This is a genomic window from Pedobacter sp. T50_32, from assembly GCF_057652195.1.
Map to the genome: position 1 here is coordinate 1 of NZ_JBYFBY010000008.1, position 57,671 is coordinate 57,671.

Consider the following 57,671-nt stretch of genomic DNA (forward strand, 5'->3'; position numbering starts at 1 on the left):
TGAGGTGGTCAGTTTGCCGCGGAATAGGTGGTCAGCTTAAACCGAAATCAGATGGTCAATTTCAGCGAAATCTCCACACATACTAACTCCTGAGGGGAAACAAATTCCATTTGAAAAATATGTCAATAGTTTTTGTGTGGAGGTTGGCAGGCAAAATCAACTTCTAAAGACTATCACAAAAGATTTTGCTCCGATTAAGGGTAAGCTTGTAAGATTGAATAGTAAAGAGCACCTTAACGTTGAGAAAATGACTTTTAGTGGTTTTCTATGCGAAATAGATGTGAGTACCAAGAAATCAATCCAACTTATAGATCAGGTGTGGATGATTATGGAAGAAATTTTTGAAAATAAGTGTTACAGATTGTCTAAAAGCGGTTTCTTATTTGGGGATGCATAAACATTTCACGCTTGACTTTTATAATTCGTTTGCGTTATAATAAAGTGTTGAACTTTATCACTTGTTTTGTTTTTTGATGGGTTTTGTTGTATATTTATAGTATTAAATAAACACGTTTTGTTATGTCTTTCGGACGAAGGCTTTAAGTACTTGAATAGATTCGATGTGTTTTGACTCATTTGAAATTATGACCTATTCTACACCCTAATTTTTTAGAGTGGTTTAAATATTTGAATATCAATAATTTGTGTCGGTGGTGTGTTTTTCTGCCATCCCGACTTCAAAAGTCTTCTTAGCAATAAGAAGACTTTTTTTATGCTTAATTTTTTGCTTTCTTCTTATTCCAAGAATTTATACCACCTTCTAAATCATATATTTTCTGGAAACCGAGTGAGTCTAGTTTCTTGGCAGCTTTACTACTTCTTTTTCCACTGCGACAATAAAGATAAACAGGTTTGCTTTTATCCAAAGATTGCACGGTCTTTTCGAAGTTAGCATCCTCAATATTAATGTTGACCGCTTTTCCAATATGTTGCTCCCTAAATTCTTTTTCAGTGCGCACATCTACCAACTGAATATCCTTTTTCAATTTCCGTTCTAGTTTTCTTGGAGATATCTTCTTCGCACTTGATTGTTCTTGCGCATTGGCGTTGAACATTAAAAAGGACATCGTTATCAATAGCAAAATTAGCTTTTTCATCATTATTCAATTTTCGTAAAGGTAAGTTTAAGGTCCTGAATTTTATTTTTTACTGGAAAAAACTATCATTTTTAAACATTTTCATTTGGCGGCTGTTCTTAAACTATCCCATCAACTTCTACCTGCTATTACGCTAGTTTTGATTTTAAATTGCGAAATGATGAAGTTGCTTCCTGTTTTTGTACTTGCTCTTACGTTACACATAGTTAAAGCTAAAGGTCAAAATGCCGACACCCTGAAACGGCCAATAGCAGTTCAATTAAATGTAGGTACGCAAGGAATTGGTGCTGCTGTTAACTATGGGGTGTATGAAAATTTAGCAATTAGACTGGGCGTTAATGCCATTCCAATTAAGGCTAATGATGTCTTTAAAATTTCTGGGTTTAATTCTACTTCACACGTCTCGGCCGACTTTTACAATATTCATTTGCTGGCAGATTATATCCCCTTTAAGCAACAATCTTGGTTTCGGCTAGTTGGTGGTTTCGCTTACTTCATTAAAGCAAATGGAAATGTTCGCATCACGCCATCGGATGATTATAAGTATGGAGATTTAACCCTAACAGAAGATCAGATCGGATACGTGGACTTAAATGTAGATTGGAAAGGTTTAGCGCCGTATTTAGGATTGGGATTTTTTAAGAGCTTCCCTAAAAGGAAGTTTAACGTTAATCTAGATTTAGGTACGTATTATCTCAGTAAACCCGAAGCTGATATCGTGGGAACGGGTATTCTCACAGGCAACGCTTCGCAAACTGATCAATTTCAATCCAATATTAAAAACTATCGTTGGTTGCCAATTTTGCAGCTCAACTTCAATTATAAATTTTAAGGTAATGAAAGCAATTAGATCAAGTATATTTATGATGGTTTTAGTATTTTTTGCTTGTAAAAAACCTACAGAAAACATCAAAATTGTTGTAGATACTGATATTATCAAATATACTGCATTGGTACAGGTTACAGATGCGCAAACAGGAAATGCGGCACCAGCAAATGCAACAATTACTGTTGTTGGCGAAAACGCAACCAATATTTATGAGATTTCGGGCAAAAAGGAAATTAAACTTGTGCAGGGAATGGTAACTATTGGTCTTCATCCGAACTTGGCACCTACATCAGCAAATCCAATCAATACTACTGTTGAAATTGCAGCTCCCGGTTACACTACGCAACGTAAAAATATCAGTTTTACTGTAGCGCAAAGGCAACAGACAGTTCCAATAGGCATTTCAAGGGTTGGAAATACCGCTCCTCCCATTGTTGTTCCGCCGCCACCAGTTTATCAGGATGTGTCTTTAAATTTCACGGGTACTTGTCCAAACAGACCTGATATCGAAATTAGACCAAGTGTTTATGTCTCTTTCAAAAAGGCTGGTAATGCAGAATCATATAGATATTTAGGTTACATGGACAAAGGAAATATCAATACAAAACTGCTTGCACTCGGAGAAACTTACGATTTTCAAATTGTATACGGTGGGCAAAGCTATACCGTAACGCAGAAGATTGAACAAAGTAGTTACAACTTAACGCTTAACATGGCCGAGGCCTGTAATTTCTAGCGGTTATCTTCATGGTTCGGCAAAAAATCTGAAGCCGTTTAATAAAACTTATTTGTTTAAGCTGCTGTTTTATAAGTAAAGGCAGTTTTCATCACTTTGTGAGATTTTTTTTACAATCGATTAATCCTTTTGGAAACTAATGCTGTCTTATAGTGGAACTAAACCAAAAGATATGAAACGGAATATTCGAAATTATTATCTGGGCGTAATATTATTTTGCTGCGCTGTAATATTTTCTTCTTTTGTTCGAATAATTGGCACAGCCGATAAAATTGCAATGCCTTATAAAAAGGCAGGTTTGAGCAATGAGCAGGCTGCAGCACATTTATTAAGTCGCTTTACTTACGGAGCACAACCCGGACAGGTAGAAGAAATAACAAAAATGGGACTAGAAAAGTGGTTTAAAAAGCAATTGGAAGGTGATTTAGATGATAAAGACCTTAACCAAATGTTGTCGCAGTACGATGCCATTAACATCAGTAATAGCGAGGTAGAAGATCTTTTTCCTCAAGGGCCACGAGTTAGACGGTGGGCAATTAGAGACGGTTACATTCACAAAGATTCGATTAGTGCAAATAACAATAGGTACGAAAGGGGAATTATCCAAAGTTATATGAAGGATAAAGGATATCGCCCTCTACAAGACTTATATCGTCAATTTTTTAACCAGAAGATACTTAGGGCTGCATATGGTGAAAATCAATTAAGAGAAATCATGACCGATTTTTGGTTCAACCATTTTAACGCGGCACTCAACAAGCCTCAGTGTGCCAGTTTTGTGCCGGCTTATGAGAGGGACGTGATCAGGCCAAATGTATTTGCAAATTTTGAAGATTTACTTTTGGAAACCGCTAAATCGCCAGCAATGTTGATGTATTTAGATAATTCATCGAGTTCTGGTGTGAATGTTCCCATGGCTGATCAAGAAATGATGTCGATGAATGATATGGGGATGTCTACCGAGCAAAAGGCTAAAAAGAAAGAACGGGTAAAGAAAATCCAGCAGCAAATTCAGAATAAAAAGAAGCAGGGTGGCTTAAATGAGAACTACGCTCGTGAAGTGATGGAGTTACACACCTTAGGCGTTGATGGAGGGTACACGCAAAATGATGTAACCCAAGCGGCAAGAGTGTTGACTGGCTGGACTGTGGCTCCGCTAGGAAAAGAAGGCTACGGTGCAGGAAATAGAAACTTAATTGAACGTTTAGGTTCCAGCGGTTTAAAGGAAAAAGGTTTTGTTGTGGATGGAGATTTCTTCTTTAATGCCAACAGACACGACAACGGTGAAAAAGTAGTTTTAGGTAAGAAATTTACTGCTGGCGGTGGTTATAACGAAGGTGTAGAATTATTGAAAATGCTGGCACATCATCAATCTACTGCAAAGTTTATTTCTAAAAAACTAGCGGTACGTTTTGTGAATGATGTTCCACCAAGTTCATTAATAGATAAAATGGCTAAAACTTTTACGGCAACCAAAGGTGATATCAAAAGTGTGCTGGTTACCATGGTGAATGCACCAGAGTTTTGGTCTGAGCAAGCATTAAGAGAGAAAACAAAATCTCCTTTTGAATTGGCCATGAGTGCGGTAAGAGGTTTAAATGCAGAAATTACACAACCTTACGAGCTTTATAGCTGGATTAACCGTATGGGGCAGCAAATGTATTACTACCAGGCGCCAACGGGTTTCCCTGATAACGGACAATATTGGATCAACACTGGTTCTTTGTTAAATAGAATGAATTTTGGTCTGGCATTGGCTTCTCAACGTATACCGGGCATAAAATTGAATTTAGCTAGCTTAAATAATAACAGGGAGCCTGAAAGTGTGGAGGCAGCATTAGTAACATATAGTAAATTGATTATGCCAGAAAGAGAGTTGGCGCAGACGGTGGCTCGTCTAAAACCAATGTTAAATGATCCTAATTTGCAACAAAAAGTAGCCAAAGCTGCAGAGCAAAATAGTGCCAAAAAGGATAGCAATAATGCTGGTATGGATGAGATGCAGAGCATGGATAAAAAGCCAGCAAAAGAAGAGAAAATTAAAATGGGAAGCGGGAGGAAGGCAAATGAAAATCCACAAATTAAAACACAAGCAGGCAACAATACCATGTTAGCACAGGTAGTAGGTGTAATTATTGGTTCTCCAGAGTTTCAACGTAAATAATTAAAGTTATGGTATCTAGAAGAGGATTTTTAAAAGCTGGAGGCTTAGCCCTATTTGGAATAGGTTTGGGCGGTATTCCGGGATTTCTTGCCGAAGCAGTTGCAGGTACTGTAAATCCAGCATTGTTTAAAAAGAAAAAGATATTGGTTTGCATTTTCCAACGTGGAGCGATGGATGGTTTAATGGCTGTAACACCATTTACAGATAACCACCTGAAGAATGCAAGACCCTCACTATTCATGACTGCAGCTAAAGGAAATGGCAACGATAAGCCATTGATCGATTTAGACGGTAGATTTGGGTTGCACCCTTCAATGGCTGCTTTCGAACCTATGTTTAGAGAAAAAAGATTGGGAATTGTTCACGGTATTGGTTCTCCAAACAACACCCGTTCGCATTTTGATGCACAAGATTTTATGGAGTCAGGTACACCATTTAAAAAGGGAACTACTAGCGGTTGGTTAAATAGGGCAGTTGGTTTGTTGGGTCATGATGCAGCTACACCATTTCAAGGCGTAAGCTTAACATCTTCATTACCTCGATCTTTTTATGGAGAAAATCCGGCAGTGGCCATCAGGAATTTGGCAGATTTTAATATCCAGATGAGAGGCAACCTTGCAGGTGCGAAAATGGCTTCAAAAAGTTTTGAGGATTTGTACGACCAGACTTCATCTGATTTATTGAAGAATACTGGAAAAGAGAGTTTTGATGCCATAAAAATGCTTCAAAAAACTGATGTAAGAAATTACAAACCTGAAAACAACGTAGTTTACCCTACAACTGCTTTAGGAAACTCGTTGAAGCAAATTGCGCAATTAATTAAAATGGATGTTGGTTTAGAAGTTGCATTTGCAGAATCTGGTGGTTGGGATACCCACTTTAATCAAGGTAAAGATACCGGCGTTTTTGCTCGTAATGTAAACGATTTAAGCAATTGTATGATGGCATTTTGGAATGACTTGTCGAGATATCAGGATGATGTAACAGTGATGACCATGACCGAGTTTGGACGTACGGTTGCGCAAAATGGTACAGGCGGTACCGATCACGGTCGTGGATCTTGTAATTTCATTTTGGGAAATAGTGTTAACGGCGGTTTGGTTCATGGCGTAGTTAATCCGTTATCTAAAGATAATTTAGAAGATGGACGTGATTTAGCGGTAACCACCGATTTTAGAAGTGTATTTAGTGAAGTTGCCGATGTTCATTTGGGCATCGACAATGATAAGATCTTATTCCCAGATTTTGATGGAAAGAAAATAGGAGTGATGCGGGGATAGTTTTAGATTGTTTTTTTGAAATTAAACCAAGGTAGCGATTGCTGTCTTGGTTTTTTGTTTATAGTAATTTTACGTAGAGGTATTTAAATTCCATTATTTTTGCCTCATGAAATCGATGAAAAAAGTTTGGCTAATTTTTGCTTTGGTAGTTTGTTGCGTTCAGATTTTGTATGCGCAAGACCTATCGCAGCAGATCGTTGCCAATAGAGTTAATGATACATCACAAGTAAACAAGCCATACATCATCTATATTTCTGCCGATGGTTTCAGACATGATTATGCTGACAAATATCAAGCTAAAAACTTACTGGCTTTAAGAGCAAACGGCGTACAGGCAACTGCAATGAAGCCTTCGTTTCCATCGGTTACTTTTTCTAATCACTACACCTTGGCCACAGGAATGTATCCTTCTCGCCACGGTATCGTTAATAATTCGTTCTACGATCCTAAAAGGAAACAGCTCTATGTGAAAACAAACCCGAACGCTGTAAAAGATAGCACTTGGTACGGCGGCGTGCCTATTTGGGTATTGGCAGAGCAACAAAAAATGTTATCCGCGGCTTTTTATTGGCTGGGTTCAGAAACTGCAGTGCAAGGAGTTAGGCCAACTTATTGGTACAACTTCAATACTAAAATCCCAATGGATAAAAGAATTGCTGCAGTTAAAGACTGGTTGGCATTACCTGCAGAGAAACGCCCGCACTTAATTAACTTTTATTTCCCAGAGGTTGATGTTGCAGGTCATTATTTCGGTAGCGATTCTAAGGAAACTGCCGCTGCTGTGAAGTTGGTAGACGATGCTGTAGGTGAAATGGTAGCGATAGCTAAGTCGAGTGGTTTGGAGGTGAATTTTGTTTTCTTGTCAGATCACGGAATGACCGAATCGGATTATAAAAACACGCTAGATTTACCATCTGTGATTGATACGAGCAAATTTGTTGTGCCTAATGGCGATGCACTTTTGCAGATTTATGCAAAAGATAAAAAAGACATTAAACCTCTTTATAAACAACTAAAGGCTGAGGGTAAAGATTACGACGTTTATTTAACCTCAAAAATGCCTAAACGTTGGCATTACCGAGCAAAAGATAACAAAGATGGTAGAATAGGAGATATTATTTTAATCCCTAAACTACCGAAGATTTTTAATTTAACGGGCAAGCCAACATCTATAGGAAAGCATGGCTTTGATAATGATATGCCAGATATGCAAGCGGTTTTCTATGCTTGGGGTCCAGCTTTTAAAGAAGGTGTAACTATCAAATCTTTTGAAAATGTGAATGTTTATCCTTTATTGGCAAAAATATTAGGCTTAACTTATCATCATAAAATTGATGGGAATTTGAAAGTGTTAGCGCCGATATTGAAGTAATTAAGACAACCTATCTGCTTAATTATTCTTTCCTTCTTAATGGTTATAAATGTTTTCAGCGTAACATTTTAGTTCATTTTACGCTAACTCATTCTCATTATAGATATTTATATCAGCAAACCTAAACTTACAAGAATGAAGAAAACCTTTACCGTTGCAAGTGTAGCATTACTACTTGTCAATTTTGCCTTTGCGCAACAGCGTTCGCAATCGCAGGCCGGTAGTTCACAACGCGGAAACGCTGCTGCAACTACTGCTCCTAAAGAAGAAGTTCCTGCCAGAACAAACACCAACATTGCTTCAAGAAACATAGTTCCCGAAAGCGCTGTAGTTACCAACCATACGGTAACCATTAACGGAAAAGCAGTGCCCTACAAAGCAACAGCGGGTACTTTGCCAGTTTGGGACGAAGAAGGTAAAACACTAGCGGGTTTATTTTATACCTACTATGAAAGAACCGATATCAGTAACAAAGAAAGCCGCCCTTTGGTCATTTCATTTAACGGTGGGCCAGGTTCGGCTTCGGTTTGGATGCACATTGCTTACACCGGCCCAGTAGTGCTAAAAATAGACGACGAAGGTTATCCCGTACAGCCTTATGGTTATAAAGATAACAGCACTTCAATTCTCGATGTTGCTGATATTGTGTACATCGACCCGGTAAACACAGGCTATTCTAGAACTGTGGGCAAAGATGTTGCTACCAACAGATTTTTTGGTGTAAAAGCTGATATCAAATATCTGGCAGAATGGATTAACACCTTCGTAACCCGCAGTAACCGTTGGGCTTCACCAAAATATTTGATAGGGGAGAGCTACGGTACAACTCGCGTTTCTGGCTTGGCTTTAGAGCTGCAGAGTAATCATTGGATGTACTTAAATGGCGTCATTCTAGTCTCGCCAACAGGACTTGGTATAGAAAGAGGTAGTGTAATGGATGCCGCTTTGCGTTTGCCATATTTCGCTGCTACCGCTTGGTATCATAAAGCTTTACCAGCCGATTTGCAAGGCAAAAAACTGACAGATATGCTACCAGAAGTAGAGCAATTTACCATCAACGAATTGGTGCCAGCCATGTCTAGAGGTGGTTTCATTTCTGCAGCCGAAAAGAATAAAATTGCTGCTAAAATGGCTCGTTTTTCAGGGCTGCCAGAAAAAGTAATCTTGCAAAATAACCTTAATATTTCTACTAATTTATTCTGGAAAGAGCTGTTAAGAGACAAAGGTTTTACCGTTGGTCGCTTAGATTCTAGGTACAAAGGTATCGACAAAAATGATGCTGGCGAACGTCCAGACTACAATGCCGAACTTACTTCTTGGTTGCACTCTTTCACGCCGGCCATCAACATGTATTTGCGCAACGAGCTCAACTACAAAACCGATTTAAAGTACAACATGTTCGGCCCGGTGCACCCTTGGGATAGGAGCGGAGATAATACTGGCGAGAATTTACGTGCTGCGATGGCGCAAAATCCCTACCTGCATGTGTTGGTGCAATCTGGTTACTACGACGGCGCTTGCGATTATTTCAATGCAAAATATAACATGTGGCAAATGGATCCAAGCGGAAAATTGAAAGATAGAATGAGCTGGGAAGGTTACGAAAGCGGACACATGATGTATCTACGCAAAATAGATTTAGAGCTGGGTAACAACCATATCCGCGATTTTATCAAAAAATCAACACCAAAACCTGGCCAAGCGGCTAAGTTTTAAAATTTTTTGAAGCGCAAAAGCAGTGCTGCTATCCAACGTCAGTCCTGCTTTACACTACAATCTTTTTGCCCATGGCATCCTAACAAACGTCGTAAGTTTAAAAACTTACAACGTTTTTAATTAGAGCATCTACAACAAAAAGTATTTTCGTTTCAATCAGGGCTATTGTTTAAAGAATGTGCTGTTTGCAAATGAAGAATTAGCGTCAGTGTTTTGAAAACCTAACAAAAATGGTTATCTTAACATTGCGCAATTCAATTGAAAGATGAAAATTATTTTAACTTTTCTGAGCTTAGTTTTTGCAATTTATGCAGCCGTTAGGGGGATAAACTTCATACAGCATGAAGATAATACATTCGTTTTGTTTGGCTTTGGCTGCTTATTGTTAGCTGTAGGTTTGGCCTATATAACGGTAAAATCAGCACTTAAAAAGAAGTCGCGTTAAATTATTGTCTATAGTTTCCATATAAATGCGTAATTTTACCGCCCCAACTATGGAACAACTGAAAACATCTTTTGATTTTGAAAAGCCTTTATCAGATTTGTATCAACAAATTGAAAAGGTTAAGCAGATTGCCGATAAGACTAAGGTTGATATGTCGGCTACACTTGCTGAGCTAGAAGAAAAGGCAGAGCAGACTAGTCAAAACCTCTATGCTAACCTTACTGGTTGGCAAAAAGTTCAAATGTCTCGCCATGCAGAGCGTCCGCAAACGTTAGATTATATCAACTTAATTTGTGACGACTTTATTGAGCTTCACGGTGATAGAACGGTTAAAGACGATAAAGCTATCATCGGCGGTTTTGCAACTATCGATGGCCAAACCGTAATGGTTATAGGTCACCAAAAAGGAAAAAATACCAAAGAGCGTCAATTTCGCAATTTCGGTATGGCAAATCCAGAAGGCTACAGAAAAGCTTTACGTTTAATGCGCTTGGCAGAGAAATTCAATAAGCCTGTAATTTCTTTTATCGATACGATGGGTGCTTATCCAGGTTTAGAAGCCGAAGAACGTGGACAAGGTGAGGCAATTGCTCGTAACTTGTTAGAAATGTCGGTGCTTAAAGTGCCAATTCTTTGCTTTATTGTAGGCGAAGGCGCTTCGGGTGGTGCATTGGGTATCGGTATCGGCGATAAAGTGTATATGCTAGAGCATACTTGGTACTCGGTAATTTCTCCAGAATCTTGTTCTTCTATTTTATGGAGAAGCTGGGACTTTAAAGAGAAAGCTGCAGAGTGTTTAAAGCTAACTTCAGAAGATATGCACAAAAACCAATTGATTGATGGTATCGTAAAAGAACCTCTTGGTGGTGCACATCAAAATCCTGAAGAAATGGCTGTAACTTTGAAAGCTCAAATCTTAGATGATCTGAAAGCTTTAAAGAAAGTAGATTCAGAAAAATTGGTCGCAAAAAGAATCGATAAGTTCTGCTCAATGGGCGTGGTGAACGAAGGTTAATATTTAAAAAAACATAATATATAGAAGCACAATCGGTAACGGTTGTGCTTTTTTGTTTGATTTAAACTTACTTCTCCTGCGTTAGCATTCTCTTCCTAATATTCGTCATTGCGAAGAGGTACGACTAAGCAATCTCATTTAACGACATTGCTTTTGAGCTTAGCGCCAACCTAAGCTAATTTCATCCGCATAAAAAAAAGCCGCTCGATAAATCGAACGGCTATATAATAACTTATTAATTTGCTTACAAATTCATGAAATCTGGCGGAAGCTCTCCAAAGTATTGTGCGAAGTTGCCATGGGCAAATAAAGATTTAATTTGCGCCTCTATATCTTTGGCCAACTTCGGTTGGTTATGCTGCAATGCTACTTTGGCCATCGGCATTAATCCGTAGAATAAACCAATTTGGATATTTCTGTCGCCTACCAATTTACCTTTGCTCTTGGTAACATCACCTAAGTAAGTAATCTCCTTACCAACAAAATCAGCATATTTTTTAATTAATGCATTTGCTTTTTCTGTTTCGCCTAAAAGATATAAGTTCTGCGCCATTGTTGCTGCACCCATTGCTGCACGCATACCATAAATTTTTGTAGGAATAACCTCATCATATCTCTTCATTACCTTTTTAGCATCTTCCAATCTGCCAGCTTTAATTAAACCAGTAGTTAAGCTGTTGAAGATATTGTTGAAGATAGAGATGTCATCAGCCGACTGAATATCTAAATATTTAGCATTTTTAATGTTACCCCACTTAAATTTATTCATTACGTGGTCGTACATTGGGTCTAAGTTAATCGGTTGCTCTTCTTCTTCAACTCTTTTTGAAGGATCTATAGGCAATAACCTTAATGCTAAACCTTCACTGTATAAATATTTGTCTAAACCATTAAACTGATCTGAAGGCACTGTGCTAGCGAAATAAATTGGACGCTTCCAGTTGTTATGCGCCAAAATATCTAGCATTGCTAAATTGCCTTTGGTTACATAGCCTTTATTGAAAGTCCACTCTACCGTAGGTACAATTTCTCCCGCACGGCTTTCAGGCAATGTTTTCGTAGCAATTACATCTTGCGGATTAACGGTCAACTTAAATTTCTTAGTAGGAATAAAGTTAGTCATAGAACCATCTTGTAATGGTAACTTGTCTTCCGCATCGTCAGATAATAATAAATCTACGATCTGTTTAAGCTCCACAGACTCTGCAATGCCCATGTCTTTGTGGTACATTACATCTCTTACGCCAGAAACATATTGTTTTTCTGTCATAGAAATTGGTAAAGCCTCCGATTCGTGAACCTTACGTTTCATTCCGTTGATATACCAATCTGTATCAAATAAACTCAAGTTTACCAATCTAATATCAGGCCTAATACCTTCAACCTCTTGAGCATACCATAATGGATAAGTGTCGTTATCACCATAGGTGAATAGAATGGCATTTGGCGCACAAGATTCCATGTAGCTTATCGCAATATCACGAGCTAATGTTTTCTCAGAACGGTCATGGTCATCCCAGCCTTCTTTTGCCATTAATACAGGGGCAATTAGTAATCCGATAATACTTGCAGTAATAGCTCCCATTTTAGGATCTAATTTTTTCAGTAGCCATTCCCTGATAGCGATGATGCCGAGCCCAATCCAAATGGCAAAGGCATAGAACGAACCTACATAGGCATAATCCCTTTCCCTTGGCTCTAGTGGCTTCTGGTTTAGGTATAGCACAATGGCTAATCCTGTAAAGAAAAATAACAAACCAATAATACCTGCATCTTTAGGGTGGCGACCGAAATGCCAAACCGCACCGATAACTCCTAAAATCAACGGTAGGAAGTAGAAACGGTTATATGAGTTACTTTCTTTTATAGTAGGAGGTAGGTTGCTTTGATCGCCGTACAACATCCCATCAATAGGTTTAATGCCGCTAATCCACTGACCTTCGTATAAGCTACCTTGTCCTTGTTCTTCATTTTGGCGACCAGCAAAGTTCCATAAGAAATAACGCATGTACATAAAACCAACTTGGTGGCGCATAAAGAAACCTAGATTGTCGAAAAAGCTTGGGAAATGCTCGTCGCTCATTCCCATCATGTCCTTGTAGTAATCTACGTGTCGTTGCTCATCGCTATACATACGAGGGAAAAGAACCTTATGTTGCAATCTCTTAATGCTGTCGGGGAAATTTTCATTTACGCCATAAACTTTTTCACTTTTAGTTCCAGAAATCTCATATCTTGTATCCCCTTTTCTGTATGACTTGCCTGCCTCTTTGTATACTATAGCTCCTTCGTCTGTTAACTTAGGAATTGAGTTGTAATTAGGGCCTAATAACAATGGTCTGTCGCCGTATTGCTCACGGTTAAGGTAGCTTAAAAATGAGAAAGCATTATCAGGGTCACTGTTATTCAAATTTGGTTTTGCTTGCGCTCTAATAATAATCATAGCGAAAGAAGCGTAGCCAAAAATAATTAGTACGGTAGATAGCAATGCTAAATTCAATACCTTTTTTTGCTGTTTGATAGAGTATCTGATACCCCAAACCAATCCGCCAATTACTAAAAGAGCGAAAAATAATACCCCTGTTCCGAAGCCTAAACCTAAAGTATTTACGAAGAATAGGTCGAAATATGCACCGAAAGAAACTAAATATTGGATAATTCCGTATTGTATTACTGCTAGAATTAATATACCAACACCCAATGTTTTGAAAATTCCAGAAGTAGTTGGTTGTTTCTCTTTTTTGAAGTAGTACACAAATGCGATAGCTGGTATTGTAAGTAAGTTTAACAAGTGGATACCGATAGATAAGCCCATGATGTAGGCTATAAATAATAACCAACGGTCTGCTTTTGGCTCATCAGCCACTGCTTCCCATTTTAAGATACCCCAAAATACAATGGCAGTAAATAATGATGAAAGCGCATAAACTTCTGACTCAACAGCAGAGAACCAGAAACTATCTGAGTAAGTGTAAGCCAAAGCACCAACTACACCTGCGCCCATTATGGTAATTAAGTTGGCTTTAGAAATTTCTTCGCCTTTTTTAATAAGTACTTTCTTAGCTAAAGCGGTGATAGTCCAGAATAAGAATAGAATGGTTGCACCACTGGCTACTGCCGAACCGAAGTTCATAAAGTAGGCAATTTTGGTTTTATCGCCCATGGCTAATAAAGAGAAGAAACGCTCTATCATCAAAAACAAAGGCGCTCCAGGCTGGTGAACAACCTGCATTTTATAAGCAGAAGCAATGAATTCGCCGCAGTCCCAGAAGCTTGCAGTTGGCTCTAACGTTAAAACATAAGTGGTTGTAGCGATTAAAAAACATGCCCAGCCAATAATATTGTTTATTTTCTTGTATTCCATATTTTGAATATGATGGTCTTTAAAACCTATAGTTTGGTGCAATAAATGCTGCCGAAAATAAAAAAATAGATTGATATAGGAGTGAGCCCGTTGCCTTATTTAACAAAAAATAACTAAATCTCGTTGAGTGTCAGTGCTACTAATAAATAATTTTAATTTTTTTTGTGCAGTTGTTTGCAAGTATCAAAAAAGTGCGTACATTTGCATTCCGTTTCAGCAAAACGCTTGAAAGCTTGTTCTGAAGAGTGTTTGAAATAGGAGATTGTCCGATAGTATAAGGGTAGTACGACAGTTTTTGGTACTGTTTGTCTTGGTTCGAATCCAGGTCGGACAACAAATCACTTCGGGTTGTGAATAAAACCGCAACCCGATTTTTTTTTAACAAGCATTGATATCCGCAAATCATGCCATTGCAATTTAACCCTGTTAAAGTTTTTGCTGGAAGTGGAACCAAAGACCTCGCTAGCAAAATAGCCGAAGAATACGGCAAACCACTAGGTAATGTTACCCTAAGTAAATTTAGCGATGGCGAATTTCAGCCTTCTTTTGATGAATCGGTTAGAGGATGTGATGTTTTCCTAGTACAGTCTACGTACCAACCTAGTGATAATTTAATGGAGCTTTTGTTAATGGTTGATGCCGCTCGTAGAGCATCTGCGCATTACATTACTGCTGTTGTTCCTTATTACGGCTTGGCTCGTCAAGACAGAAAAGACAAGCCAAGGGTAGCGATAGGTGCGAAGTTGGTTGCTAACTTGTTAAAAGCTGCTGGTATTCACCGTATCATGACTATGGACCTGCATGCAGCGCAAATTCAAGGTTTCTTCGATATTCCGGTAGATCACTTAGATGGTGCGGTAATTTTTGTGCCTTACATAAAGAGCTTAGGTTTAGAGAATTTAACAATTGCTTCTCCAGATATGGGAGGTTCGTATAGAGCTAGAACGTTCGCGAAATTCTTCAACGCTGAGGTAGTAATTTGTGATAAACGTCGTAAACGTGCCAATGAAATCGAATCAATGTCGATTATTGGTGATGTTACTGGACAAGATATTGTGTTGATTGATGATATCTGTGATACTGCTGGGACCTTAGCAAAGGCTGCAGCGCTGATTATGGAAAATGGGGCGAAAAGTGTGAGGGCGGTTTGTACGCACCCAGTGTTGTCTGGTAAAGCTTACGAAACGGTAGAAAACTCGATGTTAGAAGAACTAATCGTAACAGATACTATTCCATTGAGAAGAGAGAGCCCGAAAATTAAGCAGTTAAGCACCGCTAAATTGTTTGCCAAAGCTATTGCTAGCGTAAACGAATACGGTTCAATTAGCGAGCTTTTTAGAGTTTAATAAAGGTAGAGGGCTGAAAGGTAAAAGGCATAAGGCATAAGGTCTTGATACTCGATACTCACTACTTGATACTTAATATTAACAAATAAATATATAAAAAATGAAAACTATCGCTATTAGCGGTTCTACTAGAGAGAACGTAGGGAAACGCGATGCCAAAGAGCTTCGCTACGAAGGTAAGGTTCCCGCTGTATTGTACGGAGGTACTGAACAAGTACACTTTGCTGTTACAAGAACTGATTTAAATGATGCTATCTACTCTCCAGAAGCTAGCTTTGTTGAAATTACAGTTAACGGTAAAGCTGTAAAAGCTATCGTAAAAGATACTCAATTTCATCCATTAACAGACTTATTATTACACGTTGATTTTCTTCAATTATTTGATGAAAAAGAAATCACTATGGAAATTCCAGTTAAATTAACCGGTACTTCTCCAGGTGTTAAAATGGGTGGTAAATTAGTTCAAAAATTACGTAAACTACGTGTTAAAGCATTGCCTAAAAACATGCCTCAAGTAGTTGAAGTAAGTATTGCTAAGTTAGAAGTAGGTAACTTATTCCGCGTTCGCGATTTGGAAAAAGGTGATTACTTTGTAACTAACACTCCTGAAGATACTATCGTTTCTGTTGCAATGTCTAGAGCGTTGAAACAAGCAGAAAACGAAGCTAAAGGTAAAAAATAAGTCGAGGTCTAAGGATTTCTTGATTTACAAGATAAAGCGTTCCGATGAAAATTGGAACGCTTTTTTTATGCGTGTTGCTATTTCGTAGCGGTAACGTTGTAAAATAAACCTTATAGTAGCGGCAGCTCCCATAGGGACTAGAGCGGATAGAAGGGCTTTCGGAAGCGAAGAAAAACCTAATGCCCATTTTCTAAAATAATATAAAATGAGTTAGCTGCTTATGCTATCAACTAATAACCAATAAATTCAACTTTTAACGCCCAACTGCTTACCTTTGCGGCATGAAATTTCTGATTGTAGGCTTAGGGAACATTGGTGCGGAGTATGTGGGCACCAGACACAATATCGGTTTTGACATTGCAGAAGAATTGGTGGCTGGATTTGAAGGTAGCTTTGAACATGGCAGGTTGGCTTACCATGCAGAAGTATCTCATAAAGGCAGGAAACTGCATGTAATTAAACCTACCACCTACATGAACTTGAGTGGAAAGGCGGTAAACTACTGGATGAAAGAGCTAAAAGTAGCACCCGAAAATGTTTTAGTTTTGGTAGATGATTTGGCATTGCCATTAGGGAAACTACGCATGAAATTACAGGGGAGCAGCGCAGGTCATAACGGTTTAAAAAGCATAGAGGAGGTTTGTGGTGGGCAAAACTACGCTCGTTTGCGTTTTGGTATTGGAGATGATTTCCCGAAAGGCAGACAAGCAGATTTTGTGCTTGGCCAGTTTGATAAAAATGAGAAAAAAGAACTGCCCGTATTAATTAATAGGGCAGTTAGTATGATTAAGAGTTTCGCAACCATTGGCGCTGCGCAAACCATGACATTATTCAATAAATAGCTATTTTTTTACTAGCCTGCTAATTTTTTCATGCAGCACATCTATTTTAAACGGTTTGCCTATAATATCGTCGGCACCTACTTCTTTAGCTGTTTCTTTATCTTGCTCTAGTACACCGGCAGAGAATGAGATGATTGGTAGCTTTTCTTTTCCAGGGATATGGCCAGTTCGTACTTTCTTGATGGCTTCTAAACCGTTCATTACTGGCATATAGGTGTCCATGAGCACTAAATCGAAATGATCTCTTTCTAGGGCTTCTAACGCAGCGGCACCATTGGTTACTACGGTAGTTTGCACCTTCCAGTCGTTCAATATCTTTACAATTAAGAAAACGTTAATAGAATTGTCTTCTGCAACTAAAATCTTGATACCGTCTAATGTTGGCAACTTTGATGGTGCCTTGCTAGGTATTTCTTCTATCTTTTTATCCACAGTTTTATACCATTTTGTAAATGAAAATACACTTCCTTTTCCAAGTTCACTTTTTACATCTAACTCACCCCCTTTAAGTTCGGCGAGCTTTTTTACAATGGATAAGCCTAAACCCGTGCCACCATAAACTCTAGTATGCACATCTTCTACCTGCTCAAAAGACTGGAAGATAGATTGGATGTTTTCTTTAGAAATGCCAATGCCCGTATCGATAACAGAGAACTTTAGTAATGATGTGTTTGGCTTTTCTTCCAATACCTCCAATTTGAACACTACTTCGCCTTCGTTGGTGAACTTAATAGCATTACCCAACAAATTCATGAAAATCTGGTTAAGACGAAGCGAATCTGCCATGATGCATCTAGGTAGCTTTTCATCAATGGCAAGTTTCAGTGCAATGTTCTTCTCTATTGCTTTAACGTTAAGTAAATTGGTGACTTGTTTTGCCAGATCTTTAATGTCTGTTTCTGCAAAATTGATGGTGTATTTGCCAGCCTCAATCTTTGAAAGATCAAGAATATCATTAATTACACCTAATAGAGAATTAGAGGAAACATCTAGCAGACCAATTATTTCAGTTTGACTTTCTGTAAGCTGTTCTTTCTGTAGCAAATGCACCAAACCTATAATGCCATTAATAGGTGTGCGTATTTCGTGGCTCATATTGGCCATAAAATTCTCTTTGGCTCTTTTGCCTAGTTCTGCTTCTTCTTTTGCTTTAATTAAATCAGCCTGTATCTTCTCTAGCTGCTGGTTTTTCGCTTTTATCTCCTTTTGGTTTTTTACTAATTGGATAAACGAATCTACCTTGGCAGAGGTAATATAAGGGTCTAAAGGCTTGTAAAGATAATCTACCGCACCAGCGCTTAAACCTTTTATGGCATATTTGGTTTCGGTAGAAATAGCCGTTACAAAAATGATTAGAATGTCTTGGGTACGAGCGTTGTTTTTTAGGATTTCAACCAGCTCAAAGCCATTCATTTCTGGCATTTGTACGTCTACGAGTGCAATGGCGATGTCCTTTTCCCAACAAATGCGCAGCGCTTCATTAGGAGATGTTGTAGTGATAATGTTGATATCATTCCTGTTTAAAAGGGCTTCCAAAGCAATAATGTTTTCTTGCTTATCGTCTACTATTAAAAGGTTGATTTTACTCATTGAATGGAAAGTTAGTTAATTTTTTGGTAAATGTTATTCTTCTTATCTACTGCTTTAAATTTCTTAGCCAAAAGTGGGTCGCGAATGGTTTCTTTACCTCCTAAGCAAAGGAAGCCGAAATTTGCGAGACTTTCGTAAAAAAGGTTGATGACACTTTTTTGTAACTCTGGATTAAAATAAATAAGTACGTTTCTACAAGAAATTACTTGGAACTCGTTAAACGGACCATCTGATACCAAATTGTGCATAGAAAATAACACATTCTTTTTCAAATGTCTCGAAATAGAGGCAGCGTCGTACTGTGCAACATAATGGTTTGCTAATGATTTTCCTCCTCCTAAAGCAAGATAATTTTCGGAGTAGTGCTTCATTTTTTGCAAGTCGTAAATACCTTCTTTGGCTGTTTCGAGCACTTTATGGTTAACATCTGTTCCGTAAAAAAAACTTCGGTTGTATAATCCTTGTTCTTCGAATAGTATGGCAAAAGAATATAGTTCTTCTCCAGTAGAGCAACCTGCGTTCCAAACTTTAATGTGCGGAAAAGAACTTAGATAGGGAAGTACGTTTTCTTGCAAAGATTTGAAGAATTTTGGATCGCGAAACATTTCTGTAACATTCACCGTAATTTCGTTAATGAAATAATGAAAGAAGTCTTCATTATTGGTCAGTGTGCTTTTAAGATCGAAAAAATCTAACCGCTTAAGCAACATAATTCTATTGAGACGCCTTTTTAACGATGCCCTGGAATAGCCATCAAAATCGAACCCATAGATGTTTTTAGTTACGGAAATAATTTCCTCTACTTGCTCGTCGGTAATTAGGTCTTTCATCATACGCTACGTCTCTCTAACTTAACCACACCCTTAACATAGATAATAATTTGTCAACATCAACTGGTTTAGAGATATAGTCGCTGGCACCTGCGGCAATACATTTCTCACGATCGCTTTTCATTGCTTTTGCAGTTAGCGCAATAACTGGTAAGTTCGCTAAGTGTCTTTGCGCTCTAATCTTTTTCATCGCTTCATAACCATCCATCTCAGGCATCATAATATCCATCAAAACTAAGTCTATCTCCGTGTTTTCGGATAGTTTTTCTAGTGCTTCTACACCGTTATTGGCAATTATTACATTGATCTTATAATCCTGTAAGGCAGATGAAAGTGCGAAGATATTGCGCATATCATCATCAGTAATTAAAATGGTTTTGTTCTCTAGTGCCTTTTCTATAGTTGGTGCATAGTTTTTTGGAGGTTTGGCTACTGTAGAAGTATCGTCCTTTTTAGGTGTTTCTGCTTGTAATTTGTTCATGAACAAACTCACTTCGTCTAACAGGCGGTCATTAGATTTGTTGCTTTTCAGTACCATAGCCTGCGAATAACGCATAATATGGGCCATCTTATCTTTGTCTAGCTCCATTGCGGTGTTAATAATTACCGGAATGTTCTTATTATCTTCATTAGATTTGATTTCGTCTAAGAGATCAAAGCCAGAAATATCAGGTAATTTGAGATCAAGGATGATGCAATCGAAAACACCTTCTTCGAGCATCTGTCTTGCCTCTGCTCCGGTATAAGCTTGTGAAACTTTCGCTCCTTTTTTGATCAGTTGCTCGGTAAGCTCATTGCTTTGCAATACTTGGTCTTCTACAATGAGTACGTTGTTGAAATTGTAGATGTATTGATTAGATAACAACTCAAAAGCGTGGTCTAGCTTTTCTTTTTCTACTGGTTTTTTAAGAAAACCAATGGCACCTTCTTTCTTCGCTTTGCCTGCTTTTTCTTCGCCCGCCGACATCATGTGGATAGGAATGTGCTTCGTGGTTGGCTCTGCCTTCAGTTTTTTGAGGATCGTCCAACCATCCATCACAGGAAGCATTACATCGAGTACAATAGCATCTGGTAATTCAGACAAAGCTAATTCTAAGCCAGTATCGCCGCTGTGCGATAAAATTGGTTCGAAACCCTTTTCAATGGCGTACGCTTTTAATATCTCGGCAAAATTTTCATCATCTTCAATAATTAGCAATCTATTCCCGCTTCCATTTTTTGCAGTTAATTGTTGCGAATGTATGATTGGTGCAGATGTAGGTTGCGATACTACGGTCGGCTTTTCTGCTTCCACTTCCTTCGGTTCTACTTTTACTCCAAGCGCTTCCGGAATGATTAAAGTAAAAGTACTGCCAATACCTACTTCACTTTTGAGTTGAATTTCGCCACCAAGTAAGTTGGCAAGCTCTCTGCTAATCGATAGTCCTAAACCTGTGCCACCATATTTTCTGCTGGTAGATCCGTCTTCCTGCTGAAAGGCTTCGAAAATAACCTGCTGTTTGTCCGCAGATATGCCGATACCGCTGTCCGTTACCGCAAAGTAGATCAGTTTTTCTTGCGTGCTCAACGAAGAGTTATACTTCACATCCTCTTTTTGTGCTAAGCCAACTTCAACGGTTACATTTCCACCTTTGCGTGTAAATTTAAAGGCGTTAGAAAGTAAGTTCTTGATAATTTGCTCTACCCTAGCCTGATCCGTGACTATACTAGCGGGTAGTTGGTCTTTCAGTTTAAACTCAAAATTAATTTCTTTTTGCTTGGCTACTTCGTTAAATAGCGCCTCAGTTTGAGCTTTAATTGAAGGTGGCTTAACTTGCTCGATAATGAGATCTACTTTTCCAGACTCTATTTTTGAAAGATCTAGAATATCGTTAATTAGAGCTAAAAGATCCGACCCAGCATTGTGGATTACGCCAGCATATTTAATTTGCTCTTCCGATAGGTTATTGAGCTTATTATCCTTCAGTATTCTGGCCAATATCAAGATACTGTTTAATGGTGTACGTAACTCATGGCTCATATTCGCCAAAAACTCCGATTTATATCGGCTACTTAAAGAAAGCTCTTCCGCTTTTAAGCTAATTGCTTCCTTCGCCTGATTAATAGATGCATTTCTTTCTTCTAACAACTGCGCTTTTTCTTCCAGTTCCGAATTGGCCTGTTGTAATTCTTCTTGTTGTACTCTTAATTCTTCTTCCGAAGCTTGTAGTTCTTCGGTTTTGTGCATCAAATCTTCGTTGGTAACGCGTAACTCTTCTTGTTGTGCAGTAAGTTCTTCTGCTTGTTGTTGGGTTTTTTCAAACAATTCCTGCAGTTTTACCTTAGCTACCATACTGTTTACGGCAATACCAATATCTTTCGATACCAATTCCAAAAATGTGATATGATTTGGTGAAGGTTCTGCGGTTAGCCCTATCTCTAAAACAGCAATGGTTTGTTCTTCGAATAAAACAGGCAAACAAAGGATGTGCGTTGGTGTCACATTTCCTAAAGCAGAGCTGATTTTCAAATATCCTTCTGGAACAGGGCTAAAAATTTTCGTCTTTTTTTCTAATGCCGCTTGGCCAGCTAAGCCTTCGCCAAATTTGTATTTTCTATCATCTAAAACTTCGCTTATCGCATAAGTTCCTCTAACTCGTAAAGTTTGTTGACTTCTATTTATCAAATAAAATGCCCCAATAGGATATTCGAGCAGGTTACAAATTTTCGTAATGATATTTTCTCCTAACTGATCCATACCAAATTCGCCACGCATTACATCATTTACCTGTGCTTCGCTACTCAGCACCCAGTTGTGATATTCATTTTTGGCAGATAAAGTTTCCAGTTCTTTGTTCGTCAGTAGAATTTGTTTCTGCGTTTCTCTTTGTTGGTCAAAAGTTTGGCGAATGTATTTGAGTAAAAATAGGATTAAAGCAAAAATAATAAGTGAACTACCGATAATAACAATAATAGTTCTGTTGCTTCTGCTCATTACAACTTCTTGTCTTTCATCCAGTAGCTTATATTCAAGTGTAATCAGATCATCAGAAAAGGCCAAAAACTTAATTTTGTCTAGCCTGCCTCTATCCGTCAAAAATTGTTGCTTTGCGGCAGCGAAATTTCCAACGCTTCCTTTAGCTGCAATTTGTTTTAACTCGGTTACTTTGGCTATGGCGTAAAACCTAATGCTGTCTATTTTTTTTAACTGTACCGGATTGTCATCTACCAAATTGGCCAACTGCTCAACCATTGGCAAAATAGCGTTGATGTTGTCATCATATGGATCTCTGTAATCTGCTCGTTCTGTTAAAATGTAGCCCCGCAACGATGCCTCAGCATGTAACAATCTTATTTCCAATCGCTCGGCAGTTTTAGCTACATCATGCGTATGTGCTACCCATTTGTAGCTATCATTTAACGAATTGATACTTAAATAAGATGCGATGGCCGAGATTAAAACAAAAATTAATGAGACCGCAAATCCGGTAAGTAATTGCTGCTTAAAAGAAAGTTTGAGCATAAAGAACCCTATTGAAATGTGTAAACGTAGCTAAGATACACATTAGCAAAATAATAAGGGCAACTAAAAACATAAGCCATTTACTGGTTTATTTAAAGTGCTTAGTTTTATTAACTTTAGCCCTTAAAAGAAATTAAAAACAATGAAACTATACGGCATCCCAAATTGTAATACAGTAAAGAAAGCGCAAGATTGGTTAAAAAGCAATGGCAGTGAATACGAATTTCATGACTTTAAAAAGAAAGGAATTACTGCCGAAAAGCTAACAGAGTGGTTCAACACTTTTGGTTGGGAAAAGGTGATTAACAAGGCTGGTTTAACATTTAAGAAGTTAACAAAGCAAGAACAGGCAGAAATTAATACACCCGATGCCGTGATAACGTATTTGTTAGCCAACACAAGCGCCATTAAAAGACCAATTGTGGAGAAAGACGGTAAGGCAATTTTACTTGGTTTTAAGGAAGATGAATATCAAGCTTTGCTAAAAAAGTAATTGGCTTGTTAAATTTTGTTAAACGGATTACGCAAAGCGTAAAGTAACTTACATTTGATTATGCTGAAGAAACTATATCTATTTATTTTTTTGCTATTGCCCTGTGCTGTAATGGCTCAAGAGACTTATGTTACCGGAAATGTTTTTGATAACGAGCAACGCAGTACAGCCCTTCAAGGTGTTTCGGTAAGAAATTTAACCTCTAAAGCGGTAGTGCTTACCGACAAAGACGGACGTTATGCCATACAAGCAAAAAAAGGAGATCTCATTTCCTACGCTTCGATGGGCTACCAAACCGATACTGTATACCTTACTAATTTATTTCCAAAAAACATCTATCTAAGGTCGGCAGTAAATACCTTGAACACGGTAGATGTTACCACTACAAAGGTTTCTCCATATTTGGATACCAAAGATCCCGAGGCGGTAGCTGCCAAAAGGGTAGATATGTCGAAAGAAAGAGGAGGTTTGCGTTTAAACCTAGGTTATGGCAAATGGCGTAAGCAACAGGCAAAAGAACGTGAGCTTGAAGAAGCAGCTGATATTAACGAAGAAATTTCTAAAAACTTTAATAAAACGGTGATTCAAAAGTTGGTAAATTATAAAGAAAAGGATTTGGACGATTACATTGGTTTGTACCGCCCAACGGTAGAACAAGTAAAGGCAGACACACCTTTTGATTATACCTACTATATTGCCACTACTTTTACCGAGTGGAGGAAGCTACCTGCCGATGCTCGCAAGCTACCTCCATTACCTAAATTGAAAGGTAAACCGTAGCGATTGGTAATATTCATGTGTCCAAACTTGAAAATTGCTATTTTCCATTTACCTTAGTAACAAATTAATCAAACATGCAAAAAACCTTATTGAAATCATTTGCGGTTGCGATAACCGTATTATTTGCACAATTGAGTTTTGCTCAAGATAAGCCAGCTTCTAAATATGTACCAGAAGAAGCTTTTAGCCCACTGTTCTACACCCAAAATGGAAACGAATATCGCTCTGCGAGTGGTGCACCCGGACCAAAATATTGGCAAAACAGAGTAGATTATAACATTAGTGCCACGCTAGACGAAGCTACCAGCAAAGTTAAAGCTACTATCACCATTACGTACAAAAATAATAGTCCAGAAAAGTTGCCTTATTTGTGGTTGCAGTTAGACCAAAACTCATTTAAGGAAGGTTCTCGTGGTTTGTCTATTACACCAGCTAAAAGTAGATATGGTGCGCAGGGCGAAAACTTTAAGGGAGGCTATGAAATTACCAACCTTTCGGTTTCTCAAAAAGCTAAAGCTGTAAAGTTCACTTCTTTGGTTGAAGATACACGTATGCAAATTCGCCTAGACCAGCCAATGGCTGCAAATGGCGATGTAGCAGTAATTAAAATGGATTATACCTATCAAATTCCAGTACTGGGATCTGACAGAACAGGACATTTAACCACAAAAAATGGCGAAATCTTCGCGGTAGCGCAGTGGTTTCCTCGTATGAGCGTATATGATGACGTTTTGGGCTGGAACACTCTACCTTATTGGGGTGCTGGCGAGTTCTATTGCGAATTTGGTGACATCACTTTCGATGTAACTGTACCTGCAAATCACATTGTAATGGGTTCTGGAGAATTATTAAACCCACAAGAGGTATTTACAGCAACACAATTACAACGTTGGAACGAAGCTAAAAACAGCGACAAGACAGTTCACATCAGATCTGAAGCTGAAGTAACAGACCCAAAATCTCGTCCTGCAAAAGATAAACTCACTTGGAAATTCAAGATGGTTAACACCCGAGATGCGGCTTGGTCATCGTCTAAAGCCTTTGTTTTAGATGCAGCACGTATCAATTTACCTAGCGGTAAAAAATCGTTGGCAGTTTCTGCGCATCCAGTAGAAAGCAATGGTAACGATGGTTATGGCAGAGCCGTAGAATATGTAAAAGCATCTATCGAGCACTACTCAAAAATGTGGTTAGAATATCCTTACCCAATGGCAGTAAACATAGCTACAAACATTGGTGGTATGGAATATCCTGGTATCGTTTTTTGCGGTTGGAAAGCTAAGAAAGGTGATGCTTGGGGAGTAATTGACCACGAGTTTGGTCACATTTGGTTTCCAATGATTGTAGGTTCTAACGAACGCAAATTCGGTTGGATGGACGAAGGTTTCAACACATTTATCAACGATTTATCGAGCACCGAATTTAACAACGGCGAGTACAAACCACGTCAAATGAACATGCATGCCATCGGTAAGCAAGTTATTGGTAATCCAAAATTCGAAAACATGATGTTAATGCCTGATGGTATGGCCGAAGCCAACATCGGTATTAACCTTTACTATAAACCAAGTTGGGCACTACATGTGCTAAGAGACCAAATTTTGGGCAAAGATAGATTTGATTTCGCTTTCCGTCAGTACATCAATAACTGGGCGTACAAACATCCAACACCTCACGATTTCTTCCGTACCATGGAAAATGCTGCTGGCGAAGATTTAAGCTGGTTCTGGAAAAGCTGGTTCCTAAATAACTGGAAAATGGATCAAGGCATTTCTGAAGTGAAAGAAGTCAAAAATAATGGTGCTATCACTGCTTACAACATCAAAGTTGATAACTTGGATAAAATGCCGATGCCGATCATTTTGGGTATTAAAACCAAAAGTGGTAAAACAGAATTAATCAAAGTAGCTGCCGATGTTTGGATGAAAAATACCAGCTGGGTGGTACGTTACCCAACTACAGAAGAAGTGGTAGAGGTAGTACTAGATCCGCAACAAACATTGCCAGATAGCAACGCAGATAATAACAAATGGACAGGTAACTAATTACCATCCTAAGCGAATATAAATCCCGTAAGTTTAACCTTGCGGGATTTTTTGTTTTAGAAGAGCAGTCTCAGTTGCATCTATTTCAAACCCGTCCTGCTTTCCGCTTTATTTGCCCATTGCATGGGCTACATGTTCGCTTCAATCAGGTCTATATCACATAAGCCTGTGGAACAAATTTTTCCCCTCAAATTGCACTTAATTTATGCGTAAGCACTTTTTGTAAGCCAGTACTATTTACTCCGTCTCTTACAAAATATATAATATGCAAAATGCTTATGCGCCATGCGTCCCTCTTTGGATAGCCTGCTCCGATGTTTCGGAGGGGTTAGGGAGGAGGATTGAACTGCCATCCAACTATGCATCCGATCAATAAAACTTATCTGTGGAAAGGTCGAAATCGTCACATTTTTGTCCAACATAATCCCATGAAAAAATATTTCAAATTTTTTTCAAAAAAAGTGTCACATTCCGAATCGCTTTGCGTCTTATGAATTGTAGGTCTTAAACCTGAGCTTACACAAAACCAAAAAATACATAAATGAAAACAAAACTATTTCTAATTATCTGCTGCTTTTTAACTACGAAGACTTTCGCACAAAATCGTTTGTCTGGTAAAATACAATCTGAAACTAATAAGGAAGCCGTAGCTTACGCTGCTATATTGTTAACCGAACAGGCAGATTCTAATAAAAGAACAGGTGCGTTAACCAGTTTTAATGGCGAATTTTCGTTTAAAGATTTGAAGAGTGGAAAGTACAACCTCAAAGTTTCTGCATTAGGTTATAAATCAATTTTAAAGCCAATTGAAATTTCTGGGAACTTAGAATTGGGCACCTTGAAAATGCAAGAAGATGCATTGAAACTTAAAGAAGTAAACGTAACGGGTCAGCAGGCCAATGTTAAAATAAAACCCGACACAATCGAATACAATGCCGGTGCTTTTAAAACGCAACCAAACGCTGCAGTAGAAGAATTGTTGAAGAAACTTCCTGGGGTAGAAGTAGACCGCGACGGAAATATTTTGGTGCAGGGACAAAAAGTATCAAGGCTAACTGTTGATGGGAAAGATTTTTTTGGTACCGATCCAAAAACGGCAACAAAGAATTTACCAGCAGATGCCATTGCAAAAGTACAGGTGATAGACAGTAAAACACTGGAGGCGAAAGCTACAGGTATAGATGATGGTCAGCGTGAGAAAGTGCTTAACCTAACTATCAAGGAAGATAAAAAACATGGCTGGTTCGGTAATGCGAACTTGGCGGGCGGTACAACGGACCGCTACAATAGCTATTTGAGTGCAAATCATTTCAATAAAAACCTGCAGTTTGCGGTATTAGGTATGAGCAATAATCTCAGTAATGCTAGCTTCCAGTTCGAAGATCTAAACAGTTTTACTGGCGGAAACATCGGAAATATTTTTGCTCCACCAGCTGGAGGTAGTTTCTCCATCAATGTAAATAATGGGCGTACCACCATCGGCGGTTCTGGAGTATTCGATAACAATGCAATAGGAGAGGTAACAACCCATAGCGGTGGTGTAAATTATAGCAACAGCTGGGGCAAAAATAATAAGTTGGCCATCAGCAGCAGTTACTTTACCTATTTTTCAAATGGTATCGGTAATCGTTTATCTACTATTCAGGATATCAATAGTAATGATGTATTGAGGACTTCTGAACTTTCCGTAAGAAATTCTGATAACCAAGCACACCGCTTCAATTTCAAGGCAGAGTATCACCCAGATTCTTTAACCGATATCACTTTCAGACCAAATATCATTCTTAACTACACCAGAAATATCAACGATCGCAGGTTTAATTCTGCATTCGATGCCGCTGGTAAAACCAATGATGGTACCCAGTATTTCGATCAAAAAAATACTACACCTGCACTCTTTGGCGAATTTGCAGCGTTGCGTCGGTTAAAGAATGGCTCGGTTTCTTTTAGGTTAAACGGTACGCAAAATACTTACAATGCCAATTGGACCAACAACTCGCTAATCAACAAATATGAAAATGGTGCTACCGATGAAGATTTGATTAACCAGCAAGCTCGACAAGAAAATGTCTCAAGATCATACACACTTAACTTAAACTATATGCGCCAACTGAATAAGAAGTGGAGCGCTAATGTTGGATACCTTTATAACCAGAGTAGGGTAGACGCAGAGCAACTTACTTTCGATTACAATACCCTCACAGATATGTATGAAACCATTGTACCCGATTTTTCGAATTCACTAGATAATAGGAATTGGCAACAAAGTGCAAGGTTTGGTTTTATCCATACCCGTAGCCAGTGGACCTACAACTTTGGTTTTGGTTTGCAGGAAACGGGCTTAGATGCAACGGCATTCAATAGTGTGGGAACAAGTATCAACCAGTTAGATAAAAAATACTACAATGTTTTGCCACGAATAAGCATCAATTTTAAGAATAAAGCTAACCATACCATACAGTTAAACTACAATTCTTCGGTAAACCTGCCTTCGGTTAACGATTTACAGCCAGTTCAAAATAATAACAATCCATTGTACCAAAGAATAGGAAATCCAGATCTGGAAGCAACTAAAAATCACCGTATGGCAATTAATTTCAATACTTTTAGTGCAGATAATAACAAATATTGGAATGGCTATTTCCTAATCAATTACTCGCTTGATGCTATTGGTAATAGCGTAAATTACGTGAACGGCGTTCAGCATGTGCAGCCAGTGAATGTTGATGGAAATTATTTCATCAACACTGGTACTTTCTTCGGTCAGCCGACAAAAATTAAAGGATTAAGAATGGGGTATGGCGTAAACCTTTTTACATCTCATCTATCTTCTTATATTAACACAGAGAAAAATACAACTGATAGATACAACATTGGACCAAATGCGAATTTTAGTTACGATATAGATAATAAACTAAATGCAGGTGTTTATTTGGGTGTACAATATAGTATGGTAAATAATTCTCTGCCAGCAGCTGTCGATAACAAGTATTTCAGTTTCTGGAACAATGCTAGTGTAAGTTGGGAGTTTGTGAAGAATATGCGTATCAATACAGAGTTGCAGCATAATGGTACGGCAGGCAGGGCCGATGGGTTTAATAATAATGTATTTCTGCTAAATGCTGGTTTAGAACAATACCTAATGAAACGAAGGGTTACACTCGCAATTAAAGGCTTCGATATTTTAAATCAGAACACCAATATTGATAGAACAGTGAATGCAAGTAGGATGGAAGACGTTCGTTTCAATACCATTAATCGTTATTTCTATTTCTCTCTGAATTATAAGATATCTAAAGCTGGCGCAACAAATACTAGATCTAATCCTAGAAATACGGTAGGCTAGTTTTGTGATCTAATCTGTTGTTATCATTAAGGTGTGGAAATTAGATTTTCGCACCTTTTTCTGTTGGGAGCGAGTATTATATTACTTTGTTTAGTATTGCGTTACACGTCTTAATAAATTGAGAAAGATTTTACGACAACTAAAATTACCTTAATATATTGTTTTTTACTCCTTTTTGTTGTATTAAATGGTTGATTTATAGCTTTTTGTGTTTGTATTTTGAGGAGGAGCTTGCGCTAAGTGTGTAAAAATAACAACAATTAAAATAAGTCAAAATTAGTTGTGGAATGCCGTCTAGATACCATTACCGATGTTTTTTTGATGTAGGCACAGATTTTGGCTAATGGGCAATTGAGTTGCGGGTATTTTGCCAGCAGCACAGTTTTTTACCCTACATCAATCTATGAAAAACTTTTTAAAAGGCATTGCGCTTTGCGTGGTGTTAGGTATTTATGCGGAGTCCGCAATTGCACAAGTTAAGATTGGAGATAATCCAACGACTATTAATAAGGCATCTATTTTAGAGCTAGAGCACAATAGCAAAGGTTTATTATTTCCGAGAGTTAACTTAACCAATGCCACTACTTGGAGTTTGGCAACTGGTAGTACTCCAGTTGCTGGAATGATTTCGACAAATCTAACATCAGAAAAGATGCGGCAGTTGAGTTAGATAAATTGGTAGCTATCATGAAAGAAAATCCGACGATTTGGATAGAGTTAGGCTCACATACAGATAGTAGAGGAAATGATCAGTATAACAAATGGTTATCGCAAAGTAGAGCCAATTCTGCAGTACAATATATCATAGATAGAGGCATCGAGAAAAGTAGAATTACCGCCAAGGGATACGGTGAAAGCGTACCTGTAAACGAATGTATCAATGGTGTTAAGTGTAGCGAGGCTGATCATCAGCTCAATAGAAGGACTGAATTTAAGATTGTTAAGCAGTAAGTAGGTTTTTGGATTTAATTTTTTGCTGATATGCAATATAAGGTAATAATTAATGGTGCTCATGGGTTAGTAGGCGAAGGCGTTTTGCAAGAATGTCTTGAAAGCACTGCTATATCCGAGGTATTGCTGGTAAGCAGATGGCCTAAACAAGTACAACATCCTAAACTGAGAGAATTAATTATTCCAGATTTTTTAGAGTTAGATGTTTATGAGAAGGAGTTAACAGGTTATGACGCATGTTTCTATTGTACACAATGCCCATCGGCTGGTTTAGATGAAAGAATTTGCGCTCATTTCGCACTAGATATGCCTTTGAGTTTAGCTTGTCGCTTGCTCGAACTTAATCCAAATATTGTTTTCAGTTTTTTATCGAGCTCAAATTCGGATACTACAGAGCTGGGAAAAGTGATGATGGATAGGCTAATGGGAAAGACGGAAAACGCACTTGCGAAATTGACATTTAAGAAGTTGTACTTTTTCAGGGTAGGCATGGTCGCTTCCTTAGCAAAGCAAAAGCGCATGCAACTTTGCGACAAGGTTATTTATGGAATTTTTCCGTTACTGAAAATCTTGATGCCTAACAGAATAAATACCACTAAAGAGATTGGCTTGGCAATGATCAACGCATTGATCAATAAATATCCCGAGCGAATTGTAAATATAAAAGCTATCAAATCTTTGTCTACTTATCATCAAGGGATTCCTAATGTAAGTAATCCCCTGGTATACATCGGATAATCAAAATATTAATACCTATCAAAAACCAGCCGGCACTATTACATCGTAGTTGCCGGCATTTTACTTTTATACTAATCCTGCTACCTTTGTGTATGCCTACAGCAGAACAAAAGAATAATCCGTTACACGGTAAAACACTCGAAACCATTGTTACACAAATAAGCCAACACTACGGCTGGGCAGAGTTAGGCTATATCCTGCGGTTTAATTGTTTTATTAAGGATCCAAGTGTAAAATCGAGCTTAAAATTCTTAAGGAAAGAAGAATGGGCCAGAAAACAGGTAGAGCAGTTATACATCGATACTTTTTGCAATGAGAAAAATTAAGCTAACAGCATTTATCTTTTTAGGTTTTATGCTGATCTTCAATTTGGATGTTCCCGCACAAAAGGCTAAAAACACTGATAGAGTTTTGGTTTTTTCGCTGACTAAAAGCTATCGGCATAAATCTATTAAGAATGGTGTTTTGGCTATCAAAAAACTAGGCCTCGAAAATAATTTTGCAATAGATACTTCTGAAAATGTGAATAGTTTTACCAACGAAAATTTAAGCAATTACCGAACACTCATTTTTCTAAATCCAACCGGTTCCAATGTATTTACCGATGAGCAAAAACAGGCTTTAAAAACTTACATTAATAATGGTGGTGGTTTAGTTGGTATCCATGCGGCAACAGACTTTTGTTTCGAATGGGAGTGGTATGGGAAAATGATAGGAGCTTTTTTTACCAATCATCCAAAAGTGCAACAAGCAAAGTTGATATCGGTTAAACCGAAAGATAAATTGATGAAAGGAATGCCCGAAAGTTGGCTACATACCGACGAGTGGTACAATTTCAAATCCTTCAATAAAGATGTGAAGGTTTTGGTAAAAGTTGATGAAACTTCTTATCAGGGTGGAAAGATGAACAACGACCATCCCATTGTGTGGTACCATAAATTTGATGGCGGACGGGTTTTTTACACTGGTTTAGGTCATACACCAGAAGCTTACACCAATGAACTGTTTTTAAAGCAGCTGTTAACGGGCATTAAATGGACAATGCGTAAATAAATTTCATACTTTTGAGTTGTCTAATCCATTGAAATAAATGTTTAAAATATCGAAATTAACCAGTTGCTTTCTAATTGCGGCTTTATGTTTTTCTTGTTTCGGAAGTACCAAAGCGCAGCAAAATGCACACACCCTCGAACTGAATTTGCAAAAAGCGATCAGCAGTTTTAGTGCAAACCAAAACAAGCTACAAGGTAGTGCTTACGGCGGCGAGCTCATTTTCCATTACAATATCAATCGCGAACCTAGGCGTTGGTCTAGCGATTTGGGTATTAAAAGCATCGACGTCATTTTTAACTACAAGCGAATGGATAACGTAACCCGAATTGCAGCTCCTCAAAACGGTGAGTTCGGTGATAGTTACGGCTTACTTGGCGGGTTGACTTTCCCATTGTTGAATATCAGCAAGGCTGAATTGCAATTTACACCAGGCTTTGGAGTTCTATATGCAGGAGAATCGTGGTTTAGTAACGAAAATCCTGTAGTAGGCAGTAAACTTAATTTCGGGTTAAAGGCAGGGCTAAAATTAAATATTCCTATCAATAAGAAAACAGAGGTATCTGCAAATTTAGATGTGTTACATTATTCTAACGGCGGAACACGGGTACCTAATAATGGCTTAAACGTGGTAAGCGTTGGTTTAAGCGTAGCAAGAGCCTTAAACGATAATATCGACGTAGAGAAAACTAGTTTCGAGAAAGAGACAATTAAAAAGCACAGTTTCGATTTAGGGGTTAATGTAGGTAGGAGAGGTGTGTATCAAAGCAGAGACGGATTATGGCGAACAGGTTTGTACGGTGGCTATAACTACCGTCTAACTTCTTATTTGGCCTTTGGTGGCGGACTGGACGCGGTATATTACCATACTGTTTACGATCCGAACCGAGTTTTGGAAACTTATCAATCTAAAGCATCATCATTTGATAAATGGCGTGTGGGTGCTGCGGTTGGACCAGATTTATGGATGGGGAATTTAGCTTTTATGGCAAAGTATGGCTACTACATCCATTACAACAGCCTATTGCCTGTAAACACCTATTGGACAGCGGGTGTGAAATACAAATTGAATAGTAATTTGGCGCTACAATCAAAAATATATATACACGGTACCGAAGCGGATTTTGTTGGCTTCGGGCTAATGTTTACCAAATAAGTGATGATTAGATTAAACGAAGATACACCGCTAGATGTGCTCAATGAAGTTAAGCAGGGCGATTTGGTAACCGATACTTTCAGCAAAACAGGTTTGGTAGAAAGCATTGAAATGACCGACGACGGCTTGTATCGAGTTTATGAGTTTACGCTAATTACGGGCAGAGTGATTACCATCAAGAAGTAATTTGTTGTAGTCTTAAGCATAGCCAAACATAAAATTACTTCGCTTTAAGCATACTTTGTATTTTCGGATATAACTCACTATCAGCATAGGCGCCTCTCAATTTCCAAACGCCATTCATGTTTTCGAAACCAAGATTTGCGATGCTATTAGATTTGGTATGTATCATCTGCTCTGCAAAAGCATCAGCTTTGCTAAACACACTTTTAGAAAGCCATGAAACCAATTTGTTAGCTTTGTTGGTATCATAATTTTCTTGTTGCAAAAGCATGGGCCAAATTTTGGCGAACTGTTGTTGGCTAACTTTAAGCTCGGGCATTCCATCATGCTCGCCATTCACAATAAACGGAAATTGAACTAAAGGATACAGATTTTCTAGGTCATTTTCCACTGCCGTAGTTCTCAGTTTCTGCCAAAAATCCACGAACTTATTTTCAAACTGGTTATCGTAATAATCGGCACTTTCAAAAGCAGTGATGTACTTAATATTCTCATTTTCTACATGCGTTAAAAACGGCGTTACATCCTTAAAATGGTTCCAGCGGTAATCTGGCTTTTTATTAAAATGCTGATACCATTTTCCGCCTTCTTTAAAAGCATAATTGTAGCGAGCATACACTGCATTCCGCATTTCGGCCAATTGTTGTTTAGTATATTTTTTTACATCCACTTGGGTAAAACTGCGCAAAGAAATTTCGGTAAAATCGCCTTCTGGCTCCCAATAAACTTTGCGGTAATAACGTTGTCTATCAGCATCGTGAATACCAAATTCGGTTTTTTGATCACACTTGTACAAACGGAAAAAATGACTTTTATCTACACGTAAATAACTTTCGCCAACAAAAAAGCCAGAGCCCACAAATTGTTTATTGATTGCATTTTTAGGCTCAAAAATATTGTTGCCAACCCAACCGCCATCGTGTACATTCGGTAGACTTTCGCAATTGGTAACCTGTTTATTGATCAGCCTTGCTTTACTATAACTTAGGTGCTGGTAGTACACAAACGTACCGTACGATTTTGGGTCTACAATAATCTTCATTTGATAAACACTGTCTCGGTCTTCGGCAATGTAAATCCCGTTTACGGTATATGCAAAACTGTTAAAGATGCTTTTTTTGTCAAATCCTTTTTTAAATTCTGGGCTCCAAGTGCTAATATCTGACGGTACAGAGCAGGGGCAGTTGTTGGCAGGTTTTTGCTGAGCAAAAGCCGACGAAGCCAATAAACACATAAAATAAATGAGCTTTTTCATCCTATTAATTTCTTGCTGGTGGTGGAACTTTCATTTCTGCAGGTTTCAAATGCCTTCCTGTTAAGTTTTCCAAACTAATACCTTTCATATCCTCGCTCACTTTTTTCAAGCCCCATTTATCGGTAACATATTTTTTAACCATGCTATAAGCCCCAATATAATCGTACATATTTTGCGTAACAATAAGCGTATCGTTAACTAAACTAAACTTTCCTTCTCCAATAATTTTGCCGTTTCTTGTTGCAAATTTCACAACCTCTAAATCGCTAAACTTTAGCTTATCCTTCGTGATTTTGTAAACCTGCAACGTATCGCCTTTCTCTTGTCTAATCATCCGCTCTGGTTGTTGATAGCCCAAATAAACATTGAACTTTATCCTCTTAACACTAAAATCAGCCAAGCGTTTATCTGTTTTTAAAATATCCGATGTACCTGCAGTTCTTACCACTGGTGGCGGAGGCGTTTTTTTCTGCGCAAATACGCTAATGCTTACCAAAGCGAGAATTATAGGTAATATTTTTTTCATCATTTATTTTTTTGAAAAGCAAGTTTCAGCACTTATCGGTTCCGAAAGTCCCGCCATCCGCTTTATCCCTATAAAATCGGGATGCTCGCTTCTGTCGGGTTTAAAACAGTAAGTTCATTGCAAACAAGCCAAAACTTTCTATCGCCAAACCTACAATTTACTAGCGCATCGCCCTAATTTTTAGTTCGTCGTTTTCTTTCTAAATCTTCATGCTTTTCCACCAGTGGCCTAATTTTGTCAGTTACTGTATAATAGGCTCCCTCATTAAAATCCTCTAGGTAAATTTTCTTAAACTGCATTTTCAATTTTATGGTTGGGATTTTAACCAACTCTCCTTTTTCGTTGTTAGCTAAATGGTCGTAGTAATTCCAATTGCCAATGTAGTCGCCAGTAAGTAGATTGTAACTTGCCTCGCCACTGCCGTCGTTAGCAGCATTGCCGAAAGCGTATTCCGTAATTCCGATTGCTCTAATGCGTTTCTCGTTTTTATCGTACCTAAACTGACAGGCGTAACCAGCACGCATCCAGTTGACTTTAATTTCAAAACCGTTTTTCTTTGGTTCGAGAAAGGTATTATCGCCAGAAGTTTCTATGTATTTGCTTTTGAGTTTTTTAAAGTTTTGGCTCGATAACCTGCAAACTATCTTCCATTCTTTTTGGTCAATGTATATCGTGTCGGCTTTACCATCAAAATCGATGTCCTTAACCAGCTTTTTTTGCGCAAAGGCATGAAAGCAGGCTAACAAGAATAATCCTAACAAAGATCTTTTTATCATCTATCTATTTTTAATACTGTCCTTTCATGGTTTTATTCTGTCATTGCGATGTATCGGGTTGTGTGTTGTAACTTTCTGGTATGTACGTAACCCTTGCAAAGTTTTTCATCACCAATTCTGTTGCAACAACTCTGCCACCTTCAAATTTTAGTATTTTATCTCTCCAGATTTCGTTTTTACGATAAAACTGTCCATCTATTTTTAGAAATTGATGTTCTTTTTCTACTACATGATAGGCATAATCCAGCTCAGTATCTACGCGTAATTCGCCCTCTAAACATTTATCACTAAACCATAAATTAATTTGAAATGTATGTGCCGTATTATTGGTAAACTGGTAATCTAGATAATTGTAGAAAACGGTGGCTCCACTGCCAAACGGCAACACACGACCGTCGTCTGGAAATGGATCAAACGAATGGTGGTGCCTTTCGGTAATGGTAATCGGACTATGGATAACCAACCAATGGATGAGGTTGGAGATTTGGCAAATGCCGCCGCCAATGCCAGCCTTTGCTTGTCCGAACGATAGCTCCATGCCCAATAAGTAGCCTTTCTTTTTTGTAGGCAAACCAACCAGCTTGCAAAAAGAGAACGTTTCGCCAGGTTTAATGATGATACTATTTATTCTTGCAACGGCAATTTTTAGGTTGGTTACTTTATTGATTTGCAACTGCTCATTATTTTCGCCAAGTTTTTTAAGCAATACAGATTGATGTTTTTTGATGCGAAATGATAGCTTTTCTCTCAGTTTATCAGATGCATATTTCTTGCCATCTATAACCCATTCTACCCGTCTTTTGAGGCGCCTCGCACCAACTGCCAAGAAGTACAAAAATGGATGTCGTTGGCTAAGTAATTTTCGTTTTTTCATTTAAACATCAATTTCTCGGGCAATCAATTCTTAGACGAGCTCTCTCTTTTTAACAATGTTTTTTACCCAAAGGGATAAATAGCAAACACCCAGCAAACCAATAAATATCCAAACGAGGAATGACAAAAACTGACCCAAATTGCCGAACTCCCAAAGTATGTTGTTCCATTGTTTGCCTAATTGATTTTTTAAAATCTCGAAGCTATAGTCGCCGTTTTGCTCAGTTTTTACATAGAACCGTAAGTAATGTTCAGCAATGTCGATGACAAAGGCCTTAAAAATTATAAAGGCAAAAAATGAACTCATTGTAATTACTAAAACATTGCCTTTAATTTTATCAAAAACCAGCAAAGCTGATAACAGAAAATAAGTTAGAAGAACGCTGAAATTTGCGTAACCATCATACATAGTAAAGTTTGCTAGCCGCGTATTTAAAATAAATTTATTGACGATTAAGCTCGAAAAAAGACTAACTAAAATATGTACTGCAGAGCAGACAGCAAGTACAATGGCAAATTTTAGTAATGTACTTTTCATTAATTCTATTTTTTATACTTCTGCAAAAAAGCCTTAAAATCCATTGCTTCCTTTTTGTCTTTTAAGCAGAATTTCAGCTTGCCATTTTTGTCAAATTCTTCGCTGATGTTGCAAAAGATAAAAGGTACCACTTCTTTGCCTTTGTCGTCTAGAATTCCGTACCAATAATTACTGCCATCGGCGGTTCTAACACCTGCAATGTAGTAGTTATTTACGCCAAAAAACGGATTGATAAATTCGTATTTAAAGGCAGTTAACAAGTTCAAGTTTTTATCAACCAAAGCCTTTTTTCTGTTGCTACCTTCGCCTACAAAAATTGCCGGAAATTTAATGTCTGAAGCAATAAATTTATCTACTGCATGAATTTCCTGAATGTCTTTATTTGGTAACTTTTTAAAGTTTAAATCATAAAGTTCATCGAGGTTTTGTGTTTTGTTGGCGATAATAAAATGCTCATGTTTTTCTATACCGTAATATTCAAAAGGTAGAATTACTTTTTCACGGTTTAACACTACGCCATATTTGTAATCGTCGCCAACTGCTTTTTCAAAAACGTCATAACCAGGCTTTAAGGTTTGCGCATAATTTTTGTAAGCTGGTAAAGCCAACATCTTTTTACCGGTCACATTTAGCCAATACAGCTTCTCATCGCCCATAAAATATTCGTTGGCAAGCTGTCTCAATTCGCCAAAAGTTGGTTTAATAATCACTTCGCCATCTCGGTTACTTATCCCAAACTGTTGCCCAGTTTCATGACTATAAAAAACAATGTTCGGCTTGCTTTCATCAAAATATTTTGGGTTTAAATAGTGGTTGCCATATTTTACCATCTTTTTGTTTTGCAACAATGTAGATTTTGTAGCCACAAAAACGTCAATATTTTTAATGTCGTCAGCAAATTCTACCAGCACAAATTGTGTTTGCACACCAAGCACTTTTTTGCTTGTATTGGCAATTTCATTGTACAAACCCACATCGCCCAACTCTTCAAGTTTCGCTTTATCTTTAGAAAGTTTGTCTAAATAAACGTCAAACTCAACCATATCATTTTTGGCATCTATGTGATTTTGGTTAATCGTATTTAGCTTTTCTTTGGCATTTTTCTCATCACTTTCTTTCAGCACATCGGTAAAAATCACAAGCAATTCTTTCAAACTTTCTTGCACTTTTTTGTCGATAGACAACATTGGCGTAGCGCTTGATGCAATGATATTCATCCTCAGATTTTTATGGTTTGTAGCTTGATAAGCAATGATCTCGCTATACAAAGCAATTGGTAATTTTAGCTGAGCCAAGTTTTCTTTTATGCTTTCAACCTCAATCTGATAATCGTTATACTTAACAGTTTTATCAGATTTTAGGATAGAGAATTTCTCGAAATCGGTCGGCAGTTTCAAACTCAAATCAGCCTCGATACTGTCAATTCGCTTCATGCCTATGTCAGCTTTTGCTATTTTTTTGCCTCTAAAAAAGTAAGCCTCTTCGTTAGTAACCACGCTAGATTTGTAAGGCTTAAACAAGCTGTCTTTCTCTTTAATAATGTGGTTGTCGTCGGTTAAATAAAACCTGCTTTCGTACGAAAATAAATCTTGTCCGTAAAGGCTAAATTTCTCCTCATTTGCCTTATCTCTAAAGTTTTGCTCAAATAACAAATGCTTGCAGTAATCGTTAAAAAGCTCGGTAATTTTAGGTTCGTTGTGGTTAATGTCAAATTCAGGTGCCGATTGGCTAACCGCACTTTTCTCTCCCGATGAAAAATGTGAGGTCAGTTGCAAGGTAAAGGTTGACGTTTTGATGAGCTTATTTAATAGTGCGGTATCCTTTTTCGCCTGCTCTTTAAGCTCGTCAAATTTCATTGCTTGTAGCGTGGAAATGTACTTTTTCGCCGCTACCGTTTGTGGCGTTTTTTGTTGACTGCAAGCTTGTGAAAATAGAATTGTAAAAATTAAAATTAGGTAGTGTTTGTGTTTCATGTTTAGCTATTACATATATTTTGAAGCGTAATTTTTGATCTCTTTTTAATGTTCGTCCGGCTTTCCGCTCTCATCTATCGGGCTTGGCTGTTGTACTTGAGGCGGTGCAAGTGAAGCCCCTCAAAAGTGCTACTTGCTTTGTACCTTAAACCCGATTGAAGTGGTAATACTTTTTGTTACTGTCATCTTGAGCTTGTCGAAAGATTGTTTATAGGTGCCAAATTCTTGGACAAGCTTAGCATGACAGTTTTTAATAGCAGCGCCGACAAAAAGATTATAACGAAAAGCGGGGCTGCAATTGCCGAAAAATACTACCATTGTTTTCCTCAACTTTTGATCAATTCAATCATTTCTATTTCATTAGTCATTGGGTTTGTGCTAAAAAAATCGCTTGAAGCGGAATTGTACATACAAATATTTGTTCTTTCATTGGTTAGACAATCGTAGATTGCGATTATAAAGCAATCTTAAAGCCAAATTGAACAGATGTTGTAGGATAGCTTAGCGCATTAAATTCTAAAATCCTGCTATTTGCTTTTAAAATACTGCGTGACAGCGTAAATCCAATCGCCTCCTTCATGGCATACAAAGGCAACCAAAAGTAAAATCGGCAAATAAACCAATAACCTTTTTACAAACAGTTTATAGCGATTTTCATCCTGTAAAAACCAGAAGTTAACCGCCAGAAATATGAGCCCTGCAATTATACCAGTTACCGTGCCCATAACCATGGATGATAAGTTTGCAAACGCAGATATGAAAAATACAAATAACTCTAAAGTTTTCGATGAAGGTTTGGCTATCTCGGGAAGTGGAAACAACAGAAACCAACAAATAATTCCACAAATTATGCTGAATAGTAGAAACAGCAATCCTTTAAGAAAATGCCTGCCCATTAAGCTGTACATTAACGTAAGCATAGCCAAGGTAAGACTAAAAAAAGTATATTTTAGGTCTGATAGAAATGAAGCAGTTCGGTATTCAATTGGTAAAATGATACATAAGCAGATGGTAAGAATTGCTATTCCAGTAATGAGTGCAGGCTTGTTTACGTTAATTTCTTTTCCCATGATTCGCCTAAATCTAGTTGTTTAAGTTTGCGATCTATAAAATCTCTTATACATCGTTTAACTGTCTCGCAATTACGATGACGAAAAAATCCTACCTATCGCCTTTATGAATTTCTCCTTTCGAATTATAGGTAGTGCCGTTATAGTTGTAATAAGTAAGGTTGTCGGCATCTTTGGTAATCTTCATACTTCTAAAACCGTCGTTAAATTTCTTAATCACCTTGTTTTGATGGTCTATTAGTCGGTAACCCATATTGGTTTTTACCAGTGCACTAATTTTAGAGAAATTCTTCGCTTCGTCATACATAAAAGGTATAACCAAAACGTTCTTACTATTGATATAACCCCAATATCCTTCATCATTTTTAACAGGCGCCAAGCCATAAGAGAAAGGCTTTACATCTTTGTATTTAGCATCGTCTATGACTACATCGCCTTTGGTATTGATGAATATTTTTTTGCCAAACTTGTTTTTAACGAGCAATAAGCTGTCCATCCCAAAAAAATCGTAGGTCTCTACAACATAATCTTCCTTGTTTATTTTTTTGCCTTCAGTGTTATAAATATCATCCGTATTGCTGAGGATTGAATAATCTGCAAATTTATCTTTAGAAGTGTAGGGTTTGCTCACGAAGATAAAATTGTTATTTACCTTAAAATCGTTGTCTTTTAGCGTTAATACCTGTTTTAAATCTTTATTAAGCAGGGTATAAACGTCATCTTTTTTATCTCTAAGCACGATGTAATTGCCCTGTACGCTAATATTGTCTAAGGTTGGTTCTATTAAAACTTTGTTGGTTTGCATATCTATCAAACCTTTCGGACCATTTACGCCATCTTCTATGGAATAATACCTATCTAACATTGGCTCATTACGATAAAAGCGATACTTGAAGGGGTCTAGTTTACGGTTAGTTTTATCTAGCCACAAAATGGTGCGATAGCCATCTTCGCCAACCGAGCCCATAAAATAATTGCCCTTGTAGTGGGATAATTCTTCGTATTTAGGCTGCACTATCCATTTTCCTTCTTTATCTAAAATGCCAGCTAAATCCTTCTTGTCATATGCCACGCCATAACCATCAGCGTATTTAATGGTGCTTTGCAACACAAACCTGTAGGTGTTTATGGTGCTTTTTTCTGGCTTCAAGAAAATGTTGATTTGTGTAATGTTCCCTCTGAAATTGTAAATGGCATTCACCAAATTTTCAGGCTTGTTTTTATCTTCCTTCGGGATTTTTGAGTACAAATCTTCTATCAGTTCATCCACGTCTTTATACGCAGATTTTTCAATTTTTTCGATGGTACTTTTGCCTGCTTCGTGATACTGATTTAAAAATTCTGCCGAGAAATTAGCCGAATTACTAGAAGACGACGAGCCGTATTGCTCTATCGCTTTGCCTGCTGAATTGATACCTTCAACCTTATAGATTTTCTCTTTTACTGCTGGTGATAATTTTAAGCTTGCTTTGCCTTCAGTAACAGAAACTAACTCAATTTTACCTGCTGCAAATTGGTGCAATGGTTTCTGCGGACTTAAATTAATAACAGGCATTGCCTCTGGATAATGGTAGCTGGCTTCTAGTTCAATGCTATCTATCCATTTGGTTCCTTTAATTTCGTCTACGGTTTCATCACTTCTGCCATGTAATTCTTTGTTAAAGTCTGCTGTTTTTCCATCTTGATAATAAACTTTTTTAAGTTTTAAAACTGGTTCGGGGAATTTGTAATCATCGTAATCCCTAACGCTGTACATTAAACTTCTGGCACTGTAACTAATGCTCAAATTTGTATTTGGGTACACCACTCTCGGACTGAAGTATAATCTATTGAGTGTTTTGGCAAACTGCTTCTCTATTTGCTCTTTTGGCGAATTGTCGAACCTTTCGGTGGTTCTCACATCTTTCAAATCAACATCTCCAGGGGTTATCCTTAACGAAGTAGAAGAAAGCTTAAGCATCTTCTCAATTTCTTTGTTTTGCTTTTCTAGGTAAGCTTTTACTTCTGGCAAAGATTTATTTTTCAGCTGCGCTTGAATATCTTTTTTAGTGACTTGGGCTAAAGCAGCCGAACTTATAAATAGGAGGAAAGAGGTAAAGTATAGGATGTGTTTCATTAATTTTTAACAGTTAGTTTGTGATAAGGTTAATCGAAATCGTAGTACAACCTATATTTATTGCAGCAAGTACATTGGAAAAGATAGCCTTGGCAAGAGCCATTATCTTGTAGATATTTTGGTAAATCAGTTAGCGACAAACCGCCAGCGTTTGCTAAGTCTGTTTCTATGTCGGCGAAATCGTTTAGCAAAGGTTCAATTTCTTGCCAGCCTACATAACCTTTAAATGCACAGTAATCGTTGCAATGAGCTAACCAATATTCCTGTTGCCAGCCGCTGTAACCTGGAGTACGCTCTACTAATTCTATCAATTTTTTCTGGTCGTCAACATCATCTACACTTACATCATCCTGAAAACTGCCTTCAAATTTTTTAGCTGCTTTTCCATCGGCTATGCACCAAGGGCAAAGCGCATCAATATCATCAACAGCGTAAAATGGTTCGGTGTAGTAAACGTCTGTAGGTTTTTTACAGCAATCGCAGGTTACTATCGTGTCTGTTTTAAAAGCTCCAGTAAGCGTTGGCTCTGGGTGGTATTTGAAAAATGGCAAATCTCTTTTCGCTACTTCGCTTGTAGTTTTTTTAACCTTTGGTTTCGGTTTTACCACATCTTTATGGGCAGAAAGTTCTATCAACTGTGTTTTGTCTTTCTGTTTGTTTTCTATAGCAATTGCTTTTTCCAAGGCGGTAATGGCGTCAACGTAATCCATTGTGTAGGTTTTTACGTTGCTCAACATTCGCCAAAAATTAGCATCATTTGGGTATTCGCTTAAAATAGCGTTCAATTCTTTTTCGGCTTCCTCAAATAAAGGTGTCGATGATTGCGATGGTAAAATATGCTCGAACCAAAACTTGTTGCTTCTTGAAATCGCTTTAGAAAGGAAGATGTTAATCTCCTTCAGTTTCTCAATTCGTTTGTCCATTGCGTTTAATCTAGACTAGTAAATTGGCTCTGTTGTAATCGAAAATTTCTTTTGCGTTTTTCTCGATTAATTTATCCAAAAGTGAGTTGTAGCCATTTTCAATTTTATAGTTCATTTCATCGGCATACAAAGGAAAAACAGAATAGATGTTGATTAAGTTTTCTCCCGCTTGTACCGAAGTAAACTCTTCATCGAAAGTTACAGATGGCAAAATAACTATGCCTGTATAACTGGTGTTTTCTGCATAAGGTTCCATCTCAGCGGTGGCTTGTAAAGTATGACCAATAGACAACCAAGTATCGTAATGATGCGGAAAACGAGCCGCTTCTTTCAGCATGGCGATGAGCCAATCGTTGGGGTTGTCGCCAGTTACTTTACCAAAGGTGATTGACTTGGGTAACAATAACATCAGCTCTGCGAATTGATACTCTTGTGGATTTTCTACAGCGTTTGGAACGGTCATTTCCAAAGTACTCATTCCGGCAGTAAGTAAGATATTGAAATTGTGTTTTTCGGATTGTACGAAATAAACATCGAGGTGCAAATCTGGGGAGAATATTTCGTGGAAAACAGTAATCTCTTCTGAGGTGTAGCTCTTATCTAAGTGTTCGGAAATTGCTTCAGCATGTTCATTAAAACTGGTTCTGTTTCTGAATTTTTCATAGAAGTCGTTCATTGGAGGTGGTTTTGTGTTTTATAAAATAGGTTTCTATAAAAACAACAATAGTTATTCCAATTGTGTAAGCCATGATATCTTCCCACGCAAAAGAGTTTCCAAATACGATGTTAGCGAACTTGTTATCCCCTAATCCAATCAGTTTTACGAACTGAAAATATTGTAGCGTTTCTATCAGGTAAGAGAACAAAAGTGTAGCAATAGCAAGCGGCCAAACCCCAATGTGTACAAAAGCTTTTACAAAATAATAGATGAGGATAACCACTAGCACGTCGCCAACGTATGGGCGAATAAAATTATCGGTAATGTATAAGGCAATTAAAACTTCGATGATGAATATAGTTGCAGCGATAAGCAAGCTGCCCAAATGAAAGCGGAAATGAGGTTGTTGTGTCTGCATTTGTTTAGATAGAATTTAAAAACTAATTTAATCTAGATTTTGAATTAAACGATAATGATGAGAAAAATTATATTCCTTTTGCTAATAGTTTTTTCGACAATGGCAATGGCACAAACAACCAAAGACCGCACAGCGATTTTAAAAGTGTTGGAAAACCAACGCCAAGGGTGGAATAAAGGCGATATGGAGAATTACATGCAGGGATATTGGAAAAGTGACAGTCTATTGTTTGTTGGCAAAAACGGCCCAACTTATGGATGGCAAAAAACTTTGGATAATTACAAGAAAGGCTATCCTGATAAAAGTGCGATGGGCTTTTTAACTTTCGGGATTAAGAAGGTGGAGTTTTTAGCAAAAGATAAAGCATTTGTTTTAGGTAGCTGGAATTTGAAAAGAGAGAAAGATGAACCAAAAGGATATTTTACTTTGTTGCTGAGGAAGATTGATGGTGAGTGGAAAGTGGTTGTTGACCATAGTTCTTAGTTTTCCCTTGTCATGTCGACGAAGGAGACATCTCTGCTAATGCTGTTCGACATTTGTAATGTCTAACTTCGTATCGTAGGATTTTCAATCCGTTTTAATTTCGGGTCAGAGACCCGACGATAAAGCTTCGGGATTACAAATCCTGAAGAGCATAAATTGAACATGTAAGGTTAGATTGACTATTTTTAAGCCTATGGAAAACACTGAATTATTGCGAGAAATAAAAACTGTTTTAGAAATTGTTTTAGAAATGATTGAGGTTTGCGAGAAACAAAAAATAATTAATATTCAAGCTTATTATACTTTAAAAGACGGGTTGAGTGATTTAATTAATAGTATAGAGCACGATGGTTATGTTGGTCGTGAACTTTATTCAAAGTGGGAAAGTACCGTTATGTGGTGGCTGCCAAGAGTTTTAGAAGGCGACCCTCTCTTGGAAAGATTAGAGGTTATTGATAAGGAGATTGCTATTTTAAGCTTTACTCATTAAGGTAGTCTACCTTAATGGTCTACTATACTTCCTCGAAAAATAATACAGCGAATAAAAAGTAAGCACTACGCCAACCACCGATAAAATCATCACGCTGCTTGAAAAGAAAGTAACCCAATTCAGTTTCACTTTAAAAATCTCTTTACTTAATAATACACCAATGCTGCCTACATAACCAAAAGCATCGGCAATGTAAATGAGGAAACCCACGTTGCTGGCATATTTAAAAGTAGAAATCAGTCGGTCGAAAAAGATGGCGTTAAACGGAATGTAAACCATGTACAAGCCCAAACCTACTAAAGTCATCCAAGCAATTGGACTTAAGTGATTAGCTTTAAAAACTACAGTAGAAACACCTGCAACCACAAAACCAATCACGATAAACCAGTGGGCGGTTTTGAGCGCTACAAAGTTGTTTTTAATCATCACCATGCTGCCAATTAATACCAAAACAATAATGGTAATTGGTGTTTCTGTTTTAGAAAATAGAGACGGCTGATTAAAGAAGCCCATTTCTTTCCACATTTCTGCGCTGAAATTATCTCGGATATCCCTAAAAATGGTGGCGAAGCAATAAATGAGCACGCAAGCTACAATTCCACCTAAAAAATCACGGATAAACTTCTTTCTATCGTCGGCAGTCATAGCTACGCGTTCTGCTCTAAACTTAATGTCTTCTTCGTCTGGCTGCGGTATTTTCTCCATCAAGAAAACAAAAATTGCCAATGGAATGCAAAACACTAAACCTGTGTAGAAGGGCATCCAAAACTCTGTAATTCCAAATTCTGCCATTAGCCAGGCGCCTACAGATTTCACAAAGCCCGAAGCGAAAATGAAACTTACTGCTAAAGTAGCACCAATAAAATCGGTACTTCGTCTGCCTTCTACGTAAGAAAACACTACACCCCAAAGCATCCCCAATGGAAAACCATTTACAAATAGAAAAACGATGTTGTAAGGCATTGGAACCACCGCAAAAAGCAACCAACTTAACCAAGAAATTCCTGTTAAAAGTAGGATGATTTTCCCCCGGCCAGTTCTTTTTAACTCAGAGATGTATTTGATGCCGTAAAACTTAGCGAGTAAATAACCCAGCATCTGGCTGATAACCAAAACTGTTTTGTAACTGTAACCAGCAATGGTCAATCCATCAAAAGTAGCAACGGTGAATGTTTTGCGGTAGCCGAAAATCATGGTATAGGCTAAAAACACTACAACGGCGGCATAAAGTCCAGTTTTTACGGATTTGTTGGTATTCGTTTGGCTCATAAAAGGTTAATCTTAATTTGAAGATAACCTAATTGTATGATAAACCAAAGGTTACGATAATTTGAGTTTAATTATTAATAAACTCAAACTGACCTTTAAAACCGATGCTGACCTGTAGCGCAGCGTAAAGCTACGGAGTAAAATAAATTCAGCATGACGGAACGCGAACTTAGCGCACCCTGACCATACAATAGCTGCGAAGCAAATTTATTTCAGGGTCTGCTAAATCAAATATTTAATTGTAATTAGCTGTTTTCCTTAAAAAATCAACACGGTTACACTTTGTTTATTCGCCTAGTTTGAAATTCTTGTAGTAAAAATCTTTGTCTGCATCTGTAATTTCTCTAATTATTTTGCAGGGATTGCCAGCGGCGAATACGTTATTGGGAATATCTTTGGTAACCACACTACCAGAACCAATAACTACGTTGCTGCCAATAGTAACACCAGGATTGATGACTACGTTTCCACCTAGCCAAACACTATCTCCAATAGTAATAGGTTGTGCCCATTCATGCTCTTGGTTCCGCAAATGCGAATGTAACGGATGACCAGCAGTGTAAATTGCAACGTTTGGTCCGAAAAAAGCATGGTTGCCAATGGTAACTTTAGCACAATCTAAAATCACTAAATTGAAATTGCTGTAGAAATGGTCGCCAACTTCAATGTTGTAACCGTAGTCGCAACGAAAAGGTGGCTCTACATAGAACATGGTTTCGGTTTTGCCGAATAATCTTTTGATGAGTTGTTTACGCTGCTTCATTTGCTTTGGAGGAAGATTATTGAACTCGAAAACGATTTCACGTGCTTTTAAGCGGTCGTTTGCTAACTCGTTATCTCCAGCTTGGTAAGCTTTGCCAGCTAGCATTTTCTCTTTTTCGGTAGGTTGTTTTTGTTCCATGATATTGCTAAAGTAAGCAATGACATGAGTAAGCCGTAATAATTTTTAAGTTTATGAGATTGGAGTGTTTTTTTACAGGTTTTGGTTTACAATTCTGAGATTATTTAACCTTAGCGTTCTTTGCGAATTCTCTAAATCTTCGCGTTAAAATTAACCGCAAAGTAAAGTAAGAGCTACGCTAAGAACGCAAAGATTTGCATAGGCTTTGGTTAATAAACCCGATTGAAGTGGATCCCGATTTTTCATCGGGAGTAACAAAAAGCGGGGCTATCGTAACCGACGCCCCGCTTCAACTGCTTTTCTAATATCTATCTTGGACTGCCATTTTTCATTGCTTTTTCTGCAATTACAACAGCTTTTTTCTCTCTCCAATGTGCATATTTTTCTTTGAAAGCCATTTTGATTAAGCTATCTACAGCGCCGTGTCTGAATAAACTCCAAACGCTGGCAACTTTGCGAGAGATAGATTGGTCCCAAGCACGTAGGCTTAAAGAGAATGAGCCATCAACGTATTTCATCCAGTGCCACATGCCTGTTGGCATAAATAAAGTATCGCCATGCTCTAAGAAAACTTCGTAACCTTCCACGCCTTTTAAAGCAGGGAATTTTTCGAAATCGGGGTTGTCTACTTTATAATCTTCCAATGCGTAAGTAGCGTTTGGCAAGCAATATAACCTGTCTTTCCACTTGTAATCGAACAAAATGATGTGTTTTCTGCCGCCAAAATGGGTATGGAAAATGTGTGGTAAATCTATATCGTAATGTAAGAAAGTTACCGAGTTTGAACCACCAAAAAACATTGCTGGCATACTTTCGATAAAGCCACCCATTAAATCTTTAGGAATTTTGATATCGTTAATTAAGCTCGGAACTTTTTTAAATAAGTTGAAGAAAAATATCCTTAACTCTGTAGGTTCACGCTTGATTAAATCTAGGTAATCGCCAAATTTCATGTGCGCTGTAGCTGCATTAATTGGCTTAGACGGGTCTGCTTTTGAGTTGTCGTACAAAGGTACTTCAAGCTCGCCGCCAATTTCTTTCAAGTATTCGGTAGTCCATTTTTCTCTAGCAGGCCAATCTTTGGTTAGGCCTCTAATTACTAGCGGACGTTTAGGTTTTAGGTAGTTTTTTTTAAAATCTTCGGGAGTGATGTTCTCGACGATATCTACCGATTTTAAATTAAAGCTCATTTGTTTGATTTATAAACTTCGGATTAACTTAATGAAAATTAATCGGTACAAAGTTGTGATAAAAAACGTTACGATGTATAAGTATTGTATAAAAGTTGAGAATAAAATGATATAAAACAGCTTATTTTAGGAGCCACAGACGCATAGATTTAGTTTGTATATCAACTTTGTAAAAAGAATTCGTGATTTAGATCTGTGCATCTGTGGCTAAAACTTGCGATCTAAGTAACTTTTGCTTTCTTAATGATTTTAGCAAAGTAGGAAGGAAATAGACGCTTTAATAATACGCCTTTTACTTCTTTACCCCCAATGTAAACCTCGTCTTTCTTTTTTTCTATTGCTTTGATAATTTGTTTAGCGCATTCGTCTGCCGGCATTCCATTTTCTTGGGCTTGATCCATTGTGCCTTGTGCAGAACCATCTGCAGTTAGTGCGTTAATGGTTACTTTGGTTTTAATAAAACCTGGGCAAGCTAACAAAACGTGAATATTGGTGCTGTCTAATTCTATCCTCAGCGACTCGAAATAGCCGTGTAATGCATGTTTGGACGCAGAGTAGGCAGAACGCAAGCTGGTGCCAAATTTACCAACTAAACTACTTACACATACAATAGAACCGCTATCTTGCCTAATCATTTGAGGAAGCACGGCTTTGCTTAAAATTACTGTTCCCCAAAAATTAACATCCATTAAACGTTGTTCGGTTTTAAGGTCGGTTTCTAAAGCTAAAGCCCGCTGACTAATGCCGCCGCTGTTAATCAGAATGTCAATTCGGCCATAAATGCGGATAGCTTCTTCAGCCTTTTTAGGCAAGCTTTCGCTGTCTTCTAAATCTAAAGAAAGTACATGAATATCTATTTGGTTACGGCATTTTTGCTTTACTCTGAAAAGTTCATCGCGGTTACGTGAAGAAATAATGAGTTTTGCACCAGCAGCACTCAGCTCATAAACCAAAGCTTCACCAATTCCTGATGAAGCGCCAGTAATCCATATAACTTTGTCTTTCATTTAATTAAATTCTTCGTCGTCCATAAAAAGCGAGGCAGCAATGCCATCGGCAAATAATTTTCCTTTATTACTAAGGTAAATCTTATTTTCCGATAGGACAGCTTTACCTTCCTGTATATGAGATTTAGCCTCATTTTTAACAAATTGGGCACTTCTGTTTCCAAAATCTTTTTCAATTTTCTCGAGATCTGTTCCCCACATTGTTCTCAATGAAGTCATGATGTACTCATTGAATTTATCAGCTTTGCTTAATTGCTCTACAGTTTCTGGAAGCTGATTTTTAAACAGACTTTCCATGTATTTAGCATTATTTGCAATGTTGATGTACCTATCGTGCCCATCAAAACCATGTGCAGATGGGCCAATGCCTAAGTAGGGCACGCCTTTCCAGTAATTGGTATTGTGCACTGCATATTTTCCAGGGCGGCTGTAATTAGAAATTTCGTAATGCTCAAAGCCATTAGCGGCAACAATGTCAATCAGCATTAAAAATTGTTCGGCACTTTGATCGTCGTTCACATCGGGTTGTTTTCCTTTTTCTATGGCATGAGCAAGCGCTGTTCGCGGCTCTACTGTAAGAGAGTAGGCAGAAAGATGTGGTATTTGTAACTCTATAGCTATCTGAATGTTGGTCTTCCATTTTTCATCGCTAAGCAATGGATAGCCGTAAATCAAATCGATGGTCAGATTTTCGAAGCCAGCATCCTGACTTCTTTTAATGCAATCTGTAGCTTCTTGTGCATTGTGCGCTCGGTTCATCCAAACCAAATCCTCATTAAAAAAAGATTGTGTGCCTATACTGAAACGATTGATCGGTAGCTTTCTTAGTTCCGAAATTTTTGCTGCAGTAAGGTCGTCTGGATTGGTTTCTAAAGTTATTTCAGCATGTTCATCAATCGCAAAATGTTGTTCTAACGTAGCAAATATTTTTTGCAGTGAAGAGCTTGGTAAAACCGATGGCGTGCCACCTCCAAAATAGATGCTGCCAATGTGTTGGCCTGCCAAGCGATCCTTCTTAAGAACGATTTCTTTACAAATGGCATCTACCATCTCATTTAGATATTTAGCAGAGGTGGTAAAATGGAAATCGCAATAAGTGCAAGCTTTTTTACAGAAAGGAACGTGGATATAAATGCCGGCCATGCTATTTTGATGAGTAAAATGATGATAAAACAGAATAGAAAATTATATATAAATAACTGTAAATCAATATATTTATATTTTCATATTTTATCTCTATCTTTTGCATTTTATCATATTTTATGTTACTTTTGTTACTCAAATGTTACTAATTGGTTATTTCGAGTAACAAAAGTAACAAGGTTTGTTTCTTAAATTTTTTTGCCATGGTTACTGTTAGATATAAAAAACTTAAAGACGATAGATACAGCGCTTATTTAGATGTTTATTCGAACAATGGACAGGACAAAGGTAAGCGCAATTACGAATTTCTCAAGATTTATGTTTCCAAGGACTATTCCGATCCAAGTACTCGCATTGCCGAAGTAGATAAGGATAAGATGAAGGTCATCAAGGCAATCAGGAACAATCGTGAGGATAAAATGAGTTTTTCCGAGAACGGCTATCAGCAGACTGCAAAAATCAATTACAACCTTATCGATTATTTTCGAAGCTGCTTGGCCAAAAAGCACTATTACCGTTTAGAATGCGTAACCATACAATTGGAAAAGTATGCGGATGGTGAGAAGATTTATTTCCAGGATATTGATGAAGAATTTTTGACCCTTTTTCAAGATTATCTTTTAAGTGTGGTCAGCCAGAATACGGCAAGTTCCTATATGACTACTTTTCGGCAATATTTCAATAAGTTGGTCGTGAAGGGTATCGTGCAGGTTTCTCCATTTCCGACATTTAAGATTGTTGGGCTTGCCGAAACCGAAATTACGACCCTAAACATTGATGAGGTGCGAATGTTAGCTGGTTGTATTCCTAAAAAGGGAAACAGCCAGATCAGGCAGGCCTTCTTATTTTGTTGTTTTACTGGACTTAGGTTTTCCGATGTGAAAAAATTGACCTATGATGAAATTCAGGACGGTCATCTTGTTTTTCGACCTGCAAAAACTACACAAAAGATTGTAAGAGTTCCATTGCTAGATGATGCACGTTCGGTAATGGATAAGATTGATATCCATCCAAAAAACAATAAAGTATTTTGGGGTTTGCCTTCTAGTCAGGTTGTGAACGTTTATCTAAAGTTTTGGGGACTGGAAGCAGGGATTAAAAAGAGTTTACATTTTCATGCTGCAAGACACACTTTTGCAACAATTGGTCTAACTTTTGGTATAGATCTTTACACGATGCAGAAATTGTTAGGGCATTCCAAGATTGAAATGACACAGATTTATGCCAAAATAGTGGATGAAAAGAGAAAAGCAGAAATGTTGAAATTCCCCAGCCTATTAGATGAAAAAAGTACTCTTTGAGGTGTTATTGCTTGCAGTCTATCTTGCAATCTTCTTCCAGTTTCACCAGTTGAGGGTGCCACTGGTGATAGGGGTGGTAGCGATTGCACTTTGGGTGGTGCCAATACAGCTTTTGCTTTCGGTGAGCACCACCAATTGGATCAACGAGATCACTGGAAGATATCATAAGCTACCTCTGGAAGAACGCTTGGAGCAGATCAGATCAACCTTCGAAGGGCTATCTGATGTTGAAGCCGTCAAATTGAGGTGGTTCTATATCCAGGCCTGCCTGTTCCATTATATCACAATGCTTGTGGTGGCACTTGGTTTTGTTGCGTTAACTCTGCTTTTTCTCGCTGGTGGCGTAACCGCTCAAAAACTTTCAATTTCCACAATAGGAGTGCTCACTGCAATCATTGCTGCTGTCATAGGCTATTTTACTTTACCAAAATTATACCCACCAACGGTTAAGAAGAACATGGATGAAACGTTTCATCTTTTCCTCAGTGCAGAATGGAAGAAAAAGCTCTTCAGAGAGGGACGTCAAATCGCCGAAAAATCCGTTGAAAGAACATTTTATGATTTTTGGTTGGAAGGAAAAACCCTTGAAGAAAAAACACTGGCCTTCTCTGACTTCATCGAGCGAATCAACGCCGAAAGTGCAAATGGCCGATTACTGGAATGGGGCGATCAGGAAAAGCTCGAGATCAGGTGCGTCATCCATGCCAGAGCTGTCAGCAAATCGCTAGCGGGTTTTCTCAAATACTGTATCGAGGAGCGAAAGGTGCTTTCAAACGAAATCCTTCATCATACGCATAGAGAGCTTATAAGGGATGTATTTCATCTGGAAGATATGAAAAGCCTAGTATTCCTTGAAGGACAGCGCTACAGGAACACTCCAGTAGAGTACGTAGATCTGTACAGGATAAAATAACACTTCACTGTTTTTTAATCGATAATATAAACCTACTTTGTTTGATATAACGAAAGTCGTTCGATAGCTATCGAACGTTCGTATTGTGCTGTATTTATCTTTCCATTTGCAATATAAAATGGAGGTAAGATGAAGATAAACCCAGAAAAAAGATTGATCGATCTGAAAGTTTCAGATCTGATAGAAATTCTGCACCAAGAGTCGCCACGGATACCAGCAATTGCCCAGGTTAGCGAGGAGGATGAGATCGGTGGCTACGAAATTGCCGAACGGATTACCGGATATTCAAGACAGACTCTTTACCAGCTGAAATCCGCAGGACAGTTACCCTATCTGTCCCTACCCAATGGCGGGGTACGGTTTTCCAAGAAAACAATCTTGGCTTGGCTGCTGTCACATAGGCGCCTCACTGAAGCCGAAGTTTCGGAAAAGGCAATGGAATTTGAGTTCAAGAGAAAGCTGCGAAGGAGATAACTGGCTTCGGCGAAGAAATAATGACAACAGTTTATGTACCATTTAGAACCGTCGATTGTCGGGAAATTGTCCATTTTTCCTTCAAAAAATGGAGCGAGCGGAGGTTGGGCAGAGCCCTACCTTTCTCGCCCCAGGCTATCGCCATGGGGGTTTGGCGCACCCTCCAGGGGTGCGCTCCCTTTGCCAATGAGCCTAAAGACCACATTTCAGCACCCCAGCTAGGGTGCGATATATCTGGATATACCAAAAAACTAACATTATGGGAAACGAATCACTAAAATCAATCAAATACTCCGAGGCCGAAGCGACCAAGCTTGAAAAACTTGCACTAAAGCTGGGAAGGCCCAAACGACAGGTTTTCCTTCAAATGGTGGAATACTTTTACAGAACAAAAAAAGATCCACTGGACATTAACGACGATATGCTAAGGGCTACCATCATGCGCCAGTACAAGGACTATGTTGGGTTTATAAAGACCCAGGAAAACGAACTGCTGATACCGACCAAACGCGAAATGGGGAGAATGATCGACTCTCAGAAGAAAGTAATCACGGGATTTGGCCTGCTTGCCAAGCAGAATGAGCAGATGCCGGGACTTATCGAACGTCAGAACCAATATCTCAGCGGGCTGGAGACCAATTATCGCAGGATCGCACAATTGCTAAAAGACAAAGAACACCTCAAGGCGTTGTTCCTCGGCATACTCGAAAGCTATGCCTCCGCTCGAGATAATCTATCGGCGTTGGGATCCAGAAAGGAAAAGGAGCAGCTCTTGTCTACTACACTGTACCAGATCAAAATGCTATAGCTATGTACATCAACATCACCGATAAAAAAGAAGCGAACAACAAAAGCAGCTGTTCGAGCCTGGTCAATTATCTGGAAAAGGAAAACAGGATGCATCTTGCCGATGCGCCAGAGCGATGGTTTGGCCACAATGGTGCCGAATTTGAACCTTTCGAGGTGCGTAAGGGCATAGATGCCAATGTTGCTAAACTGGGCAGACAGGATGCCAAATTCTACCTGATCAACATCAGCCCCAGCCAAAAAGAGCTCCACCACCTTGAGAAAATGTTCGGCAAGAATGGGACGTCTGAAGCACTGAAAAGCTATGCGGAAAAAGTGATGGACGAATATGCACGCAATTTCAATAGACCGGGAATCAATAGCAACGAAGACCTGTTGTGGTTTGCAAAACTGGAACACCATAGGTACTATAGCCATAATGACAGAGAGGTAAAAGATGGTGCCAGAAAAAGAGGCGAACTAAAACTTGGAGACCAGCGGCATATCCAGGTCATTGTCAGCAGGAAGGACATTGCAAATAAGGTCAAGCTCAGTCCGATGAACGCTTCGCGTGGAAAAAACGTGGAACATTCCAAAAAAATGGGGCAATTTGACCGGACTGCCTTCAAGCGGTGCGGCGAAATGGTGTTCGACCGGGAATTCGAGTTTGAAAGGGGACTAAAGGATATGATGGACTATTCCAATATCCAGAAAAACGGAACGATCGAACAGCGAAAACAACTGGATATACTTACCGCTGGAGCAAATATGCAAGAAGATCCAAACCGGATTATACCCAATCTTGCCATGGAGATTTCCAATGGGCTTTTTAAAAGCGCTGGTGTTATGTTGGAACATGCAGGTACTACAGCATCAAAATTTCTCGACATTATGCTTGAGCCGGTATATGTGCCAATAGTACAAGAGCCCAATCCCATGTACAAGAAGAAAAAGAAGATCAGTGAACAGGATCAATCCCAACAGTTGAGTAGATAATAAAAAAATCAAGTTATGAGTATACAAAAAGAACAATTAAAAATTTTTCAGGAGGTCCAGTCACAGCTTGAGCTGAGGGTCAGGAACTTGGAAAGAAAAGTGTCGGAATACCCGAGGATAAGAATTCCAGACTATTCTAATGATCTCAAGCTCGCACGCAGGTCCATCGAATCTTTCCTCGCCGCCGGTTACCAAAAACAAATGGCGCAGACCATGGAACAGATCAGACAACTGGTTGAAAGCATGCCACCTGTCGTTGTCGTACAGTACCACCACCATTTCGCCAAACTGACCAAACGGGTAGTTGTTGCATTTTCCGTGCTGATCGCCTTGCTTGGCATTGCTATTTGGCTTGCCTATTACTTTTACAAGCACTAAGTACACTCAAAATTTGAAAAAATATGAAAAATTATGTAAATTTGAACATACTGGATTTCCAGCCATTGGCCCTGAGCATTTTTATAGATGCCACAGAAACCCCGAAGGGCATCATTGTGCCACTTTGCGATTGGCCAAAGCTGAAACCGGCAATAGATCCACGAAGTCCACTTTATAAGCTTATGGCAACCCTGACATTTGTACCTTTCCATGAACTTACCCTAGAAGAGAAATCAATACTTCTGGAAGACAAGTTACGTGAAGTAGAACGGGAAAACCTTAGAAAGGGTTCCTTTCGTGCGTACAAAAATGAGCTTTGTACATCCCAAGATATTTATGTCAACGAATATGCTGACCGTAAGGAACTTGTGAGCATAGATGCGAAAACTGGTAATATTTCCCTGATCAAAAAGCTGGATTGAAATGAACCCTTTACAGCTTTACGTTTTGGCTGGTCCCAATGGGGCGGGCAAATCGACCCTGTCTGAAACATTTGTCCCTCCAGGTACAGATATTTTTGACGGTGATAAGGAAATTGCCCTTTTAAGGCACAAATATCCGATGACCGATAGCGGAGACCTTTACGATGCGGCAAATGGTGTCATTTTTCAGAAGAGAAAAGAATATGCCATTGCCGCTGGCAATGATTTTGCATTTGAAACAAATTTCAGAACAAAGGAAGTCATGGAAAGTGTCAAGCAGTTCGAGAAGGCAGGATATGAAACCAGGCTGATATTTATTGGCCTTCCAACGATAGAAGATTCACTTTTCCGGGTGCATATGAGAGTGAAAACAGGTGGACATTTTGTAGATGCCGACAATGTCAGTAGGAATTTTTCGGGAGGTATGGAAAATCTCATCAGTTTTTACGACAGGTTCACCTCTGTAGATGTATTTGAGAGTTCAATGGAGCAGGATTCTCCGTTCAAAATGAATTCCCTAGTCACGATCAAGAAAGGAATCATTACTGCACAGGCTGAAAATCTGCCCAATTGGATGAGGAGGCTGAGTAATGAGATTGATAATAAGCGTGAACAAGAGATCAAGTCGCATATCCAGAAACAGCCAAAGCAGGAAAAAAACAGAGGACATGATATAGATGGTGGGATGGGAATGGGGAGATAGTACGAATTCTGTATTATCCTGATTTTCCCCACGCTCGTTTGCGGCCTACAAAAAAGGGAACGGCTGAGGCCTGTTCCCTTTTCTTGTTCTTTCATCTACGGAATTAGATTGACATGCCCATCCGCTGCATTTACAATTGGGATTTCGCATGTGTTTGGCTTTCAGTGTTTTCATCCTCAAAAAATTTTTCTGAACAAGAACTACTACTCTTATAGCTCAAGGTATCTGATTTCTCGATTTAGCTGATCGCTTCTTTGATTCCATCTTTTGGCATAAAAACAAAAGTTCAAATACTTCCAGTGACCATTAGGGTTTTTTATTCCTAAATTTTAACTACAGGTGAAATAATTTTTTAAATACAAGACTGATAGAAGCTGACCTAATTAATGTTGAATAAGCGATAATCAAGTTAAAAAAGAAGTCCTATATCTAACACTAATTGATTGGAATTATAAAAATTTAAAACGCTTAAAATCAGAATTTTAATTTAATTGTTGTCTTGTAGAACATGGGTGCTGCGCATCGCTTTGTTTTTCA

At 38.2% G+C, this 57,671-nt stretch carries 51 protein-coding genes and 1 pseudogene; 32 read left to right on the forward strand and 20 right to left on the reverse strand.

Translation table 11 applies throughout. The features are described 5' to 3' along the window. Positions 1–716 precede the first annotated feature (716 nt). Positions 717–1,100, reverse strand: coding sequence for a rhodanese-like domain-containing protein (locus AC23ME_RS18775; RefSeq protein ID WP_487729285.1), 384 nt, complete (start codon positions 1,098–1,100; stop codon positions 717–719). Between the two features lie 154 nt (positions 1,101–1,254). Here AC23ME_RS18775 and AC23ME_RS18780 point away from each other — a divergent pair, with 154 nt between their 5' ends. From AC23ME_RS18780 to AC23ME_RS18810, 7 genes are all read left to right on the forward strand, one after another. Continuing rightward, entirely contained in the window at positions 1,255–1,929 is a 675-nt protein-coding gene (locus tag AC23ME_RS18780) for a hypothetical protein (protein ID WP_487729286.1), read from the forward strand. A gap of 4 nt (positions 1,930–1,933) precedes the next feature. Further along, the gene (locus tag AC23ME_RS18785) at positions 1,934–2,662 is read left to right on the forward strand and encodes a hypothetical protein (protein WP_487729287.1); all 729 of its coding nucleotides are present in this window, start codon (positions 1,934–1,936) and stop codon (positions 2,660–2,662) included. A gap of 172 nt (positions 2,663–2,834) precedes the next feature. Beyond that, positions 2,835–4,826, forward strand: coding sequence for a DUF1800 domain-containing protein (locus tag AC23ME_RS18790; RefSeq protein WP_487729288.1), 1,992 nt, complete (start codon positions 2,835–2,837; stop codon positions 4,824–4,826). An 8-nt stretch (positions 4,827–4,834) separates the two neighbouring features. Further along, positions 4,835–6,106 carry a DUF1501 domain-containing protein gene (locus AC23ME_RS18795; protein ID WP_487729289.1) on the forward strand — a complete coding sequence of 424 codons (1,272 nt, stop codon included), beginning with the start codon at positions 4,835–4,837 and terminating at the stop codon, positions 6,104–6,106. Between the two features lie 106 nt (positions 6,107–6,212). Next, positions 6,213–7,478: an alkaline phosphatase family protein gene (locus tag AC23ME_RS18800; RefSeq protein WP_487729290.1), complete on the forward strand. Its 1,266-nt coding sequence runs from the start codon at positions 6,213–6,215 to the stop codon at positions 7,476–7,478. A 135-nt stretch (positions 7,479–7,613) separates the two neighbouring features. Beyond that, positions 7,614–9,194: a S10 family peptidase gene (locus AC23ME_RS18805; protein WP_487729291.1), complete on the forward strand. Its 1,581-nt coding sequence runs from the start codon at positions 7,614–7,616 to the stop codon at positions 9,192–9,194. A 494-nt stretch (positions 9,195–9,688) separates the two neighbouring features. Further along, a complete protein-coding gene (locus AC23ME_RS18810) occupies positions 9,689–10,654 on the forward strand; it encodes an acetyl-CoA carboxylase carboxyltransferase subunit alpha (RefSeq protein ID WP_487729292.1) in 966 nt (321 codons plus the stop codon). A 244-nt stretch (positions 10,655–10,898) separates the two neighbouring features. Here AC23ME_RS18810 and AC23ME_RS18815 read toward each other — a convergent pair whose 3' ends face one another. Beyond that, complete coding sequence (locus tag AC23ME_RS18815; protein ID WP_487729293.1) at positions 10,899–14,018, reverse strand: protein O-mannosyl-transferase family; 3,120 nt, start codon at positions 14,016–14,018, stop codon at positions 10,899–10,901. Positions 14,019–14,422: 404 nt separating this feature from the next. Between AC23ME_RS18815 and AC23ME_RS18820 the strand changes: the two genes are divergently transcribed. From AC23ME_RS18820 to pth, 3 genes are all read left to right on the forward strand, one after another. Further along, the gene (locus tag AC23ME_RS18820) at positions 14,423–15,364 is read left to right on the forward strand and encodes a ribose-phosphate pyrophosphokinase (protein WP_487729294.1); all 942 of its coding nucleotides are present in this window, start codon (positions 14,423–14,425) and stop codon (positions 15,362–15,364) included. Between the two features lie 100 nt (positions 15,365–15,464). Next, positions 15,465–16,046 carry a 50S ribosomal protein L25/general stress protein Ctc gene (locus tag AC23ME_RS18825; RefSeq protein ID WP_308850883.1) on the forward strand — a complete coding sequence of 194 codons (582 nt, stop codon included), beginning with the start codon at positions 15,465–15,467 and terminating at the stop codon, positions 16,044–16,046. 281 nt (positions 16,047–16,327) lie between these two features. After that, positions 16,328–16,888 carry an aminoacyl-tRNA hydrolase gene (gene pth, locus AC23ME_RS18830; protein WP_487729295.1) on the forward strand — a complete coding sequence of 187 codons (561 nt, stop codon included), beginning with the start codon at positions 16,328–16,330 and terminating at the stop codon, positions 16,886–16,888. On the opposite strand, the gene AC23ME_RS18835 is transcribed toward pth, so the two are convergent. From AC23ME_RS18835 to AC23ME_RS18845, 3 genes are read right to left on the reverse strand one after another with little or no spacing between them, the layout of a single operon-like run. Beyond that, positions 16,889–18,478: a response regulator gene (locus AC23ME_RS18835; protein ID WP_487729296.1), complete on the reverse strand. Its 1,590-nt coding sequence runs from the start codon at positions 18,476–18,478 to the stop codon at positions 16,889–16,891. It abuts the gene before it with no gap. Between the two features lie 11 nt (positions 18,479–18,489). Continuing rightward, positions 18,490–19,311 carry a CheR family methyltransferase gene (locus AC23ME_RS18840; RefSeq protein ID WP_487729297.1) on the reverse strand — a complete coding sequence of 274 codons (822 nt, stop codon included), beginning with the start codon at positions 19,309–19,311 and terminating at the stop codon, positions 18,490–18,492. Positions 19,312–19,324: 13 nt separating this feature from the next. Then, a complete protein-coding gene (locus tag AC23ME_RS18845; protein ID WP_487729298.1) occupies positions 19,325–22,810 on the reverse strand; it encodes a response regulator in 3,486 nt (1,161 codons plus the stop codon). Positions 22,811–22,952: 142 nt separating this feature from the next. Between AC23ME_RS18845 and AC23ME_RS18850 the strand changes: the two genes are divergently transcribed. From AC23ME_RS18850 to AC23ME_RS18900, 11 genes and pseudogenes are all read left to right on the forward strand, one after another. Then, entirely contained in the window at positions 22,953–23,303 is a 351-nt protein-coding gene (locus tag AC23ME_RS18850) for a Spx/MgsR family RNA polymerase-binding regulatory protein (protein ID WP_487729299.1), read from the forward strand. A gap of 60 nt (positions 23,304–23,363) precedes the next feature. After that, positions 23,364–24,083 (forward strand): peptidase associated/transthyretin-like domain-containing protein, encoded by a 720-nt coding sequence (locus AC23ME_RS18855; RefSeq protein WP_487729300.1) that lies wholly within the window; start codon positions 23,364–23,366, stop codon positions 24,081–24,083. Positions 24,084–24,157: 74 nt separating this feature from the next. Beyond that, positions 24,158–26,128, forward strand: a complete 1,971-nt coding sequence (locus AC23ME_RS18860; RefSeq protein WP_487729301.1) for a M1 family metallopeptidase — start codon at positions 24,158–24,160, stop codon at positions 26,126–26,128. Between the two features lie 541 nt (positions 26,129–26,669). After that, entirely contained in the window at positions 26,670–29,474 is a 2,805-nt protein-coding gene (locus AC23ME_RS18865) for a TonB-dependent receptor (protein WP_487729302.1), read from the forward strand. Between the two features lie 403 nt (positions 29,475–29,877). Continuing rightward, complete coding sequence (locus AC23ME_RS18870; RefSeq protein WP_487729303.1) at positions 29,878–30,144, forward strand: hypothetical protein; 267 nt, start codon at positions 29,878–29,880, stop codon at positions 30,142–30,144. Further along, positions 30,099–30,425, forward strand: a pseudogene (locus AC23ME_RS18875) (OmpA family protein); the annotation flags it as partial. The gene AC23ME_RS18870 and the pseudogene AC23ME_RS18875, both read left to right, overlap by 46 nt. Positions 30,426–30,455: 30 nt before the next feature. Further along, positions 30,456–31,163: a Rossmann-fold NAD(P)-binding domain-containing protein gene (locus AC23ME_RS18880; protein WP_487729304.1), complete on the forward strand. Its 708-nt coding sequence runs from the start codon at positions 30,456–30,458 to the stop codon at positions 31,161–31,163. A 92-nt stretch (positions 31,164–31,255) separates the two neighbouring features. Further along, the gene (locus AC23ME_RS18885; protein ID WP_487729305.1) at positions 31,256–31,489 is read left to right on the forward strand and encodes a VF530 family protein; all 234 of its coding nucleotides are present in this window, start codon (positions 31,256–31,258) and stop codon (positions 31,487–31,489) included. After that, complete coding sequence (locus AC23ME_RS18890) at positions 31,476–32,216, forward strand: ThuA domain-containing protein (protein ID WP_487729306.1); 741 nt, start codon at positions 31,476–31,478, stop codon at positions 32,214–32,216. The genes AC23ME_RS18885 and AC23ME_RS18890 overlap by 14 nt, the downstream gene beginning before the upstream one ends. A 37-nt stretch (positions 32,217–32,253) precedes the next feature. Then, positions 32,254–33,369: an acyloxyacyl hydrolase gene (locus tag AC23ME_RS18895; protein ID WP_487729307.1), complete on the forward strand. Its 1,116-nt coding sequence runs from the start codon at positions 32,254–32,256 to the stop codon at positions 33,367–33,369. A 3-nt stretch (positions 33,370–33,372) separates the two neighbouring features. Continuing rightward, positions 33,373–33,555, forward strand: coding sequence for a hypothetical protein (locus AC23ME_RS18900; protein ID WP_487729308.1), 183 nt, complete (start codon positions 33,373–33,375; stop codon positions 33,553–33,555). Positions 33,556–33,589: 34 nt separating this feature from the next. On the opposite strand, the gene AC23ME_RS18905 is transcribed toward AC23ME_RS18900, so the two are convergent. From AC23ME_RS18905 to AC23ME_RS18930, 6 genes are all read right to left on the reverse strand, one after another. Beyond that, positions 33,590–34,807 (reverse strand): hypothetical protein, encoded by a 1,218-nt coding sequence (locus AC23ME_RS18905; protein ID WP_487729309.1) that lies wholly within the window; start codon positions 34,805–34,807, stop codon positions 33,590–33,592. Positions 34,808–34,811: 4 nt separating this feature from the next. Beyond that, on the reverse strand, positions 34,812–35,333 hold the full coding sequence (locus AC23ME_RS18910) for a hypothetical protein (protein WP_487729310.1): 522 nt from the start codon (positions 35,331–35,333) through the stop codon (positions 34,812–34,814). Between the two features lie 173 nt (positions 35,334–35,506). Continuing rightward, positions 35,507–36,109, reverse strand: a complete 603-nt coding sequence (locus tag AC23ME_RS18915) for a hypothetical protein (RefSeq protein WP_487729311.1) — start codon at positions 36,107–36,109, stop codon at positions 35,507–35,509. A 40-nt stretch (positions 36,110–36,149) separates the two neighbouring features. Further along, positions 36,150–36,983, reverse strand: a complete 834-nt coding sequence (locus AC23ME_RS18920; protein WP_487729312.1) for a VanW family protein — start codon at positions 36,981–36,983, stop codon at positions 36,150–36,152. A gap of 30 nt (positions 36,984–37,013) precedes the next feature. After that, positions 37,014–37,520: a hypothetical protein gene (locus tag AC23ME_RS18925; protein ID WP_487729313.1), complete on the reverse strand. Its 507-nt coding sequence runs from the start codon at positions 37,518–37,520 to the stop codon at positions 37,014–37,016. 5 nt (positions 37,521–37,525) lie between these two features. Next, positions 37,526–39,493: a WG repeat-containing protein gene (locus AC23ME_RS18930; RefSeq protein WP_487729314.1), complete on the reverse strand. Its 1,968-nt coding sequence runs from the start codon at positions 39,491–39,493 to the stop codon at positions 37,526–37,528. Between the two features lie 690 nt (positions 39,494–40,183). On the opposite strand from AC23ME_RS18930, the gene AC23ME_RS18935 reads away from it, so the two are divergent. Continuing rightward, positions 40,184–40,588, forward strand: a complete 405-nt coding sequence (locus AC23ME_RS18935) for a hypothetical protein (protein ID WP_487729315.1) — start codon at positions 40,184–40,186, stop codon at positions 40,586–40,588. 66 nt (positions 40,589–40,654) lie between these two features. On the opposite strand, the gene AC23ME_RS18940 is transcribed toward AC23ME_RS18935, so the two are convergent. The 4 genes from AC23ME_RS18940 to AC23ME_RS18955 are packed head-to-tail and all read right to left on the reverse strand — an operon-like array spanning position 40,655 to position 44,678. After that, positions 40,655–42,679: a WG repeat-containing protein gene (locus AC23ME_RS18940; protein ID WP_487729316.1), complete on the reverse strand. Its 2,025-nt coding sequence runs from the start codon at positions 42,677–42,679 to the stop codon at positions 40,655–40,657. Between the two features lie 29 nt (positions 42,680–42,708). Beyond that, a complete protein-coding gene (locus AC23ME_RS18945) occupies positions 42,709–43,602 on the reverse strand; it encodes a CbrC family protein (protein WP_487729317.1) in 894 nt (297 codons plus the stop codon). A gap of 10 nt (positions 43,603–43,612) precedes the next feature. Then, a complete protein-coding gene (locus tag AC23ME_RS18950) occupies positions 43,613–44,278 on the reverse strand; it encodes a suppressor of fused domain protein (RefSeq protein ID WP_487729318.1) in 666 nt (221 codons plus the stop codon). After that, positions 44,262–44,678: a ribosomal maturation YjgA family protein gene (locus tag AC23ME_RS18955; protein WP_487729319.1), complete on the reverse strand. Its 417-nt coding sequence runs from the start codon at positions 44,676–44,678 to the stop codon at positions 44,262–44,264. Before AC23ME_RS18955 ends, AC23ME_RS18950 begins: the two co-directional genes overlap by 17 nt. 54 nt (positions 44,679–44,732) lie before the next feature. Here AC23ME_RS18955 and AC23ME_RS18960 point away from each other — a divergent pair, with 54 nt between their 5' ends. Both AC23ME_RS18960 and AC23ME_RS18965 read left to right on the forward strand, forming a co-directional pair. After that, positions 44,733–45,161, forward strand: a complete 429-nt coding sequence (locus tag AC23ME_RS18960) for a YybH family protein (RefSeq protein WP_487729320.1) — start codon at positions 44,733–44,735, stop codon at positions 45,159–45,161. A 193-nt stretch (positions 45,162–45,354) separates the two neighbouring features. Further along, positions 45,355–45,651, forward strand: a complete 297-nt coding sequence (locus AC23ME_RS18965) for a hypothetical protein (protein WP_487729321.1) — start codon at positions 45,355–45,357, stop codon at positions 45,649–45,651. A 6-nt stretch (positions 45,652–45,657) separates the two neighbouring features. On the opposite strand, the gene AC23ME_RS18970 is transcribed toward AC23ME_RS18965, so the two are convergent. The 5 genes from AC23ME_RS18970 to hemW all read right to left on the reverse strand — a co-directional run bounded on the left by AC23ME_RS18970 (position 45,658) and on the right by hemW (position 51,161). Beyond that, entirely contained in the window at positions 45,658–46,920 is a 1,263-nt protein-coding gene (locus AC23ME_RS18970) for a DUF5690 family protein (RefSeq protein ID WP_487729322.1), read from the reverse strand. Positions 46,921–47,206: 286 nt separating this feature from the next. Then, positions 47,207–47,821, reverse strand: a complete 615-nt coding sequence (locus AC23ME_RS18975) for a sugar O-acetyltransferase (protein ID WP_487729323.1) — start codon at positions 47,819–47,821, stop codon at positions 47,207–47,209. Positions 47,822–48,129: 308 nt separating this feature from the next. Then, positions 48,130–49,011, reverse strand: coding sequence for a cupin-like domain-containing protein (locus tag AC23ME_RS18980; protein WP_487729324.1), 882 nt, complete (start codon positions 49,009–49,011; stop codon positions 48,130–48,132). Positions 49,012–49,232: 221 nt separating this feature from the next. Beyond that, entirely contained in the window at positions 49,233–50,018 is a 786-nt protein-coding gene (locus tag AC23ME_RS18985) for an SDR family oxidoreductase (RefSeq protein ID WP_487729325.1), read from the reverse strand. Beyond that, complete coding sequence (gene hemW, locus AC23ME_RS18990) at positions 50,019–51,161, reverse strand: radical SAM family heme chaperone HemW (protein ID WP_487729326.1); 1,143 nt, start codon at positions 51,159–51,161, stop codon at positions 50,019–50,021. It lies immediately after the preceding gene. Positions 51,162–51,364: 203 nt separating this feature from the next. Between hemW and AC23ME_RS18995 the strand changes: the two genes are divergently transcribed. The 8 genes from AC23ME_RS18995 (at position 51,365) to AC23ME_RS19030 (ending at position 57,134) form a co-directional block, all read left to right on the forward strand. Then, positions 51,365–52,462, forward strand: coding sequence for a site-specific integrase (locus AC23ME_RS18995; protein ID WP_487729327.1), 1,098 nt, complete (start codon positions 51,365–51,367; stop codon positions 52,460–52,462). Next, a complete protein-coding gene (locus AC23ME_RS19000; protein WP_487729328.1) occupies positions 52,443–53,375 on the forward strand; it encodes a hypothetical protein in 933 nt (310 codons plus the stop codon). Before AC23ME_RS18995 ends, AC23ME_RS19000 begins: the two co-directional genes overlap by 20 nt. 129 nt (positions 53,376–53,504) lie before the next feature. After that, positions 53,505–53,849: a helix-turn-helix transcriptional regulator gene (locus tag AC23ME_RS19005; RefSeq protein ID WP_487729329.1), complete on the forward strand. Its 345-nt coding sequence runs from the start codon at positions 53,505–53,507 to the stop codon at positions 53,847–53,849. A gap of 259 nt (positions 53,850–54,108) precedes the next feature. Next, positions 54,109–54,657 (forward strand): BfmA/BtgA family mobilization protein, encoded by a 549-nt coding sequence (locus tag AC23ME_RS19010; RefSeq protein WP_487729330.1) that lies wholly within the window; start codon positions 54,109–54,111, stop codon positions 54,655–54,657. A gap of 2 nt (positions 54,658–54,659) precedes the next feature. After that, positions 54,660–55,631: a DUF5712 family protein gene (locus AC23ME_RS19015; RefSeq protein WP_487729331.1), complete on the forward strand. Its 972-nt coding sequence runs from the start codon at positions 54,660–54,662 to the stop codon at positions 55,629–55,631. Between the two features lie 15 nt (positions 55,632–55,646). Beyond that, positions 55,647–56,009 carry a hypothetical protein gene (locus tag AC23ME_RS19020; RefSeq protein WP_487729332.1) on the forward strand — a complete coding sequence of 121 codons (363 nt, stop codon included), beginning with the start codon at positions 55,647–55,649 and terminating at the stop codon, positions 56,007–56,009. Between the two features lie 23 nt (positions 56,010–56,032). Next, complete coding sequence (locus tag AC23ME_RS19025; protein ID WP_487729333.1) at positions 56,033–56,431, forward strand: hypothetical protein; 399 nt, start codon at positions 56,033–56,035, stop codon at positions 56,429–56,431. A gap of 1 nt (position 56,432) precedes the next feature. Next, a complete protein-coding gene (locus AC23ME_RS19030; RefSeq protein ID WP_487729334.1) occupies positions 56,433–57,134 on the forward strand; it encodes an ATPase in 702 nt (233 codons plus the stop codon). Positions 57,135–57,671: the final 537 nt, after the last annotated feature.

What these genes read in the sequence shown, in the direction of transcription:
- AC23ME_RS18775 (WP_487729285.1), bottom strand. Translation starts at nt 1,100, where the DNA reads ATGATGAAAAAGCTAATTTTGCTATTGATAACGATGTCCTTTTTAATG.
- AC23ME_RS18780 (WP_487729286.1), top strand. Translation starts at nt 1,255, where the DNA reads ATGATGAAGTTGCTTCCTGTTTTTGTACTTGCTCTTACGTTACACATA.
- AC23ME_RS18785 (WP_487729287.1), top strand. Translation starts at nt 1,934, where the DNA reads ATGAAAGCAATTAGATCAAGTATATTTATGATGGTTTTAGTATTTTTT.
- AC23ME_RS18790 (WP_487729288.1), top strand. Translation starts at nt 2,835, where the DNA reads ATGAAACGGAATATTCGAAATTATTATCTGGGCGTAATATTATTTTGC.
- AC23ME_RS18795 (WP_487729289.1), top strand. Translation starts at nt 4,835, where the DNA reads ATGGTATCTAGAAGAGGATTTTTAAAAGCTGGAGGCTTAGCCCTATTT.
- AC23ME_RS18800 (WP_487729290.1), top strand. Translation starts at nt 6,213, where the DNA reads ATGAAATCGATGAAAAAAGTTTGGCTAATTTTTGCTTTGGTAGTTTGT.
- AC23ME_RS18805 (WP_487729291.1), top strand. Translation starts at nt 7,614, where the DNA reads ATGAAGAAAACCTTTACCGTTGCAAGTGTAGCATTACTACTTGTCAAT.
- AC23ME_RS18810 (WP_487729292.1), top strand. Translation starts at nt 9,689, where the DNA reads ATGGAACAACTGAAAACATCTTTTGATTTTGAAAAGCCTTTATCAGAT.
- AC23ME_RS18815 (WP_487729293.1), bottom strand. Translation starts at nt 14,018, where the DNA reads ATGGAATACAAGAAAATAAACAATATTATTGGCTGGGCATGTTTTTTA.
- AC23ME_RS18820 (WP_487729294.1), top strand. Translation starts at nt 14,423, where the DNA reads ATGCCATTGCAATTTAACCCTGTTAAAGTTTTTGCTGGAAGTGGAACC.
- AC23ME_RS18825 (WP_308850883.1), top strand. Translation starts at nt 15,465, where the DNA reads ATGAAAACTATCGCTATTAGCGGTTCTACTAGAGAGAACGTAGGGAAA.
- pth (WP_487729295.1), top strand. Translation starts at nt 16,328, where the DNA reads ATGAAATTTCTGATTGTAGGCTTAGGGAACATTGGTGCGGAGTATGTG.
- AC23ME_RS18835 (WP_487729296.1), bottom strand. Translation starts at nt 18,478, where the DNA reads ATGAGTAAAATCAACCTTTTAATAGTAGACGATAAGCAAGAAAACATT.
- AC23ME_RS18840 (WP_487729297.1), bottom strand. Translation starts at nt 19,311, where the DNA reads ATGATGAAAGACCTAATTACCGACGAGCAAGTAGAGGAAATTATTTCC.
- AC23ME_RS18845 (WP_487729298.1), bottom strand. Translation starts at nt 22,810, where the DNA reads ATGCTCAAACTTTCTTTTAAGCAGCAATTACTTACCGGATTTGCGGTC.
- AC23ME_RS18850 (WP_487729299.1), top strand. Translation starts at nt 22,953, where the DNA reads ATGAAACTATACGGCATCCCAAATTGTAATACAGTAAAGAAAGCGCAA.
- AC23ME_RS18855 (WP_487729300.1), top strand. Translation starts at nt 23,364, where the DNA reads ATGCTGAAGAAACTATATCTATTTATTTTTTTGCTATTGCCCTGTGCT.
- AC23ME_RS18860 (WP_487729301.1), top strand. Translation starts at nt 24,158, where the DNA reads ATGCAAAAAACCTTATTGAAATCATTTGCGGTTGCGATAACCGTATTA.
- AC23ME_RS18865 (WP_487729302.1), top strand. Translation starts at nt 26,670, where the DNA reads ATGAAAACAAAACTATTTCTAATTATCTGCTGCTTTTTAACTACGAAG.
- AC23ME_RS18870 (WP_487729303.1), top strand. Translation starts at nt 29,878, where the DNA reads ATGAAAAACTTTTTAAAAGGCATTGCGCTTTGCGTGGTGTTAGGTATT.
- AC23ME_RS18880 (WP_487729304.1), top strand. Translation starts at nt 30,456, where the DNA reads ATGCAATATAAGGTAATAATTAATGGTGCTCATGGGTTAGTAGGCGAA.
- AC23ME_RS18885 (WP_487729305.1), top strand. Translation starts at nt 31,256, where the DNA reads ATGCCTACAGCAGAACAAAAGAATAATCCGTTACACGGTAAAACACTC.
- AC23ME_RS18890 (WP_487729306.1), top strand. Translation starts at nt 31,476, where the DNA reads ATGAGAAAAATTAAGCTAACAGCATTTATCTTTTTAGGTTTTATGCTG.
- AC23ME_RS18895 (WP_487729307.1), top strand. Translation starts at nt 32,254, where the DNA reads ATGTTTAAAATATCGAAATTAACCAGTTGCTTTCTAATTGCGGCTTTA.
- AC23ME_RS18900 (WP_487729308.1), top strand. Translation starts at nt 33,373, where the DNA reads ATGATTAGATTAAACGAAGATACACCGCTAGATGTGCTCAATGAAGTT.
- AC23ME_RS18905 (WP_487729309.1), bottom strand. Translation starts at nt 34,807, where the DNA reads ATGAAAAAGCTCATTTATTTTATGTGTTTATTGGCTTCGTCGGCTTTT.
- AC23ME_RS18910 (WP_487729310.1), bottom strand. Translation starts at nt 35,333, where the DNA reads ATGAAAAAAATATTACCTATAATTCTCGCTTTGGTAAGCATTAGCGTA.
- AC23ME_RS18915 (WP_487729311.1), bottom strand. Translation starts at nt 36,109, where the DNA reads ATGATAAAAAGATCTTTGTTAGGATTATTCTTGTTAGCCTGCTTTCAT.
- AC23ME_RS18920 (WP_487729312.1), bottom strand. Translation starts at nt 36,983, where the DNA reads ATGAAAAAACGAAAATTACTTAGCCAACGACATCCATTTTTGTACTTC.
- AC23ME_RS18925 (WP_487729313.1), bottom strand. Translation starts at nt 37,520, where the DNA reads ATGAAAAGTACATTACTAAAATTTGCCATTGTACTTGCTGTCTGCTCT.
- AC23ME_RS18930 (WP_487729314.1), bottom strand. Translation starts at nt 39,493, where the DNA reads ATGAAACACAAACACTACCTAATTTTAATTTTTACAATTCTATTTTCA.
- AC23ME_RS18935 (WP_487729315.1), top strand. Translation starts at nt 40,184, where the DNA reads ATGAGCCCTGCAATTATACCAGTTACCGTGCCCATAACCATGGATGAT.
- AC23ME_RS18940 (WP_487729316.1), bottom strand. Translation starts at nt 42,679, where the DNA reads ATGAAACACATCCTATACTTTACCTCTTTCCTCCTATTTATAAGTTCG.
- AC23ME_RS18945 (WP_487729317.1), bottom strand. Translation starts at nt 43,602, where the DNA reads ATGGACAAACGAATTGAGAAACTGAAGGAGATTAACATCTTCCTTTCT.
- AC23ME_RS18950 (WP_487729318.1), bottom strand. Translation starts at nt 44,278, where the DNA reads ATGAACGACTTCTATGAAAAATTCAGAAACAGAACCAGTTTTAATGAA.
- AC23ME_RS18955 (WP_487729319.1), bottom strand. Translation starts at nt 44,678, where the DNA reads ATGCAGACACAACAACCTCATTTCCGCTTTCATTTGGGCAGCTTGCTT.
- AC23ME_RS18960 (WP_487729320.1), top strand. Translation starts at nt 44,733, where the DNA reads ATGATGAGAAAAATTATATTCCTTTTGCTAATAGTTTTTTCGACAATG.
- AC23ME_RS18965 (WP_487729321.1), top strand. Translation starts at nt 45,355, where the DNA reads ATGGAAAACACTGAATTATTGCGAGAAATAAAAACTGTTTTAGAAATT.
- AC23ME_RS18970 (WP_487729322.1), bottom strand. Translation starts at nt 46,920, where the DNA reads ATGAGCCAAACGAATACCAACAAATCCGTAAAAACTGGACTTTATGCC.
- AC23ME_RS18975 (WP_487729323.1), bottom strand. Translation starts at nt 47,821, where the DNA reads ATGGAACAAAAACAACCTACCGAAAAAGAGAAAATGCTAGCTGGCAAA.
- AC23ME_RS18980 (WP_487729324.1), bottom strand. Translation starts at nt 49,011, where the DNA reads ATGAGCTTTAATTTAAAATCGGTAGATATCGTCGAGAACATCACTCCC.
- AC23ME_RS18985 (WP_487729325.1), bottom strand. Translation starts at nt 50,018, where the DNA reads ATGAAAGACAAAGTTATATGGATTACTGGCGCTTCATCAGGAATTGGT.
- hemW (WP_487729326.1), bottom strand. Translation starts at nt 51,161, where the DNA reads ATGGCCGGCATTTATATCCACGTTCCTTTCTGTAAAAAAGCTTGCACT.
- AC23ME_RS18995 (WP_487729327.1), top strand. Translation starts at nt 51,365, where the DNA reads ATGGTTACTGTTAGATATAAAAAACTTAAAGACGATAGATACAGCGCT.
- AC23ME_RS19000 (WP_487729328.1), top strand. Translation starts at nt 52,443, where the DNA reads ATGAAAAAAGTACTCTTTGAGGTGTTATTGCTTGCAGTCTATCTTGCA.
- AC23ME_RS19005 (WP_487729329.1), top strand. Translation starts at nt 53,505, where the DNA reads ATGAAGATAAACCCAGAAAAAAGATTGATCGATCTGAAAGTTTCAGAT.
- AC23ME_RS19010 (WP_487729330.1), top strand. Translation starts at nt 54,109, where the DNA reads ATGGGAAACGAATCACTAAAATCAATCAAATACTCCGAGGCCGAAGCG.
- AC23ME_RS19015 (WP_487729331.1), top strand. Translation starts at nt 54,660, where the DNA reads ATGTACATCAACATCACCGATAAAAAAGAAGCGAACAACAAAAGCAGC.
- AC23ME_RS19020 (WP_487729332.1), top strand. Translation starts at nt 55,647, where the DNA reads ATGAGTATACAAAAAGAACAATTAAAAATTTTTCAGGAGGTCCAGTCA.
- AC23ME_RS19025 (WP_487729333.1), top strand. Translation starts at nt 56,033, where the DNA reads ATGAAAAATTATGTAAATTTGAACATACTGGATTTCCAGCCATTGGCC.
- AC23ME_RS19030 (WP_487729334.1), top strand. Translation starts at nt 56,433, where the DNA reads ATGAACCCTTTACAGCTTTACGTTTTGGCTGGTCCCAATGGGGCGGGC.